At 65.7% G+C, this 57,671-nt stretch carries 45 protein-coding genes, 1 tRNA gene and 1 pseudogene (1 of these 47 running past the window's edge); 16 read left to right on the forward strand and 31 right to left on the reverse strand.

Annotated elements, in window-relative coordinates; translation table 11 throughout:
- Positions 1-261: 261 nt before the first annotated feature.
- The 4 genes from IFT67_RS12940 to IFT67_RS12955 are packed head-to-tail and all read right to left on the reverse strand — an operon-like array spanning position 262 to position 5,101.
- Entirely contained in the window at positions 262-651 is a 390-nt protein-coding gene (locus tag IFT67_RS12940; protein WP_192238697.1) for a reverse transcriptase-like protein, read from the reverse strand.
- The gene (locus tag IFT67_RS12945) at positions 651-1,880 is read right to left on the reverse strand and encodes a YihY/virulence factor BrkB family protein (RefSeq protein ID WP_244647387.1); all 1,230 of its coding nucleotides are present in this window, start codon (positions 1,878-1,880) and stop codon (positions 651-653) included. The genes IFT67_RS12940 and IFT67_RS12945 overlap by 1 nt, the downstream gene beginning before the upstream one ends.
- 51 nt (positions 1,881-1,931) lie before the next feature.
- Positions 1,932-4,430, reverse strand: a complete 2,499-nt coding sequence (locus tag IFT67_RS12950) for an ABC transporter permease (protein ID WP_342450614.1) — start codon at positions 4,428-4,430, stop codon at positions 1,932-1,934.
- On the reverse strand, positions 4,427-5,101 hold the full coding sequence (locus IFT67_RS12955; protein WP_192239121.1) for an ABC transporter ATP-binding protein: 675 nt from the start codon (positions 5,099-5,101) through the stop codon (positions 4,427-4,429). Before IFT67_RS12955 ends, IFT67_RS12950 begins: the two co-directional genes overlap by 4 nt.
- Positions 5,102-5,242: 141 nt before the next feature.
- Between IFT67_RS12955 and IFT67_RS12960 the strand changes: the two genes are divergently transcribed.
- Both IFT67_RS12960 and IFT67_RS12965 read left to right on the forward strand, forming a co-directional pair.
- Positions 5,243-5,944 carry an arylesterase gene (locus tag IFT67_RS12960; RefSeq protein WP_342450615.1) on the forward strand — a complete coding sequence of 234 codons (702 nt, stop codon included), beginning with the start codon at positions 5,243-5,245 and terminating at the stop codon, positions 5,942-5,944.
- Between the two features lie 131 nt (positions 5,945-6,075).
- Positions 6,076-6,807, forward strand: a complete 732-nt coding sequence (locus tag IFT67_RS12965) for a Crp/Fnr family transcriptional regulator (protein WP_192238699.1) — start codon at positions 6,076-6,078, stop codon at positions 6,805-6,807.
- 3 nt (positions 6,808-6,810) lie between these two features.
- Here the strand turns inward: IFT67_RS12965 and IFT67_RS12970 are convergent, their stop codons facing one another.
- The 3 genes from IFT67_RS12970 to IFT67_RS12980 all read right to left on the reverse strand — a co-directional run bounded on the left by IFT67_RS12970 (position 6,811) and on the right by IFT67_RS12980 (position 8,995).
- A complete protein-coding gene (locus IFT67_RS12970; RefSeq protein WP_192238700.1) occupies positions 6,811-7,149 on the reverse strand; it encodes a WYL domain-containing protein in 339 nt (112 codons plus the stop codon).
- A gap of 89 nt (positions 7,150-7,238) precedes the next feature.
- Complete coding sequence (locus IFT67_RS12975; RefSeq protein WP_192238701.1) at positions 7,239-8,054, reverse strand: transglutaminase-like domain-containing protein; 816 nt, start codon at positions 8,052-8,054, stop codon at positions 7,239-7,241.
- A 14-nt stretch (positions 8,055-8,068) separates the two neighbouring features.
- Positions 8,069-8,995: a transglutaminase family protein gene (locus tag IFT67_RS12980; protein ID WP_342450616.1), complete on the reverse strand. Its 927-nt coding sequence runs from the start codon at positions 8,993-8,995 to the stop codon at positions 8,069-8,071.
- Here IFT67_RS12980 and IFT67_RS12985 point away from each other — a divergent pair.
- The 8 genes from IFT67_RS12985 (at position 8,994) to IFT67_RS13020 (ending at position 20,955) form a co-directional block, all read left to right on the forward strand.
- Positions 8,994-9,788 (forward strand): N-formylglutamate amidohydrolase, encoded by a 795-nt coding sequence (locus tag IFT67_RS12985; RefSeq protein WP_192238703.1) that lies wholly within the window; start codon positions 8,994-8,996, stop codon positions 9,786-9,788. The genes IFT67_RS12980 and IFT67_RS12985 overlap by 2 nt on opposite strands.
- 102 nt (positions 9,789-9,890) lie before the next feature.
- Positions 9,891-12,785 (forward strand): PAS domain-containing protein, encoded by a 2,895-nt coding sequence (locus IFT67_RS12990; RefSeq protein WP_192238704.1) that lies wholly within the window; start codon positions 9,891-9,893, stop codon positions 12,783-12,785.
- 276 nt (positions 12,786-13,061) lie between these two features.
- Complete coding sequence (locus tag IFT67_RS12995; protein ID WP_192238705.1) at positions 13,062-15,233, forward strand: TonB-dependent receptor; 2,172 nt, start codon at positions 13,062-13,064, stop codon at positions 15,231-15,233.
- 152 nt (positions 15,234-15,385) lie between these two features.
- Complete coding sequence (locus tag IFT67_RS13000; RefSeq protein ID WP_192239122.1) at positions 15,386-16,354, forward strand: cytochrome c oxidase subunit II; 969 nt, start codon at positions 15,386-15,388, stop codon at positions 16,352-16,354.
- Entirely contained in the window at positions 16,351-18,897 is a 2,547-nt protein-coding gene (ctaD, locus tag IFT67_RS13005; protein WP_192238706.1) for a cytochrome c oxidase subunit I, read from the forward strand. Before IFT67_RS13000 ends, ctaD begins: the two co-directional genes overlap by 4 nt.
- The gene (locus IFT67_RS13010) at positions 18,894-19,313 is read left to right on the forward strand and encodes a hypothetical protein (RefSeq protein ID WP_093399133.1); all 420 of its coding nucleotides are present in this window, start codon (positions 18,894-18,896) and stop codon (positions 19,311-19,313) included. Before ctaD ends, IFT67_RS13010 begins: the two co-directional genes overlap by 4 nt.
- Positions 19,310-19,930, forward strand: coding sequence for a cytochrome c oxidase assembly protein (locus IFT67_RS13015; RefSeq protein ID WP_192238707.1), 621 nt, complete (start codon positions 19,310-19,312; stop codon positions 19,928-19,930). Before IFT67_RS13010 ends, IFT67_RS13015 begins: the two co-directional genes overlap by 4 nt.
- Positions 19,927-20,955: a c-type cytochrome gene (locus IFT67_RS13020; RefSeq protein WP_192238708.1), complete on the forward strand. Its 1,029-nt coding sequence runs from the start codon at positions 19,927-19,929 to the stop codon at positions 20,953-20,955. Before IFT67_RS13015 ends, IFT67_RS13020 begins: the two co-directional genes overlap by 4 nt.
- A gap of 48 nt (positions 20,956-21,003) precedes the next feature.
- Here the strand turns inward: IFT67_RS13020 and IFT67_RS13025 are convergent, their stop codons facing one another.
- Genes IFT67_RS13025 through glgX form a run of 5 tightly spaced genes read right to left on the reverse strand, consistent with a single transcriptional unit; the run spans position 21,004 to position 29,464 of the window.
- The gene (locus IFT67_RS13025) at positions 21,004-21,210 is read right to left on the reverse strand and encodes a TOBE domain-containing protein (protein WP_093399136.1); all 207 of its coding nucleotides are present in this window, start codon (positions 21,208-21,210) and stop codon (positions 21,004-21,006) included.
- Positions 21,211-21,253: 43 nt separating this feature from the next.
- On the reverse strand, positions 21,254-23,695 hold the full coding sequence (gene treY / locus IFT67_RS13030) for a malto-oligosyltrehalose synthase (RefSeq protein ID WP_192238709.1): 2,442 nt from the start codon (positions 23,693-23,695) through the stop codon (positions 21,254-21,256).
- Positions 23,692-25,668, reverse strand: coding sequence for a 4-alpha-glucanotransferase (gene malQ / locus IFT67_RS13035; RefSeq protein ID WP_192238710.1), 1,977 nt, complete (start codon positions 25,666-25,668; stop codon positions 23,692-23,694). Before malQ ends, treY begins: the two co-directional genes overlap by 4 nt.
- The gene (gene treZ, locus IFT67_RS13040; protein ID WP_192238711.1) at positions 25,665-27,365 is read right to left on the reverse strand and encodes a malto-oligosyltrehalose trehalohydrolase; all 1,701 of its coding nucleotides are present in this window, start codon (positions 27,363-27,365) and stop codon (positions 25,665-25,667) included. Before treZ ends, malQ begins: the two co-directional genes overlap by 4 nt.
- Positions 27,362-29,464 (reverse strand): glycogen debranching protein GlgX, encoded by a 2,103-nt coding sequence (glgX, locus tag IFT67_RS13045; protein ID WP_192238712.1) that lies wholly within the window; start codon positions 29,462-29,464, stop codon positions 27,362-27,364. Before glgX ends, treZ begins: the two co-directional genes overlap by 4 nt.
- A gap of 167 nt (positions 29,465-29,631) precedes the next feature.
- Between glgX and IFT67_RS13050 the strand changes: the two genes are divergently transcribed.
- Positions 29,632-30,735: an NADH:flavin oxidoreductase/NADH oxidase gene (locus IFT67_RS13050; RefSeq protein ID WP_192238713.1), complete on the forward strand. Its 1,104-nt coding sequence runs from the start codon at positions 29,632-29,634 to the stop codon at positions 30,733-30,735.
- A 124-nt stretch (positions 30,736-30,859) separates the two neighbouring features.
- Here IFT67_RS13050 and IFT67_RS13055 read toward each other — a convergent pair whose 3' ends face one another.
- Genes IFT67_RS13055 through IFT67_RS13065 form a run of 3 tightly spaced genes read right to left on the reverse strand, consistent with a single transcriptional unit; the run spans position 30,860 to position 34,311 of the window.
- Positions 30,860-31,663: an SDR family NAD(P)-dependent oxidoreductase gene (locus IFT67_RS13055; protein WP_192238714.1), complete on the reverse strand. Its 804-nt coding sequence runs from the start codon at positions 31,661-31,663 to the stop codon at positions 30,860-30,862.
- A gap of 28 nt (positions 31,664-31,691) precedes the next feature.
- Positions 31,692-33,527 carry a glycoside hydrolase family 15 protein gene (locus IFT67_RS13060; RefSeq protein WP_192238715.1) on the reverse strand — a complete coding sequence of 612 codons (1,836 nt, stop codon included), beginning with the start codon at positions 33,525-33,527 and terminating at the stop codon, positions 31,692-31,694.
- Positions 33,520-34,311 (reverse strand): glucose 1-dehydrogenase, encoded by a 792-nt coding sequence (locus IFT67_RS13065; protein ID WP_192238716.1) that lies wholly within the window; start codon positions 34,309-34,311, stop codon positions 33,520-33,522. Before IFT67_RS13065 ends, IFT67_RS13060 begins: the two co-directional genes overlap by 8 nt.
- Before the next feature lie 170 nt (positions 34,312-34,481).
- Between IFT67_RS13065 and IFT67_RS13070 the strand changes: the two genes are divergently transcribed.
- Both IFT67_RS13070 and IFT67_RS20870 read left to right on the forward strand, forming a co-directional pair.
- Positions 34,482-36,629, forward strand: coding sequence for a catalase (locus IFT67_RS13070; protein ID WP_192238717.1), 2,148 nt, complete (start codon positions 34,482-34,484; stop codon positions 36,627-36,629).
- A 47-nt stretch (positions 36,630-36,676) separates the two neighbouring features.
- Positions 36,677-37,045 (forward strand): annotated as a pseudogene (locus IFT67_RS20870) (glycosyltransferase); the annotation flags it as partial.
- 507 nt (positions 37,046-37,552) lie between these two features.
- On the opposite strand, the gene IFT67_RS13075 reads toward IFT67_RS20870, so the two are convergent.
- The 3 genes from IFT67_RS13075 to IFT67_RS13085 are packed head-to-tail and all read right to left on the reverse strand — an operon-like array spanning position 37,553 to position 40,081.
- A complete protein-coding gene (locus IFT67_RS13075) occupies positions 37,553-38,143 on the reverse strand; it encodes an SAM-dependent methyltransferase (protein WP_192238718.1) in 591 nt (196 codons plus the stop codon).
- Positions 38,133-38,885: a PIG-L family deacetylase gene (locus IFT67_RS13080; RefSeq protein ID WP_192238719.1), complete on the reverse strand. Its 753-nt coding sequence runs from the start codon at positions 38,883-38,885 to the stop codon at positions 38,133-38,135. The genes IFT67_RS13075 and IFT67_RS13080 overlap by 11 nt, the downstream gene beginning before the upstream one ends.
- Positions 38,876-40,081: an acyl-CoA dehydrogenase family protein gene (locus IFT67_RS13085; protein ID WP_192238720.1), complete on the reverse strand. Its 1,206-nt coding sequence runs from the start codon at positions 40,079-40,081 to the stop codon at positions 38,876-38,878. Before IFT67_RS13085 ends, IFT67_RS13080 begins: the two co-directional genes overlap by 10 nt.
- 83 nt (positions 40,082-40,164) lie before the next feature.
- On the opposite strand from IFT67_RS13085, the gene IFT67_RS13090 reads away from it, so the two are divergent.
- A complete protein-coding gene (locus tag IFT67_RS13090) occupies positions 40,165-40,317 on the forward strand; it encodes a hypothetical protein (protein ID WP_192238721.1) in 153 nt (50 codons plus the stop codon).
- An 8-nt stretch (positions 40,318-40,325) separates the two neighbouring features.
- On the opposite strand, the gene IFT67_RS13095 is transcribed toward IFT67_RS13090, so the two are convergent.
- Positions 40,326-40,592, reverse strand: coding sequence for a hypothetical protein (locus tag IFT67_RS13095; protein WP_192238722.1), 267 nt, complete (start codon positions 40,590-40,592; stop codon positions 40,326-40,328).
- A 142-nt stretch (positions 40,593-40,734) separates the two neighbouring features.
- Here IFT67_RS13095 and IFT67_RS13100 point away from each other — a divergent pair.
- Positions 40,735-40,824, forward strand: a tRNA-Ser gene (locus IFT67_RS13100).
- A gap of 31 nt (positions 40,825-40,855) precedes the next feature.
- Here IFT67_RS13100 and IFT67_RS13105 read toward each other — a convergent pair.
- From IFT67_RS13105 to IFT67_RS13120, 4 genes are read right to left on the reverse strand one after another with little or no spacing between them, the layout of a single operon-like run.
- Positions 40,856-41,287 (reverse strand): DUF1178 family protein, encoded by a 432-nt coding sequence (locus tag IFT67_RS13105; protein WP_192238723.1) that lies wholly within the window; start codon positions 41,285-41,287, stop codon positions 40,856-40,858.
- Positions 41,284-42,111: a carbon-nitrogen hydrolase family protein gene (locus tag IFT67_RS13110; protein ID WP_192238724.1), complete on the reverse strand. Its 828-nt coding sequence runs from the start codon at positions 42,109-42,111 to the stop codon at positions 41,284-41,286. The genes IFT67_RS13105 and IFT67_RS13110 overlap by 4 nt, the downstream gene beginning before the upstream one ends.
- On the reverse strand, positions 42,111-42,365 hold the full coding sequence (grxC, locus tag IFT67_RS13115) for a glutaredoxin 3 (RefSeq protein ID WP_056063132.1): 255 nt from the start codon (positions 42,363-42,365) through the stop codon (positions 42,111-42,113). The genes IFT67_RS13110 and grxC overlap by 1 nt, the downstream gene beginning before the upstream one ends.
- A gap of 31 nt (positions 42,366-42,396) precedes the next feature.
- Positions 42,397-43,122, reverse strand: a complete 726-nt coding sequence (locus IFT67_RS13120; RefSeq protein WP_192238725.1) for a double zinc ribbon domain-containing protein — start codon at positions 43,120-43,122, stop codon at positions 42,397-42,399.
- A 34-nt stretch (positions 43,123-43,156) separates the two neighbouring features.
- On the opposite strand from IFT67_RS13120, the gene IFT67_RS13125 reads away from it, so the two are divergent.
- A complete protein-coding gene (locus IFT67_RS13125; protein ID WP_244647388.1) occupies positions 43,157-44,047 on the forward strand; it encodes a class I SAM-dependent methyltransferase in 891 nt (296 codons plus the stop codon).
- Here IFT67_RS13125 and IFT67_RS13130 read toward each other — a convergent pair.
- The 8 genes from IFT67_RS13130 to IFT67_RS13165 form a co-directional block, all read right to left on the reverse strand.
- The gene (locus IFT67_RS13130) at positions 44,044-44,436 is read right to left on the reverse strand and encodes a response regulator (RefSeq protein ID WP_107963580.1); all 393 of its coding nucleotides are present in this window, start codon (positions 44,434-44,436) and stop codon (positions 44,044-44,046) included. The genes IFT67_RS13125 and IFT67_RS13130 overlap by 4 nt on opposite strands.
- A 64-nt stretch (positions 44,437-44,500) precedes the next feature.
- Complete coding sequence (locus IFT67_RS13135) at positions 44,501-46,951, reverse strand: ATP-binding response regulator (RefSeq protein ID WP_244647389.1); 2,451 nt, start codon at positions 46,949-46,951, stop codon at positions 44,501-44,503.
- A 23-nt stretch (positions 46,952-46,974) separates the two neighbouring features.
- Positions 46,975-48,327 (reverse strand): EAL domain-containing protein, encoded by a 1,353-nt coding sequence (locus IFT67_RS13140; RefSeq protein WP_192238727.1) that lies wholly within the window; start codon positions 48,325-48,327, stop codon positions 46,975-46,977.
- Positions 48,328-48,857: 530 nt separating this feature from the next.
- Positions 48,858-50,339: a flavin-containing monooxygenase gene (locus IFT67_RS13145; RefSeq protein WP_192238728.1), complete on the reverse strand. Its 1,482-nt coding sequence runs from the start codon at positions 50,337-50,339 to the stop codon at positions 48,858-48,860.
- Between the two features lie 69 nt (positions 50,340-50,408).
- Positions 50,409-54,677: a translocation/assembly module TamB domain-containing protein gene (locus IFT67_RS13150; RefSeq protein WP_192238729.1), complete on the reverse strand. Its 4,269-nt coding sequence runs from the start codon at positions 54,675-54,677 to the stop codon at positions 50,409-50,411.
- Positions 54,677-56,875, reverse strand: coding sequence for an autotransporter assembly complex protein TamA (locus IFT67_RS13155; RefSeq protein ID WP_342450618.1), 2,199 nt, complete (start codon positions 56,873-56,875; stop codon positions 54,677-54,679). The genes IFT67_RS13150 and IFT67_RS13155 overlap by 1 nt, the downstream gene beginning before the upstream one ends.
- A gap of 94 nt (positions 56,876-56,969) precedes the next feature.
- Complete coding sequence (locus IFT67_RS13160; protein WP_192238730.1) at positions 56,970-57,404, reverse strand: hypothetical protein; 435 nt, start codon at positions 57,402-57,404, stop codon at positions 56,970-56,972.
- Positions 57,401-57,671, reverse strand: the final stretch of a protein-coding gene (locus IFT67_RS13165) for a prepilin peptidase (protein WP_192238731.1). 485 nt of this gene lie beyond the right edge of the window; only the last 271 of its 756 coding nucleotides appear in the window; its start codon lies off the right edge, out of view; it ends in the stop codon at positions 57,401-57,403. The genes IFT67_RS13160 and IFT67_RS13165 overlap by 4 nt, the downstream gene beginning before the upstream one ends.

A 57,671-nucleotide genomic window follows, 5' to 3' on the forward strand; every position in this document is an offset into this window, starting at 1 on the left:
CGCCCACATGTCCCTTCATCTTAACCTACAATGTCAAAGAGCCGACAAAAATACCGACACTCGCATAACCCCTCCCGTAGAAGAAGCTTGCAGCATCCGGTTTTTTGCGACCGTCGCAGAAGCCGTGAGGCACTCCGCTGCGGTGACACCCCTCTAGGGCCACCTCCCGATACCGTCAAACGCTTTTTTACAGTTTCAGGTCACTTTTCGGAAAATTCAAAGCTCGCACGCTCAGTGGCGCTGAGTGTCGCCGTGTGACCCTCAGCGAGGGTGCAGTTTCGCGAGCGCAATGCCGGCAAGGTTCTGGGCTCGCCCAATATGTCGTATGCGAAGCCGGTCGAAACGGATCGCCAGTTGCTCGAACGTTACCCGGTGTGCCTCGAGCTCTACCGAGCAGCACCGCGCCGTTCCCTTGGCCTGGGTCACGACCAGCGTGGAATCGCCGATCAGCGTGATATCGCGGTCGCCGTTCATGGCTGCGACCTCCAGCGCATGAATGGCCGCCAGCCATTCGGCGTCGCTGTTGCTGCCGTTGCCCAGATCGTGGCGGTAATGCGTGACACCCTTGCGGACGACTGCGCATTCGATCGGGCCGGGGTTCGGCCGGCACCCGCCGTCGAAGAACAGCTTGGTCGACTGCCCGTAAGCCATCAGGCTTCGGTTCGCGGGTTCGTCGTCCCCTTGTCGGATGCCGTATGCTTCCGATGCGCGAGCACTGCGCCGATGGCGATCATGCCAAGACCCGCGACCGGCGAACCCCGTCGGATCGAGCGCAGTCCGCCGAGCGCCAGAAGCGATGCAGGTAAGCCTGCCTGCACGCCACTCAGATGCGCGACGGCCAAGATCCCTGCCCTGTCCGGCTCTCCGGTTCGAGCAACTGGTCGCGGCTCGACTTCGGTCGCAACCGTATCCGCGACGGCCGCACCCCGCGTTCCCATCGGCGTGGCGGCGCCGGTCGTCGTATCGCTCGTCGTCTGGTGTTCGAGTTCCGAATTCAGCTCTGCGCCAAGCAGGAAGACGTAGGCCGAGAGCCACAGCCATGTCAGCAGCACGATGACCGCGCTCAGCGATCCATAGGTCGCGCCGTAATTTCCGAAGCGCGAGACGTAGACGCCGAACCCGATCGTCGCACCCAACCAGATAATCGTTGCCGCCAGCGATCCGGGAGTCAGCCACGCCCACTTGGCTTTGTGCCGATTGGGGCCGAACCGATACAGGCATGCCGCCGCCGTGACGCCCAGCGAGGCGAGCACGCCGTAACTCACGAGGCGGATCGCTGTGAGCAGGATTTCAGGCGCGCCGGGTATCAGGCTGTCGAGCAACGCAAACGCCGCTGTCGAGAGCGCGGCGACCAGCGCCAGCAGGACGGCACCCCCGGTGATCGCAAAGGCGAGCAGGTTCAGCGCGATGAACCCTCGCGTCTCCTTCTCTTCGTAAGCGATGTTCAGCGCGGTAACGATCGACGATGCCCCCTTCGTCCCGCCGTACAACGCGATCCCAAGCGCGATGACGAGACCGAACCCCTTTTTGCCTTCCGACGTATTGACGACCGTGGCGAGTTGGTCGCCGATCACGCGCGCCGCATCTTCCGGAAGGACGTTGAACAACGCGCGGATGTTCGCGACCACCGTCGTCGTGTCCGCGACCAGGCCGTAGATCAACACGACCGACGCGAGCAGCGGGACGATCGCGGCGAACCCATAGAATGCGGTGCCGGCCGCGATCAGGCCGATATTGTCGTCGTTACCCTCGGCCCAGGTGCGCTTCAGGACCTTCCACCATTCGCTCGCCGACATCGACCAGGGGCTGGTGGCGGTATGCGCCATCGGGTGATCGGTATCGGCCAGCGTCTTGCTCCTCGGGATCGGTTCGGCGGGCAAATCCCTCCGCCCACCTAACGCGGCGCGCGCATAAACGTGCCGGATCGGCGGCTAGAGTTGCCGCAAGGCCTGCGCGGGTCGCGCACCCAGGATCGGCCATGCACCGATCAGCCCGATAGCCATGGTCAGCCCCGCCCCGCCGAGCAACGTGACAAGGACGGTCGCATAATCGGGCAGCCATTCGAACGTGAACAGCTGCGTCACGACATACCACGCCCCGCCAAGTCCCAGCAGCAGCGCGAGTACCGACAGGACGCCGCTGAGAAACGCATATTCCAGCGCCTGGACGCCAAGCACCTGCCAGCGTGTCGCGCCGAGCGTCCGCAGGATCACGCCGTCATACGTACGCGCCTCCCGCGCCGCCGCGATCGCCCCGATCAGCACCGCGATACCGGCGAGGATCGCGACCGACGCGGCGGCGGTAATCGCCTTCGCCATCTGCGTCACGATTGCCCGCACCTGGCCCAGCACGCCGCGGACCTCGATCACCGAGACCGACGGGAAGTGGGGTAGCAGCGCGCGCATCACCATCGACTCTTGCCCGGGCGCGAGATCGATCGTCGCAGCAAGATTATGCGGCGCGTCCTCGATCGCATTGGGCGAGAAGACCATCACGAAATTGAAGCCCAGCGTATCCCAGCTAATCCGGCGAAGGGACGCGATCCGCGCGGTCCGCTCGACCCCGAGCAGCGTGTAGCTCAGCGGGTCGCCGATCTTCAGGTCGAGAACCTTGGCCAACCGCTCGTCGATCGAAACCAGGGGCGGTCCGCGGTAATTGCGCGGCCACCAGCGGCCTGCGGTCAGTTCGCTTCCCTCTGGCAGGGTCGCCGAATAGGTCAGGCCGCGCTCGCCCCGCAACGCCCAGGCGCCCTCGGGCAGCGCCTTGAGGTCGGCAACCCGCGTCGTACCATAGCCCGTGATGGTGCCGCGCATCGCGGGCACGGTCCGGATCACCGGGTGCGTCGCGATACCCTCGATCGTGCGGCGAAATTCGGCTTCGCGGTCGGGGGGCACATCGAGCGCGAACAAGGCCGGTGCACGGTTCGGCACGGTGCGCGCGATGTTGGCATCGATGCTGGTACGAATGCCTGCGAGCAGGACGAACAAGGTGAGACCGAGGCCGAGCGCGACGACCAGCGTGCCCGTCCGCGCGCCGGGACGATGCAGCCCGGCAACCGCAAGCCGTAACAAAGGGCGCCTGGACCTCGGCAGCAGTGCCGCGCCGCGCCGGACACCCCATCCGAACAGAGCGAGCATCGCGAGGACGGCAGCGATGGCCGCGAGGAACCCGGCGCTGAGCAATGGCTGTTCGGCGGTCGACAGCGCCAGCGCGACGACGGCGGCGCCCGCACCCAGGACCCAAGGCAAGGTTTGGCGCAGCGGAACGCGGCGCTCGCCCGGCAGTCCGCGCAACAGCCCGGCGGCAGGAATACGTCCGGCCTCGATCAGCGGTGGCGCCGTGAAGGCCAACGCGATCAGCATGCCATAGGCGGCGGCAAGCACGAGCGGTGCGGCCTGGACGGTGAACCGGGGTGCGACCGGCAGGACGTCGCCCGCAAGCCAGACGATCAACGGCACGGTCACGAGACCCGCGATCAGTCCGGCAGCGATTCCCATTGCCGCGACGACCGCGACCTGCAGCACGTAGATCCGCGCCACGATGCCCGACGTTGCGCCGAGCACCTTCAACGCGGCGATGCTGCCACGGCGCGCGGTCAGGTAGGACGATACGCCGTTGCCGACACCAATCCCGGCGATGACCAGCGCAGAGAGGCCGACGAGCAGAAGGAACTGCCCCATCCGGTCGACGAAACGCTCGGCGCCGGGTGCGGCCCGATCGCGGGTCTTGGTTTCCCAGCCGCCGGTCGCGAACGCCGCCTTGAAGCGATCGGTTGCCGCTGTCGGGGAGGCTCCCGTCGGCAGGCGGATGCGGTATTTGCTCTCGTACAGGCTCCCCGGCTGGACAAGCCCGGTTCGGGCGATACCGTCGAGCGACACGATCGCGACCGGGCCAAGCGTGAAGCCCTCCCCCAGCCGGTCCGGCTCGCTCGTGACGATGCCGCCGACGGTGAACGCCGCGGTTCCCAGTCTCAGTTGCGCGCCGCGCCCGATCCCAAGCCGCTCCGCCAGCGCCGGTCCGATCAGGACGGTGTTCGCATCGAGCGATTTCGCGGACGTTTCGCCACGCACTGCCAGCGTGCCGTACAGGGGATAAACGGCATCGACGCCCTTGAGTTCGATCGGCACGCTGTTGGTGCCGCGCACCGCCATCGCCTGCATCCGGACCGTTTCGGAGACGGTGCCAAGGCGTGCCATCGCGGCGCGCTCGGCTTGCGTGGCGGCACGTTGCGAGGCCGCGAACTCGACGTCGCCGCCCAGGATCGCGCTCCCGCGAGACGCAAGTTCCGTGTCGATCGCCTGCGTCAGGCTGCCGATCGCCGCCAACGCGCCAACCCCGAGGAACAGGCAGGCGAGCAACAGCCGAAGTCCGCGGAACCGCAGGTCGAGTTCACGCCGCGCAAGCCGCCACGCCAGCCGCCAGTCGCTCACCGTTGGTGGTCCGTCAGGATGCGGCCGTCGGCAAGTTCAACGATCCTGTCGCAGCGCGCCGCGAGGACCGGGTCATGCGTGATCACGATCAGCGTCGCGCCGGTGGCCGCGCGGCGATCGAACAGCAGGTCCATGATCGACGCGCCGGTCGCGGCATCGAGGTTGCCGGTAGGCTCGTCCGCGAACACGATGTCCGGCCGTGGCCCGAGCGCGCGCGCGATCGCCACGCGCTGCTGTTCGCCGCCCGACAATTGGGTCGGATAATGGCCGATACGATGCGACAGCCCGACCGCATGCAGTTCGGCCTCCGCCCGATCGAACGCGTCCGCCATCCCGGCGAGTTCCATCGGCACGGCGACGTTCTCCAACGCGGTCATCGTCGGCAGCAGATGGAACGCCTGCAGGACGATGCCGATGCGACCCCGGCGCGCGCGCGACAACGCGTCCTCGTCGAGCGCCCCGAAATCCAGCCCGGCAACCCGAACGCGACCACCGCTCGCCTGTTCGAGCCCCGCCAGGATCGCCATCAGCGAAGACTTGCCCGATCCCGACGGTCCGAGCAGCGCGGTGCTGGTATCGCGCGCGATATCGAGGTCGATACCCTTCAATATCGTCGTCGCCGCGGTCGATGCGCCTAGGGTCAGGGTGACATCGCGGATCGAGATCACCATGTCCCCACCAGCAAGCTCTTGGTCCTTGGCGGCAGGCTGTAGGTCGTCGGCAGCGAGCGCGGGCGCAATGTCAGTCATGGGCGGTGGGAGATCTTCACGTTGGAGCAAAATCGAAACGGCAGACGCTGGACACTCTATGGGGTGGGCGCGCTGCTTCTCCAAGCGGCGTTGCTGACCGGCTGCGACAGGCACGATGCGCCGCCCGCCCCTGCGCAGGTCGAGAATACCGCGGTGCCGGCCCCTGCCCCCGTGGCCGCGACCCCGGCGCCAAGCGGACCGGCTCGCCTGATCCTGGCGTTCGGCGACAGCCTGTACGCCGGATACGGCCTCGATCGCGGCCAGAGCCTGCCCGATGCCGTGCAGAACAGGCTGCGACGCGACGGGATCAACGCTACCGTCGTAAACGCCGGCGTATCGGGCGACACCAGCGCGGCGGGGCGGCAGCGGTTCGCCTTCGCGCTCGACAACCTGCCGCGCAAACCGGACCTCATACTCATCGGGCTTGGCGGAAACGACGTCCTGCGACAGATCGCCCCCGCCGAGACGCGCGCGAACATGACCGCGATGCTGGAGGAGGCAAAACGTCGCGGGATCCCGACGATGCTGACCGGGATGATGGCACCGCCGAACCTCGGCCCGGAATACACGTCGCAATTCAATCGGATATGGCCCGACCTTGCCAAGGCATACCATGCATCGCTCTACCCTTTCATTCTCGACGGCGTGATCGGCGACGCCAAGCTGATGCAGGCGGACCGGGTTCATCCTAACCCCGTCGGCGTGGATCGCATCGCAGCACGCGTTGCGCCACTCGTCGAAACGGCGTTAGGACAAGGTAGCTAGGATCGGTGCGACACCGGCACCATCGCCTGGTAAATCTACCAGGCGGTGACGGTGCATCGCACGCTGAAGGTAACGGGCTATGCTGTCGAGCGAACAGCAGGCGTGGCGCAGAAAAAGGGACTCGAATGCAATTGAGCGGTTTGATCGCACGGCTGGGGCGACATCTGGATCTCACCGAGGCGGAGCGCGAGGCGATCCTCCATGCCGAAAGAGGCGAGCGGCGGCTGAAGGCCGGCGACGTATTGATGGCGGAAGGTGGCGAAAGCCACGCCTTGTACGTCGTCCGCCAGGGGTGGCTGCATTCCTCGACCAAGCTCGTCACGGGTGGCAGGCAGATCCTGCGGTTCCATTATGCGGGCGACCTGATCGGCACGTCGAGCATGGCATGGTCGCAGGCGGCGGCTACGCTCACCGCGATCTCCGATTGCACCGTCATCGAGATGCCGAAGACCGAACTCGGTCTCCTGTTTCGCGCACAACCACGGATCGGCGGGCTGCTTTACGCGATCGCCGCCGCCGAGAATGTCGCGATGAGCGATCGGCTGACCACGATCGGGCGGATGGGCGCGAGCGAGCGGTTGTCGACGTTGCTCCTCGATATCATCGCACGATTGCGGGTGACGGCCGGCGGGATCGTCGACTCGTTCGATCTGCCGCTGACGCAGACCGATATCGGCGATGCGCTGGGTCTGACCAAGGTCCACGTCAACCGGACCATTCGCGCGCTGGAAAAGACCGGCGTGATCGAACGGACCGGCCGCCGCGTGAAGATCATGGACGAAGCCGCACTGGTCGCCGCGACCGGGTTCACCGATCGCTATGGCGAGATCGAGACCGCCTGGCTGCCTGCCGCGGCGGCGTAGGAATCAGGTACGGTCGACGACGAACAGCGTGACGCGGTCGTACTTGATGTCGCCTGGATTGAAGATCGCGTCGGGCACGAACGAACGATCGGTGACCGCGATGTCCTTCAGGCCGGCAAGCTTGAACGTGCCGAGCTTGATTTCCTTGGGCGGTTGACCGTCGCGCTCCAGCGTAACCGCATCGACGAACACGTCATCGTGCTTGGTGTACAGGATGTGCGGCGCCAGCGTGCAGACCATGCGGTTATACGTCGCGGTGATGCACTTGCGCAGCGCGATCGCCTGCAAGAGCAGGGCGTTCGCGTTGGCCGGGGCGGACTGGTCGTCGGGGGTCGAGGTCATGTTGTGCATCGCAGCATAAGTTGAAGGATCGAAGCCGTTAGGCCCAACGCGGCGGTCGCGACAAGGGATAACTTGTCGCCGAGGCAGCTTTAGGCCGCCGACACGACCTCGTCGGTATGCACGTCGAAGCCGACCAGCCGCGCAGGACCGAAGGTGGTCGTGAGCGCCGTATCGGTCGCGTCCCTGCCGCGTGCCATCAGGATCCGGCCGATCCGCGGCCGATTGTGGCGTGCATCGAACGTATGCCATGTTCCGCCGAGATACACGTCGAACCACGCCGAAAAGTCCATCGGCGCGTCGACCGGGGGGATGCCGATGTCGCCGAGGTAGCCGGTGCAGTAGCGGGCGGGGATGTTCATGCAGCGGCACAACGTGATCGCGAGGTGGGCGAAATCGCGGCACACGCCCTGGCGCTCCTGGTAGACGTCCCACGCCGTCTTGGTCGGCCGGGCATAGTGATAGCCGAACTCGACATGATTATGCGCAAAGTCGACGATCGCCTGGACCCGCTGCCAGCCTGCCGGGACGTGCCCGAACAGCGACCATGCCGTCTCCGACAGACGATCGGTCTCGCAATACCGGCTGCCGAGCAGGAAGATGAGGATATCGTCGGGCAGATCCTCGACGGCGTGCTGGATCGCATCCGGCGTCACCGGGTCAGTCTCGCCGCTGTCCTCGATCGTGAAGTCGCACGATAGCGTCAGGCCGCCCTTGGGAACGGTGATCCGCGTGCAGACGTTGCCGAACGCGTCGAGATAATCATACGCCGGTACATCGGGGTCGTCGACGATCCGGTGCGGGGTGACGAGATCCTTGTTACGCGATGGGTGGATGCTCAACATCGTCAGCATCGGTGTCGCGACGTCGGTTTCGAAGCGGATGGTATAGCCAGCGCGGATCAGCATCGAAGTCCCCCTTATCAAACCGTTAGCGATGAGTGTTGATAGTCTGCGGCGACCTCGTCGACGGTGATGTCGACCGACACACTCATGTCGAGAAAGCTTCCCGGAAAGCCGCTCCAGGTGCCGGAGACCGGCACTGCCTGATAGATGTCGCGCGCGACCGCGACACGGACGAGGCCGCGGTTGCCGACGATGCCGTTGGTCGGATCGAACTCGACCCAGCCCGATCCGGGCAGGTACACGCGAACCCAGGCGTGCGTATTGCCGCCGCCGGTCCGCTGCTCTCTACTTGTCGGATTGTAGACATAGCCCGAGATGAACCGCGCCGCGAAGCCGAGCGCGCGAACCGCCTCGATCATCAGCATCGCGTAATCCCGGCAGGTGCCCTTACGCTTGGCCAGCGTCTCCATCGGCGACTGCGTGCCCTTCTCGGGGCGCGGGACGTAGGTGAACTCACGCCGGATCGTCGCCGTCATCTCGGACAGCATCGCGAGCGTATCGGTGGGGCCGCCGGTCCCGACGAACCGCCGTGCCCAGGTGTCGATCTCGCGCAACGGATCGTGATGCTGGCGCTCGATCGAACGAAGCAGGTCGGGCATCTCCTCTGACGAATAGGTGAAGGGATACAGCCGCGCGTAATCCTCGATATCGACGTCCTGCAACTCGGCCGGGGTGTGGAGAAGACGCACCGTACTGTCGATGACCAGCTCCCGCGCGCGCTTTTTGAAAGTAGCGATCGCGACCGAATTGCCGAACACGTCCTGCAACCAGCGGACATCGGAGGGCTCGGGGCTGATCGTCAGTTGCGCATCGATCAGATGCTGATCGTAGCTCTCACGGGGGCGAACCATGATCCGGTGCTCGCCAAACGCAACCGGATTGCGGTACGAGTATTTGGTTACATGAGAGAGCGTTAGAGATGGCATCCGGGATCCACGTCGCATGAACAGCAATGTCAGCCAATCGCTGCTTACGACCGAGGATACCTCTCCGGTCACGGTGATCAACCCGGCAGGCGCATCATCGTTCCTGCTGATCGGCGATCATGCGGGAAAGGCGGTTCCGGCACGGCTGGACTCGCTGGGGCTCGGCGATGCGGATCTGTCGCGCCACATCGGCTGGGACATCGGCATCGGCGAGCTTGGCGTGCTGCTGGCCGAGCGGCTCGATGCGGTGTTCGTGCGCCAGACCTATTCGCGGCTGGTGATCGACTGCAACCGCAGCCCCGATCAGCCCGACGTCATCGCAACGGTCAGCGACGGGACGCTCGTTCCGGGCAACGCGGGGCTGACCGAGGCGGAGCGCGCGGCACGCTTCGCCGAGATCCACGCGCCCTATCACGCCGCGATCGCCGCCGAACTCGCGCGTCGCGATGCACTGGCCATGCCGACGGTCGTGATCGCGCTGCACAGCTTCACGCCCATGATGAGCGGCCCGATGCGCGATCAGGCACGCCCCTGGCAGATCGGCATCCTCCACGACGGCGGCGATACCGTGTTCGCACACGCCCTGCTCGACGTGCTGCGCAGGGAGCCGGACCTCACCGTCGGTGACAACGAACCGTACCGCATGGACCTGATCGACTATACGATCCCGCGTCACGCCTACCCTGCCCGCGGCTATGCCGAGATCGAAATCCGGCAGGACCTGCTGGGTTCGGCCGCCGATTGCGATGCCTGGGCGGATCGCCTCGCGCGGCTGCTTCCACTGGCGCTCGAAAGGGCGGGCAGGATCTGAACGCGCATGATCCGAGCCACCGTGCGGGATCGTCTTTCCCGTTGATGCGTTTGCTCGCCGGCCTTGTCACGTGAGGTCGCGCCCTCCGACGTTCGAGATATAATGCAGCGACCAAAGACCACGCCGAATGCCGTAATCCCGGCGCAGGAGCGTTATCAGGCGTTGTTCGAGGCGATCGACGCGGGACTGTGCATCATCGAGATGATGTTCGAGGGCGAACGCGCGGTCGATTACCGTTTCGTCGAGGTCAACCCGCAGTTCGAAAGCCAGACCGGACTGGTCGACGCCGTCGGCCGAACGGCAAGCGAACTCGTCCCCGATCTCGAGCGGTTCTGGTTCGATACGTACGGCCGCGTCGCGCTGACCGGCGAACCCGCGCGGTTCGATCACGGCTCGGAACCGATGGGACGCTGGTTCGACGTTCATGCCTTCCCGGTTGGCGACGGCTCGCCGAGGATGGTGGCAATCCTGTTCAACGACGTCTCCGCACGCCGCCGCGCGGCGATCGCGACGCAGGAGAGCGAAGAGCGCCTCAACCAAGCGCTCGCGGCGGGAAATGGCATCGGCACCTGGGACTGGGACGTTCCCAACGACCGGGTCAAGGCAGACGAGCGCTTCTCACGGCTGCACGGCGTTCCGGCAGAACTTGGCCGGAAGGGCGCGCCGCTCGAGCTGTTCTTCGGCAAGATCCACGCCGACGACCTCCCCGGCACGCGCGCGGCGGTAGCCGATGCGGTCGGGGCCGGCGGTGACTTCGCGGTGGAATATCGCCTCGTCCAGCCGGATGGTGCGATCCGGTGGGTGGCGGCGCAAGGCCGTTGTCGGCTCGCGCCGGACGGTACCGCGCTGCGGTTTCCCGGCGTCAGTTTCGACATCACCGAGCGCAAGCAGGCGGACCTGCGCCAGCGCACCCTGCTCGAACTGAGCGACGCGATCCGCGACCTCCATCATCCCGAAGAGATTGCCTATGCCGCCTCGGAAATCCTCGGCAAGGCGCTCCAGGTCAGCCGCATCGGTTACGGCATCATCGACAAGGCGAACGAGACGATCACGGTCGAGCGCGACTGGTGCGCGCCCGGTATCGCGACGCTCGCCGGTACGCTCGATTTTCGCGCCTATGGATCCTATGTCGAGGATCTGAAGGCCGGCGTGACGGTCGCGATCGCCGACGTCGACTGCGACGACCGAACGCGGGACACCGCGGACGCGTTGCGGGGGATCAGCGCATGGTCGTTCGTCAACATGCCGCTGGTCGAGCAGGATGACTTCGTCGCGCTGCTCTACGCGAACCACGCGACCGCGCGGGTGTGGAGCGACGACGACCTGCTGTTGATGCGCGAAGTCGCCGAACGTGTCCGTACGGCCACCGAACGTCTGCGTGCCGAAGACGCGCGACGGGTGAGCGACGAGCAGTTCCGCGTATTCGCCGAGGCCGTCCCCAATCAGATTTGGGCCGCGCGTCCCGACGGATACCTTTATTGGTTCAACCAGCAGGTCTATGCCTATAACGGCCTCGAACCGGGCGGACTCGACGGGACGCAAGTCTGGGGCAGCATGCTGCATCCAGACGACCTGTCGCTCGCCGCGGACCGCTGGAGCCATTCGCTGGCGACCGGCGAGCCGTATTCGGTCGAGTTCCGCGTGCGCGGTGCCACCGGGGAATACCGATGGTTCCTCGTCCGCGCGGAACCGGTGCGTGCCGGCGACGGTACGATCCTTCGCTGGGTCGGCACCAATACGGATATCGACGAGAGCCGCCGCCAGACCGCCGAACTCGCGCGGTGGAACGAGACGCTCGAGGAACAGGTGGCCGAACGCACGCGCGAGTTGATGGTCGTCGAGGAAGCTCTCCGCCAGAGTCAGAAGATGGAGGCAGTCGGCCAGTTGACCGGCGGGATCGCTCATGATTTCAATAACTTGCTGACCGGTATTACCGGCAGCTTGGAACTGCTCGGGATCCGCATCGCGCAGGGGCGGCTGAACGACGTCGAGCGCTATTCGCTTGCCGCGCAGGGGGCCGCCAAGCGTGCCGCCGCGCTCACCCACCGCCTGCTCGCCTTTTCGCGCCGGCAGACGCTCGATCCGAAGCCGACCGACATCAACCGGTTGGTATCCGGACTGGAAGATCTGGTGCGGCGGACCGTCGGCCCCGAAGTCGAGGTCGAGGTCGTCGAAGCGGTCGGGCTGTGGGCGACCCTGGTCGATCCTAACCAGCTCGAGAACGCACTGCTCAATCTGTGCATCAACGCGCGCGATGCGATGCCGGAGGGCGGGCGACTAACGATCGAAACCGCCAATCGCTGGATCGACGCGAGGACGGCACGCGAACGCGAACTCGATGCCGGCCAGTATGTGTCGCTGTGCGTATCGGACACCGGCACCGGCATGACCCCGGACGTGATCGCCAAGGCATTCGATCCCTTCTTCACCACCAAACCGCTCGGGCTCGGCACGGGGCTGGGCCTGTCGATGATCTACGGGTTCGCGCGGCAGTCGGGCGGTCAGGTGCGGATCTATTCCGAGGTCGGCGAAGGCACGAACGTCTGCGTCTACCTGCCCCGCCATTTCGGCGCCGCCGAGCACGGCACGACCGAGGTCGAACTGTCCGACGCACCGCGCGCCGAGGCTGGCGAGACGGTGTTGGTGGTCGATGACGAACCGACCGTGCGGATGCTGGTGGTCGAGGTTCTGGAGGAACTGGGCTATGCGGCGATCGAGGCAGCGGATGGCGCGGCGGGATTGAAGCTGCTGCAATCGGAACTGCGTGTCGACCTGCTGGTCACGGATGTCGGCTTGCCGGGCGGCATGAACGGACGACAGATGGCGGACGCAGCCCGCATTGGGCGGCCCGACCTCAAGATCCTGTTCATCACCGGCTATGCGGAGAACGCCGTGGTCGGCAACGGCCATCTCGATCCCGGCATGCATGTGATGACCAAGCCGTTCGCGATGGAGGCGCTGGCCGGGCGGATCAAGGAACTGATCGTCGCGGCGTAGGCGGCGCAGAGGCACACGTTGGGCCTGTCCGGTCCGTTACCAATGCCCTTCTGCACTCTGCACGGTCGGGCGGGACGACCGTCGCCCACCCTGCCACGATCCAGCCTTCGCCAGACGGCATGGGACGATCGTGTCACCGTTACGCGCTGCACTAACCCATGTTGCCCTGCGGCAACAGCACGGGCGGGATCGTCGAACATGGCATCCTTGTCACTTGATATGATGTATCATCAAATATACCCGCATTGTCGTACAGGGACGACACAAGGGAATTTCATGAAGACGATGCTGTTCGGCGCCACCGCCCTGGCTGCGCTCCTCTCCTCGCAAGCTCATGCGCAGACCTCGACGCAGGGTAGCGACTCCGCGGCGCCCGCCCCCGCTTCCACCTCGGTCGGATCGACCAACCAGCGTGACATCATTGTCACCGCTCCGATCCAGACGAGCGAGCGCGACGTCTTGCAGGGCACCACCGTCCTGACCGGCCAGGAACTCACCCGCCAGCTGCGTCCGTCGATCGGCGAGACTCTCGCGCGCCAGCCCGGCGTATCGGCATCGTCGTTCGGCCCGAGCGCCTCGCGTCCGATCCTGCGCGGCTTCCAGGGTGACCGCATCCGCGTGCTGACCGACGGGATCGGCTCGATCGACGTGTCGAACACCTCAGTCGACCACGCCGTCATCATCGACCCGCTGCTCGCCGAGCGTATCGAGATCCTCCGCGGCCCCAGCGCGCTCCTGTACGGCACGTCCGCAGTCGGCGGCGTCGTCAATGTCATCGACACGCGCATCCCGCGGTCGGTGCCCGAGAACGGCTACCGCGTGAACGGCATCGCCAACTATGGTTCGGCGGCCAACGAGCGCTCCGGCGGGATGGCGGGCGACGTCGCGGTCGGCCAGCATCTCGTGCTGCACGCGGACGGCTCATACCTGAAGTCGGGCGACCTGCGCACCGGCGGCTACATCCTGTCGCGCGACGCCCGCGCGCAAGCCTTGGCGACGGCAGCCACCACACCCGTTGATCCCAACGACGCCGAGTCGATCGACTATGCCGCATCGGCACGGTTGAAGGGCAAGCTGCCCAACACGCAGGCCGAGACGTGGACCGCGGGCGCCGGCGCGTCGATCATCACCGACAACGGCAATCTCGGCATTTCGTACAGCCACTATGACAGCCTGTACGGCGTGCCGATCCGCTACGCCACGCAACCCGGCCAGGAGCAGGAGGCGCCCCGCCTCGACGTCGTCCAGAACCGCGTCGACCTGCGCGGCGAGATCGATACCGGCGGCGACGTCATCAGCAAGATCCGCATCCGCGCCGGGCAGGCGAGCTATCGCCATTTCGAGCTCGAGGAGGACAACTCCGTCGGCACCGCCTTCTACAACAAGGGCCTCGAAGGACGCCTGGAGGTCATTCAGGCGAACCGTGGCGGCTGGCAGGGCGCATCTGGCGTGCAGTTCTACAACCGCATCTTCAACGTGGTCGGCGACGAAGCCTTCCTGCCGAAGAACGAGACCAACCAGACCGGCCTCTTCACGCTGCAACAATATGAGGCCGGCAAGTTCCGCGCCGAAGGCGGCGTACGCTATGAGATCACCGATCTCGCTGCGCGCACGCCCGAGGACGATCTGCGCTTCTTCCGTGGCAGCCAGAGCTATCATTCGGTCTCGGGTTCGCTCGGCGCCTCCTATGCTCTGACCGACAGCATCCGCGTCGGCCTGAACGGCTCGCGGACCGAGCGTGCGCCATCTGCCGAAGAACTGTTCGCGAATGGCGCGCATGCCGGGACGCAGGCCTACGAACTGGGCAACCCGAACTTCCGGCTTGAGAAGTCATGGGGCCTCGAAGGCACGCTGCACGCGCATGGCGACGGCTTCAGCTTCGACGCATCGGCCTATTACAACTGGTTCTCGAATTACATTTCGGAGAACCAGGTCGCGTCGACGGTCTGCCAGGCGGCCGCCGATCCGTCGGGCCGCACCGTCGACCTGCCCTGCTTCCAGTATCAGCAGGCCGACGCGCGCTATTACGGGTTCGAGGCGGATGCATCGGTGAAGGTCGCGCAAATCGGCGGTTATGCGGTCAACGCCGACGTGCTGGGCGACTACGTCCACGCGAACATCGTCGACCAGGGCGCGGTCCCACGCATTCCGCCGATGCGCGTGCTGGGCGGTATCGAGGCGCAGGGCGACCGGATCAACGGCCGCGTCGAGGTGGAGCACGTGTTCGACCAGAACCGCATCGCCGCGTTCGAGACGAAAACCAACGAGTACACGATGGTCAACGCCTCGATCGGCCTCAGCCCGTTCGGAAAGGATTCGAAGACGACGCTGTTGCTGAGCGCGAACAATCTGTTCGACGTGAACGCCCGCCGCGCGACCAGCTTCCTGAAGGACTTCGCGCCGCTTGCAGGTCGCGACTTCCGCGCGACGCTCCGCTTCGGGCTGTAAGTTGGGTTAAATCCTCCTCCGCCCTTCCTCCGTCACCCCAGCGAAAGCTGGGGTGACGGAGGAAGGAACATGAACTAATTGTCATTTTCCGGTTTACGCCGACCTGCCCCGGTGTTTAGAGAGCCCCCATCGAAAAGGGTGGCAAGGTGATGATGCGGAAGGCTATTTTTCTTTCCGTGGGCGCGTGCCTGCCGCTGTTGGCAGGATGCAACCGCCACCAGTCGACGCTCGCGCCGTTCGGCGAGGAAGCGGACAAGGTTCTCTCGATCACCATCGTTCTGGTCATCGGCGCGATCATTCTCGCGGGCGGGCTCGCTTTGCTGATGCGCCACGCGATGCGCGCGCCGGAAGGTCGGCTGACGCACAAGGGCGGGATGAAGCTGGTGCTCTGGCTCGGCGGCATCGGGCCTTCGATCCTGCTGCTGGGCCTGCTGCTCTACGCCCTGCCCGCAATGCGGCCGCGCGAGGTGGCGAACAGCGATCTGCGGATCGGCGTCGAGGGTGAGCAATTCTGGTGGCGCGTCCGCTATGCGCCGCCGGGCGGTTCGGTGGTCGAGACCGCGAACGAACTTCGCCTCCCCGTCGGTCGCACCGTCGAACTGTCGCTGCGCAGCCCCGACGTCATCCACAGCTTCTGGGTGCCCGGACTCGCCGGCAAAATGGACATGATCCCCGGCCGCACCAACCGCCTAGTCGTCCGCGCGACCAAGGCGGGCACGTACCGCGGCGTCTGTGCGGAGTTCTGCGGGCTCGGCCATGCGCTGATGGCGTTCGACGTAATCGCGATGGAGCCAGCGGCGTTCGAGCGCTGGCTCGCCGAGCAGCGCAAGCCCGCTATCGTCAGCGCGTCGCCCGGCGCGCGCCTGTTTGCGAGCTATGGCTGTAGCGGGTGCCACAGCGTCCGCGGCGTCGGCCCGGTCGCGAAGATTGGCCCCGACCTGACGCACTTCGGCTCGCGTCCGACACTCGCCGCGGGCGTCCTGCCGATGACCCACGCCAACATCGCCGGGTTCGTCCGCGATCCGGGTAAGACCAAGCCCGGCGTGCGGATGCCCGCCTTCCCCCAGATGTCGGCCGCCGAAGCCGATCAGATCGCAAGCTACCTTCAGGGGCTCAAATGACCACCGAGAGCACCCAATATATCGCGCCCGACCAAAACGATCCGGCGGTCCGTAAGGGCCAGGAAGATCGTTTGCGCGAGGTTTGGAAGCCGCCCACCGGCTGGTTCTTCCGCTGGACCGACGTCAACAACAACCGGATCGGCGTGTGGTACACGCTGACTGCGTTCGGCTTCATGCTGTTCGCGGGCGTGCTGGCGCTGATCATGCGGACGCAGCTCGCGGTACCGAACAACGATCTCGTCACGGCGAATACGTTCAACCAGCTGTTCACGCTACACGGCTCGATGATGATGTTCCTGTTCGCGGTACCGATGTTCGAGGCGGTGTCGATCATCCTGCTCCCCCAGCTGCTTGGCGCGCGCGACCTGCCGTTTCCGCGGCTATCCGGGTTCGGATATTGGAGCTTCCTGATCGGCGGCGTGTTCGTGTCGGGCTCGATCTTCTTCGACGCCGCCCCCGATGGCGGCTGGTTCATGTATCCGCCGCTGACGACGCGGACCGATCTGAGCGGGCTCGGCGCGGATATCTGGATGCTGGGCTTGAGCTTCATCGAGGTATCGTCGGTCGCCGCCGCGGTCGAGCTGATCGTCGGCGTGCTGAAATGCCGTCCGCCGGGCATGCGCCTCAACCTCATGCCGCTCTACGCCTGGTACATCCTCGTGGTCGCAGTGATGATCCTGTTCGCCTTCCCGCCGCTGATCGCGGGCGACGTGCTGTTCGAGATGGAGCGGCTGCTCAACTGGCCGTTCTTCAACGCGGAGAAGGGCGGCGATCCGCTGTTGTGGCAGCACCTGTTCTGGATCTTCGGGCACCCGGAAGTCTACATCGTCTTCCTGCCGTCGATCGCGCTGTTCGCGATGCTGATCCCGACCTTCGCGCAGCGACATCTGCTCGGCTACCCGTGGATCGTGCTCGCTGCGGTAGGCACCGCGTTCCTGAGCTTCGGGTTGTGGGTCCACCACATGTTCACGACCGGGCTGCCGAAGATCAGCCTCGCGTTTTTTGCGGCGGCGTCGGAAGCCGTTGCGATCCCGACCGGCGTGCAGATCTTCGTATTCATCGCCACGCTCTGGGCGGGCAACGTCAAGAAATCGACGCCGTTGCTCTACGCGAGCGGTAGCCTCGCGGTGTTCGTGATCGGCGGCCTGACCGGCGTGATGGTCGCGGTCGCCCCGTTCGACTGGCAGGCGCACGATACGTATTTCATCGTCGCGCATCTTCATTACGTGCTGATCGGCGGCACGCTGCTGCCGCTGTTCGCCGGGCTGTATTATTACTGGCCGCTGGTGACGGGGAAGAAGCTGTCGGACCGGCTCGGACGGATCGCGTTCTGGATTATGTTCGTCGGCATGAACCTGACCTTCTTCCCGATGCATCTGTCGGGCCTGCTCGGGATGCCGCGCCGCGTGTTTACGTACCCGGAGGAACTCGGCATCGGCGGGCTCAACCTCGCCTCGACCGCGGGATCGTACATGTTCGCAGCTGGCGTGCTGATCGTCTGCATCGACCTTGCGCTGTCGCCGCGCCGTCCGAAGGCCCCGCGCAACCCGTGGAACGCCGGCACGCTCGAATGGCTCGCGCTGCCCGACGACGAGGACTGGGGCATCCGCTCGGTCCCGCTGATCGAGAGCCGCTATCCGATCTGGGACCAGAAGAACTTCGTCCAGAAGGTCGACGAGGGGCGCTTCTTCCTGCCCGACGCGGAGGAGATGCGGCGCGAGTCGATCATCACCACCGTGCTCGACGCGCGCCCCCTCCAGGTGATCCGCCTTGGTACGCCGAGCGTGAAGCCGATGATGACCGCGGTCGCGCTGGCCGGCGTGTTCATCCTGACGACGTACCACCTCTATATCTGGTCGGCGGTCAGCGGCGTCGCGACGCTCGCGTGCGTGCTCTGGTGGCTGTGGACCGGCACCGCCGAAATCCCCGAAAAGCCGACCAAGCATATCGGCCACGGCATCGAGGTGCCGCTCTATACCTCGGGGCCGTCGGCGCCGGGCTGGTGGGCGATGTTCATCACGATGATGGCCGACGCGACCGCGTTCTCGGGCCTCGTGTTCGGCTATTTCTTCTTCTGGACGATCCACAATGATTTCCCGCCGAGCGGCGTGGGACTCAACGGGCCGGGCGTGTTCTGGCCGATGGTCGCGCTGGCGCTGACGCTCACCGGTTGGGCCGCGACCGTCGGCGCGCGCGAAGTGCACCGCCGCGGCAACGTCGGTGCGGGACGCGCGCTACTGATCGTCGGGATCGTCGCGACGCTGGCGAGCCTGTTCGCCGGGCTCGCCGGACCGTGGTATTCCGGGCTCGATCCCGAACTCCACGTCTATCCCGCGATCGTCTGGACGCTGGCGATCTGGACCGCGGTGCACGCCGCGATCGGGGTGATCATGCAGGCCTACACGCTCGCACGCAGCCTCGCGGGGAAGATGACGCCGGTCTATGACGCGGACCTGCGCAATATCACCGTGTACCATCATTTCCTCGCGCTGACGGGCATCGTGACGTTCTGTACGATCGGCCTGTTCCCGGGTGTCGCATGACAGAGCCCAAGTCCGGTCGGCAACGCGAGTCCAACCGCAAGCATTGGGCGCGCGACCTCAAGGTTACGCTGTGGACGCTGATCGTCCCGCCGACGATCTGGGCCGTGCATTTCCTGTTCTGCTATCTGTGGGTCGCGGTGACGTGCGCGAAATCCTCGACCCCCGGGACGGCGTTGACCGGCTTCCCGCTCGCGACACTGATCGCGACGATCGTCGCGCTGCTGGGGATCGTCGCGGCAGGCTATATCGCGCGCGTCCAGTCGGAGACGCCGGGCGATCCGGCCCCGCACGAACAGGGCACCGCGATCGACCGCCTCCGCTTCCTCGCGCTGTCGACGCGGTTGCTGGCGGGGCTGAGCTTCGTCGCTGTGATCTTCACGGCTTTGCCCGTCATCATGTTCGGCGACTGCCGATGAGACGCGTGAGCCTCGTGCTGGGCGTTGCGCTAGTCCCGCTCGGCTGGGCCTTCGCCGCCGCACCGCTCGGGATGGTCGGGCACATGGCGGGTCACATGATCGCGGTCGCCGTCGCCGCGCCGTTCCTGGCGTACGGGATCGCCGGCAGCCGCTTCGATCCCGCCGAGCGCTGGCCGACGGTCGTGACCCCACTCGCGATGTCGCTCGTCGAACTCGTGATCGTATGGCTCTGGCACCTCCCCGCGCTGAGGCTCCGCGTCGACATGCAGCCCCTCGCGCTGCTCATCGAACAGGCGAGCTTCCTCGTCGCCGGCGTCCTCCTCTGGAGCGCAGTCCTCGGCACACGCATCGGCGGCGCAACCGACCGTCGCGCGTCCGGCGTCGCAGCGCTGCTGCTGACCTCGATGCACATGACGCTGCTCGGCGCGCTGATCGGGCTCGCCCCGCGGCCGCTGTACCTGATGATGGCGATGCATCCCGCGATCCACCGGCTCGGCGTGTTGGAGGACCAGCAACTCGGCGGCGTCGTCATGCTGATGGTCGGCGCGGCGAGCTATTTCATCGGCGGGCTCGCGATGCTCGGCGGACTTTTGAAGACACGGAGCGCGACGGCATGACGATCCGGATAACCTGGGCGCGCGCCGCCGCCGCGATTCTCGCGCTGGCGCTCGCCGGACTGTTGTTCGCCTGGTCGGGCGTGTTCAACATCGCCGCCTCGTCGGGCCATTGGAAGATCACCGACTGGTTCCTCCACTGGACGATGCGCAACTCGGTCCGCACCTACGCCGCGGTCACGGCGCCCGACGATCCCAAGGCGAACGAGGGTCTCGTTAGTGCCGCCGGCCTGTTCAAGGCAAGCTGCGCCTCGTGCCACGGCGCGCCCGGCGTCCGCCCGCTACCCGTGATGCAGGCCGCGACCCCGCCCGCTCCAGACCTGTCGGTCAACGCACGCGAGTGGACCGACAAGCAGATCTTCTGGATCCTCAAGCACGGCGTCAAATACACCGGCATGCCCGGCTGGGCCGCCAAGGACCGCGACGACGAAGTCCGCCGCATGGTCGCCTTCGTCCGCCTGCTGCCAGCGATGTCGCCCGCGACCTATCGCTCGCTGACCGAAGGGCCGGGTGTCACCGACGCCAGGATCGCGACCTGCGCAGGCTGTCACGGCGCAGATGGGCGTGGTCGCGGCCAGTCCGACATGCCGGTACTGGGCGGCCAGAGCCCCGCGTATCTCCGCGCAGCACTTGAGGCCTATTCGACCGGAAAGCGCCAGAGCGCGGTCATGGCGAACGCCGCCGCGACGCTGACGCCTGCCGAGATGACGCGGTTGGCGGATCACTTCGCCGCGATGCCAGGCATCGGCCGTGCAACACCCTCAGGCTCGACCGAAGCCGCCAGGATCGACCGTGAGGGACTGCCGAACGTCCAGCTTCCCGCCTGTGCAAGCTGCCACGCTCCCGGCAAGCCCTACCCCGTGCTCGCCGGCCAGCGCGCGAGCTACATCGCGCAACGCCTGCGGAATTGGCGCGGTGACGAGACGGTGGTCGACGCGCGCAAATCGCAGACGACGATGCCGGTCATCGCCCGCCGCATTCCCGAGGACATGATCGACCCGCTCGCGCGCTATCTGGCGGGCCGCTGAGGGAACGCCGCCCCGGGCGACCGAAAGGTGGGCCGGGGCGGCGCAGGATCACTTGCCGATCAGGACGTCGCTGGCCTTGACCAGCACCGTGACCGTGTCGCCGGTCGCGAGCGCGAGGTCGGCGATCGCCTCCTCGGTGATGTTGGCGGTGATGACGTTGCCGCCGCCGATATCGACCTTGATCGAGCCATTGACCGCACCCGGCGTGATCGAGACGATGGTGCCGGAAATCTGATTGCGTGCGCTGATCTTCATGAACGTGCTCCTGATGAAAAATCGCCGTTTAGCAACGACTTGGCTACCCCGCTACGGCATCCAACACGACGACCGAAACGGCTGACGTGCCAAGCAGGTCGGCGATCGTTTCGCCGGACGACAGTGCGGTATCCGCCCACCAGTCGCTGGCATCGACCTCGCCGACGTAACGTCCGACGCTGCGCAGGGCCGTTACGCACCGCACGGCCATGCCGTCATGCACACGGTTAAATGCGATTATGTGCTCGGCTCGTGGGCCCGTTACGGCGATCGGTTCGTACGAGCCGTCCGCGAACAGCGCTGGATACTGACGCCGTAGCGCCAGCAGGCGAGCGATCAACGTCGCCTTCGGATCGGACGCGGTCGCGAGCATTTCCCAGCGCGCCGCATAGTCGACCGGCCGCCGGTTATCCGGATCGACCAGGCTCAGATCGGCGGTCTCGGTGCCTTGATACAGGTCCGGAACGCCCGGAACGGTGTAACGCAATGCTACCTGCGCGAGGCTGTTCGCCTTCGCTGCGGGCTCGACGAGATCGACGAACGCCGTGATGTCGCCGAGAAACACTGCCGACCGGTCTGCATCGAGAAGCGCCCGCGCCAGATCGTGACAGCGGGTCTCGTACGCTTCGTCCGGCGCCTCCCAGGACGACCGGAGCTTGGCTTCACGCAACGCCTTTTCCTGCCACGCGACGATCCGCTCGGCATACTCCGAAAGGGCCTCGCCGTTCGACGCGCGAAGGTTCGTCGGCCATGCGCCGAACAGCGTCTGGAACAGCATATACGTGTCGGCAGGATCGACGCCGTCCGCATAGGGGGCAGCCAGTTCGAACCAATGCTCCACACGCGAACGCCAGAGATCGGGTAACTCGCTGACCACCGCGAGCCGCGCGCGGACGTCCTCGCCGCGCTTGTGGTCGTGCGTCGCGGTGGCAAGCATGGCGGACGGCCAGTCGCGGGCACGCTCGATCATCGCGGCGTGGAACGCGTCGATATCGAGCGACATGCGCGCGGCGTCGAACCCGACGTCGTTGCGCGAAAGCAGGCGGCCATAGCGATAGAACGCCGTGTCCTCGACCGCCTTGGCGGCGATCGGTGCGGAGAGTTGCTGGAATTTGCGGACCGCTTCCGCGGCAAGTGCGACGTTGCCGGGGCCCTCACCTGCCAACCAATCCAGGACCCGGTCGACCACCGCGCCTTCACCTGGCGGGACGAACGGGGCAACACGTTGGCGGACGGTATCGCGTATCCTGGCGTCCGTGAGCGGCGCCGCTTCGCCCGTGCGGTAGGTGCGGTAGACCGGGAAGACCCAGAGCAACCGCTCGATCGCGCGGTGCAGCATGCCCGTTGTCAGCCCGTCGCACTCGGGGGTCGAGCGGGCCAGCGCCACGAACGCCTCGACGCAGCGACGGTGCTGCGCATCGAACTGCCATGCGAGCAGTTCCTGTCGCGCGCGCAGTTCCTCGGGCGCGAAGTCGGCGGAGCGTCCGCTTATGTCGGCCCAGAATTTGGCGAGCGGTACTGCGCCACCGGGCGCGTGGAGCAAGGCCGTGACCTGCTGCATGAAGTCGTACCCGCTGGTGCCGTCGACGCCCCAGTTGGTGCTGAGCGGTTCGCCGTGGGCAAGGATCTTCTCGATGACGATGTACGCCGGACCGGGTGGTGCACCGGCGGGGCGATCCATCGCATCCAATCGCGCGCGGAGCTGGCGGCAATAGCCGGCGGGATCGGTCAGACCGTCGACGTGATCGACGCGAACGCCGTCGATCAGTCCTTCGGCGTATAGGCGGAAATAGAGAGCGTGCGTGGCGTCGAACACGATGGGGTCTTCGGCACGGAGGCCGGCGAGGTCGTTGATCGTGAAGAACCGTCGCCAGTTGAGTTCGTCGTTGGCGACGCGCCACGAGGCCAAGCGGTAATGCTGGCGGTTGATGAGCGCGGCGATGTCATCGGTTGCCGCGGTTGTCTGGTCCTCGTCGCGGAGGGGCAAACGGTGTTCGCCGTATGCTTCGAGGAAATATCGGCCGTCGTTCTGCTCGACCTTGAGCGCGCCGCTGGCCAGTGTTTCGGCGAGCGGGGCGCCGAGGATCGGGAGGACGAGTTTTTCGCGCCAGTGGATGTCGAAGTAGCGCGCGAATTCGCTGGCTTCACCGTGTTTTAGGACGTCGTTCCACCACGCGTTCTCACCTCCGGCGACACCCATGTGGTTGGGGACGATGTCGATGATGATGCCCATATCGCGCGTGCGGAGGGCTGCAACGAGGCTTCGGAACGCGTCCTCGCCGCCGAGTTCGGGGTTGATCCGGGTCGGGTCGACGACGTCGTAGCCGTGCGTGGACCCGCTTCGTGCGGTGGTAATCGGCGAGGCGTAGAGGTGGCTGATGCCGAGGTCGTCGAGGTACGGGACGAGTGCCTCGGCATCGGCGAAGGTGAAGTCTTTGTGGAACTGGAAGCGGTAGGTTGCGCGGGGTGTGGTGGGGGAAGTCATGCGGGTCTCGTGGCGTTGAACGTGTCGATGCGGGCGGCGACTTCGGGGCGAGCGAGCAGCGCCTCGGTCGTGTCTGGCATGCGGCGGCGCCAGTTGGGGTGCTCGTCGATCGTGCCGGGGAGGTTGGGTTGCTCGATCAGTCCGGCGAGGTCTTCGATCGGGATGATGGCGAGCGCGCAAGGCGTGCTGGCGACGTGCGCGATGGCAGCGTCCACGACCGGATCGGTGTCTTCGGGGGTGGGCTGTTCGGTGCCGGTGTCGAATGCAGACCAGAGCGCGACGCGGTCCTCGGCGCGAGCGGCGAGGTCCGTGGGCTTATCGGCAGCGTCGGACTTGCGTCCGAGGTCCCACGTCCAGTCGATATCGCGGCCAGTCCACCAGCCGGCGATCGTTGCGAGGTCGTGCGTACCGGTCATCGCCACTGCATCGGGCGACCATTTGACGGGCGGGACGAAGCCGTCCGCGTCGCGCTCGAACCACAACACCCGCATACCCAGCATGGCGCGCGCGTCCATCGCCTCGCGGAAGCCATCGGGGACGGTGCCGAGGTCTTCGCCGATCACGATTGCCTTGGCGCGCTGCGATTCCATCGCGACGATCCGCATCAGGTCGTCGAACGGCATGTCGAGGTAGGCGCCCTCCGCGGCAGACGCGCCTTCGGGAACGGCCCAGAGGCGACGGAGGCCGAACGCGTGGTCGATGCGGATGCCGCCGGCGTGTGCGAGCGCTGCGCGGATGGTTGCGATGAAGGGAGCGAAGGCAGTATCGCGCAGCGCTTGCGGATCAAAGCCGGTGATGCCCCAGCTTTGCCCGTCTGGGCCGAGCGGATCGGGCGGCGCGCCGATCGAGAGGCCTGTCAGCAGGTCGCTGCGCCGGCTCCAGCCGTGGCTGCCGCCGGGGTCCATGCCGACGGCGAGATCGGCGATGAGGCCGATCGCCATGCCGGAGTCCTTGGCGGCCGTCCGCGCGGCGTCGAGATCGCGCCGCGCTAGCCACTGGAGAAAGATGTAGAACGTGACGTCGTCCGCATGGTCCGCGACGAAGCGGCGGGCGGTAGGGCTGGCGGGATCGTGATACTCGGCAGGCCATTGGTGCCAGCCGCATGCACCGGTGGTCGCGAAGAAGTGCGCGTGGAGGGCGTCGAACTCGGCATGGCGTTCGAGATCGCTGCTGCCTTGCCGCCTGAACGTTGTCAGGGTTTCTTCAATCTGTGGAAGCACTTGATCGAAGCTCTTGCGTAGTCGTGCAAGCTTTTCGGGGATTGCGGCGTGCCAGTCGATCAGTTTAGGGAGGTCGCGGCTCTCCGACTTTACACCGAAGGCGGCCGGGTCGCCGTACAGGCCATTAACGAATTGCCGGCTCGAGGGTGCGTAGGGGCTGTATCGGCTGGCGTCGGTGGGGAATAGCGCGTGCGTAGGGCTGATCGCGAGGGCATCGGCGCCGCACTGGCCGAAGGCTCGAGCGGCGTCGGCTAGCGAAACGAAGTCGCCGAACGCCTTTGACGCATCGGTGCGGAGGCTTGGGATCTGGACGGCGGGCGCCCAGAGTTTGCGGCCCGGTAGCGCGTCGGCGATCGTGTAGCAGCGGCGTGGCGCGACGAGAATGTCGATTACTTCGCCATTGATTTCAATCTTATGATAGCCGCTTTTGCTTATCGGACTTAACTCGCCATCATCGACTGTGACGGAGCGCGTCGTACCGTCTTCGAACATAAGTTCGGCGTTGCCTGATACCTTCGATGTCAGCCGGATCGGGTCTCCCACATCGACGGACAGGAAACGGATACCCTGCGCGGTTCGCGTTTCGATCGCGGCGAGGCTTTCGGCGATCTGCGTTTCGCTTCCGGACGGATGGCCGAGACGATCCAGGATCGCCTGCAACGCGCAGTCGGCGACGGTCTGACGACGACCCCCTGCGTCCTGCCATTCGGGTTGCAGGCCGGCAGCGACCGCGAGTGTTCGGAGGCCGCTCATCGATCCAGCCAGACTGCCACGCTGGCAGCCTCACCGGGCTCGCCATCGGCGAAGATGGGCAAGGTCTTTATTGCCGGAAAATCAACGACATCGTCGCCGAGGTTGAGCGCAATTGTCAGGATTGCGCCGTCACCCATCCGCCAGCGCGCGACGACCGCCCCCTCCCCGATCGCTTCGGCGCCGATCGCGGTCGTATCGCGCAGGCGGGGGATGATCTGCTCGTGGCGGATCTTAAGCAGGGTGCGGTACAGGTCCTGCCACTCGGCCGCGTCGGCACCGGGCCGTGCTCGCGATTGGAGAAAGGTTTCGTGCGCGTTGGGGTCGGGGATTGCCTCGCGCGCTTCGGGATCGGCGAAGGCGGCGAACTTGGCGAACTCCTTACGTCGGCCTTCGCGCACCGCGTCCGCTAGCTTGTCGTGAAAGTCGGTGAAGAACAGGAACGGGCTTTCACTGCCGTGGTCGTCGCCGATGAACAGCAGCGGGATCTGTGGGCCGAGCAGCAGCAACGCGGTGGCGGCGCGGAGCTTCTGGCGGTCCGCGAGCAACGTCAGGCGTTCGCCCATCGCGCGGTTGCCGATCTGGTCGTGGTTCTGGAGGAACGCGACGAACGCCGTCGGCGACAAATGTGCGCTGGGCTTGCCGCGCGGCTTGCCGTCGTGGTTGGGGGAGCCTTCGCCCTGGTAGATGAAGCCTTCGCCCAAGCAGCGCGCGAGGCGTTCGGCGGGGCGGTCGGCGAAGTCGGCGTAATAGGCGCTGGTCTCGCCGGTGAGCAGGACGTGGAGGACGTTGTGGAAATCGTCGTTCCACTGCGCGTCGAACGCGGCGGGGTGGAGCCGGTCGGCGTCGTTGCCTTCGTTCTCGAGGACGAGGTGGACGTGGCGGCAGGCGGTCTTCTCGCGCAGTTCGGCGGCCATCGCGTCGAGGAAGGCGTCGTTCTCGATCGCGTGGACCGCATCGAAGCGGAGGCCGTCGAACTTGTACTCGTTCAGCCACATCACCGCGTTGTCGACGAAATAGCGGTGGACCGGGGCCTGGTCGACCGCGACCGCGCCGCCCCAAGGGGTATCGACTTCGGGGTGGAAGAAGCCCTTCGCATAGGCGCCGAGGTAGTTTCCGTCGGGGCCGAAGTGATTGTAGACCACGTCGAGGAACACGGCGAGGCCGAGCTCGTGGGCGCGGTCGACCAGCGCTTTCAGCTCGTCGGGCGTGCCGTAGCTTTCGGCGGGGGCGTAGGGCAGCACGCCGTCATAGCCCCAGTTGCGTGTGCCGCCGAAAGCGTTGACGGGCATGAGTTCGATTCCCGTGATGCCGAGTTCGGCGATCGCCGGGAGGTGGTCCGCGACGCCGGCGAAGCCGCCGAGCGTGCCGACATGGACCTCCTGGATGACCATCTCTTCCCACGGGCGCCCGCGCCAATCTGGGGTGCGCCAGTCATAGACTTGGTCGACAACCACGCTCCAGCCATGGACCCCGCCGTCCTGTGCACGCGAGGCCGGATCGGGAACGGTCAGATCGTCCGCGAGCCGGAACCGATACCGAGCACCGGCGCCGACGGGCGCCTTCGCGCTGAACCAGCCCTCCGGTTCGGAAGTCATCTGAACCGCGTCGCCATCGGCGATCTCCAGCGTCACCGTATCGCGGTCGGGTGCCCAGAGACGGAAGGTCCCGTCCTCGGCGAGCGTCGGTCCCCAGGTCATGCTGCCGCGATCGTCCAAGTCAGCAACGCGGCGCCCTGTGGCGGGAGCTCGTAGCTGTCCTTGATCGGCGTCGCCGGCTGGTCAGGCCTGCTGCTGTCGATCAGCACAGTGCGCTCGACCTCTGCCGGGGGCGGCATGTGGAAGGTCAGCGGGCCTTCCGAGGCGTTCAGGAACAGCGAGATCACTTGCACCTCGCCCGAGTCCCGCTCGCACGCGCGGCGCATCACCAGCGCGCGGCCGTTGGTATTTTCCCAGTCCTCAGACGTCAGTTGCAGGCCGCGCTCGTCCCACCATTCGATGTCCTTGAGGCCTTCCGCGGGCGTGTCCTCGCCGTAGAGGAAGTTGCCGGCGCGGAGCATCGGGTAGTCGCAGCGGAGTGCGATCAGGCGCGCGGTGAAGTCGATCAGCGCGTCGCCCTCCGGCGACTTGGCCTTGTTCCAGTCGAGCCAGCTGATTTCGTTGTCCTGGCAATACGCGTTGTTGTTGCCGTTCTGCGTGCGGCCGAACTCGTCGCCCGCGACCAGCATCGGCGTGCCGAGCGAGGCGAACAGCGTGGTCAGCATCGAGCGCATCACGCGCTGGCGGGTCTCCAGGATCGCGGGATCGTCCGTTGGTCCCTCGACGCCCCAGTTTCGCGAGCAGTTGTTCGAGTGGCCATCGTTATTGTCCTCGCCGTTCGCCTCGTTGTGGCGTTCCTCGTAGGCGACGGTGTCGGCGAGCGTGTAGCCATCGTGCGCGCCGAGCAGGTTGACGCTGGCCCAGGGGCGGCGCGCCCGGCGGTCGAACAGGTCGGCCGAGCCGGTCAGGCGGGCGGCGAGATCGGCGCGCTGCGCGTGATCGCCGCGCCAGAACTTCCGCACGGTGTCGCGGTATTTGTCGTTCCACTCGGCGAAACCGGGGGGGAAATTGCCGAGCTGATAGCCGCCGGGGCCGATGTCCCAAGGCTCGGTAATGAGCTTAAGCCTGCCGAGCACGGGGTCCTGGCGGAGCACGTCGAAGAAGCCCGCGCCGGGATCGAAGCCGGTATCCGTCCGGCCCAGCGTCAGGCCGAGATCGAAGCGGAAGCCGTCGATGCCGAAGCTGGTCGCCCAGTAGCGGAGCGAGTCCGCGACCATCTGGATCACGCGGGCCTTGGTGAGGTTCAGCGTGTTGCCGGTGCCGGTGTCGTTGATCGAGTAGCGCGGATCGTCCTTGACGAGGCGGTAGTAGCTCGCGTTGTCCAGGCCGCGCCACGATAGCGTTGGGCCCTGTTCCGAGCCTTCGCAGGTGTGGTTGTAGACGACGTCGAGGATCACCTCGATCCCGGCCGCGTGGAGGCGGCGGATCGAGCGGCGGAGTTCGTCATGGCTGTCGGTGGCGAAGAACGAGCGCTCGGGCGTGAAGAAGTTGAGGGTGTTGTAGCCCCAGTAATTGCGCAGCCCCTTTTCCTGGAGGAAGCGGTCCTGGATGTAGGTGTGGATCGGCAGTAGCTCGATCGCAGTAACGCCGAGGCGCTTGAGGTGATCGATGACCTTGGGGTTGCCGAGCGCCGCGAAGGTACCGCGTTCGGACGGCTGGACCTCCTCGAACAGCTTGGTCAGGCCCTTGGTATGCGCCTCGTAGATCACCGTCTCAGACCACGGCGTGTTCGGGCGCACGTCGCGCGACCAGTCGAAATGGCTGTCGGTCACGACGCCCTTGGGCATCGTCAGCGCACTGTCCCGCTTGTCGAAGCTCAGATCCGCGCGCGGCGACTTCACCTGATAGCCGTACATCGCGTCGGTCCAGCGGAGTTCGCCGATCATCTGCTTGGCGTACGGGTCGAGCAGCAGCTTGTTCGGGTTGAAACGGTGGCCTTCCTCGGGCGCGTACCGGCCATGCGCGCGGAAGCCGTAGACGAGGCCGGGCTGCGCGTCGGGGAGGTAGCCGTGCCAGACTTCGTCCGTCCATTCGGGCAGCGGATAGCGCTTCAGCTCGCGGCGGCCGGTCTCGTCATAGACGCACAGTTCGATCTTCTCGGCATTGGCGGAATAGACCGCGAAGTTGACGCCGAGGCCGTCGAAGGTCGCGCCAAGGGGATAGGCCGAGCCGGCGTCGAGCGTGTCGGGCAGTAGATGCAATGCGTGGACCCTTTTCGTGTCGCCGGACCAACTTTATCGCGGTGCAGCATTCCTTGCTGTGAAACCCGCCCGCCCGTTCCTATGTTCCGCAAGCAGCAGCGAGTTTTCGTCGCACCTTCTTACAGATCAAGGAACATGCGCATGCCTTCCATCCGATCGATCGCCGCATGAGCGGGCCCAAACTGTTCGAGCCGCTCACGGTCGACAACCTGACGCTCGCCAACCGGATCGTGATCGCGCCGATGTGCCAGTATTCGGCGACCAATGGCTGCATGAACGACTGGCACCAGATCCACCTCGGCCAGCTCGCGCTGTCGGGCGCGGCACTGCTGACGATCGAGGCGAGCGCGGTGCTGCCCGAGGGGCGGATCACGTACGGCGACGTCGGGCTGTATGACGATGCAACCGAGGCGGCGATGGCGGGCGTGATCGAGAGCGTGCGGCGCTGGTCCGACATGCCGATCGCGATCCAGTTGTCGCATGCCGGGCGGAAAGCGTCGTGCGAGGTGCCCTGGAAGGGCGGGCTGCAGATCGCGCCGGGCGAGCCGAACGGATGGCAGACCGAGGGGCCTTCGACGGTGCCGTTCCTGCCGGAGGAGAATGCGCCGGTCGCGCTTGACGCCGAGGGGTTGGCGCGGGTGCGCGATGCGTTCGTGGCGGCGACGGTGCGTGCGGCGCGGCTCGGGATCGACGCGGTGCAGTTGCATGCGGCGCATGGGTATCTGCTGCACGAGTTCCTGTCGCCGCTATCGAACCGGCGTGAGGACGAGTATGGCGGCAGTCTCGAAAACCGGATGCGGTTCCCGCTTGAGGTGTATGACGCCGTCCGTGCTGCGTTTCCGGCCGAGCGTGCGGTGACGATGCGCGTATCGGGGACAGACTGGGCCGAGGGCGGCTGGGATTCGGAACAGACGGTGGCGTTTGCGAAGGCTCTGGAGGCGCGCGGTTGCAGTGCGATCCACGTGTCGAGCGGTGGGATCACGCCAGCGCAGCAGATTCCGGTGGGCCCGAGCTATCAGGTGCCGCTCGCGCGGGCGGTGAAGCAGGCGGTGTCGATCCCCGTCGTCGCGGTCGGGCTGATTACCGATTTCGAGCAGGCCGAGGCGATCGTCGGGACGGGCGATGCGGACATGATCGCGCTGGCTCGGACGATTTTGTACGATCCGCGCTGGCCTTGGCATGCTGCGGCGCATCTTGGGGGTAAGGTCAAGGCGCCGAAGCAGTATCTGCGGTCGCAGCCGCGGCAGTTTAAGGACTTGTTCGAGGGGTAAGGCAGGCCGCATAGCCCCGCCACCTTCCCGTTCCCCCGCGGAGGCGGGGGTCCAGGGTTACGAGCGATATCGTTCGTAACCCTGGACCCCCGCCTCCGCGGGGGAACAGGTTTGGCCTTCTTGTTTAACCAGCCACGGTCATCACCGAGCCTGAGTCCACGCGGATATCCGCGCCGTTGATGAAACTGGCCCGTTCCGAGCACAGGAACACGATCGCCGACGCGACCTCTTCCGACGTCCCGCGACGCTTCAAGGTCATCCCCGGGCGCTCCTCCTCGAGAAACGTCTCGATCGCCTTGTCGAAGCTCATGCCCTTTTCGTCGGCACGCTTCTGCATCATCTTGTCGGTCATCGGCGTCGCGATGAACGCGGGCGACACGGTGTTCACCAGCACGTTGTCGCAACCATAGGCCTTGGACAGACCCTTCGACAGGCTGGAGATCCCGGCCTTCGACGCGCAATAAGCGAGTTCGTCGACATAGGGCTGCACCGCATCCTCCGAACTCATCAGCACGATGCGGCCCCATTTGGCGGCGCGCATCGCCGGGATCGCCTCACGGCAGACACGGACCGCACCCATCAGGTTGATGTCGATCGTCGACTGCCAGCCGGCGTCGTCGACGTCGAGGAAGTCGCCGGTCGCGCCGGTCACGCCTGCGCAGTTGACCAGGATGTCGGGTTCGCCGAGCTGGTCGCTGACCTTGGCGAACAGGGCCTTCACGTCGTCGAGCTTGGTCAGATCCGCCTCAACCGCGATCACTTCGCCGTGCGCCTTCAGGTCTTCGACACTCGCGTCGAGATCGCCGCCGGGCTGGTCAGTGATCGCAACGCGGACGCCTTCCTGGAGCAGCATCCGGGCGGTTTCCTTGCCCATGCCGCTGTCCGCGCCGGTGATGAGTGCGATCTTGCCTGCGATATCGAGGTTCATGCTGTCGTCCTTACGTCAGTAAAAAAGGTCATGCCCATTCGCGCGGACCATCGCTGTCGAGCGCACGGTCGAGGTAGAAGGCCGCGCTGATCAGCGCCAAGTGGCTGAAGCCTTGCGGGAAATTGCCGAGGAAGCTGCCGTCCTGCGCGATCTCCTCGGCGAACAGGCCGAGGTGGTTGCCATGCGCGAGCAGCTTCTCGAAGTTCAGCCGCGCCTCGTCGAGCCGCCCGGCCCGCGCGAGGCATTCGACGTACCAGAACGAGCAGGCGACGAACGTCCCCTCCTGCCCCGGCAGGCCGTCGTCGATGCGGTAGCGATAGACCTGCCCGTCGTCGGACAGATCCTCGCCGATCGCCTCCAGCGTCGCGAGCCACTTGGGATCGGTCGCGCCGACGAAGCGGACCAGCGGCATCATCAGCAGCGCGCCGTCGACCGCCAGATCCTCCGGCGCATCGCCGATCGCGCGGACGAAGCGGCCGAGATCGTCGTTCCAGAAGTTCGCCCAGATATCGTCGTGGATCGCCGTCCGCGTTTCCGACCAGCGGACCAGCGGCGCGGGCAGCGAACGCTTCTGCGCCAGCCGCACCGCGCGATCGACCGCGACCCAGCTCATCAGGCGCGAATGGAGATAATGCTTCTTCGGCCCGCGGACTTCCCAGATCCCTGAGTCCGGCGTGTCCCAAGTCTCGCAGACCTGATCGACGATCCGCCCGATCGCGACCCACGAGTCATGCGCGATCGGCTCGCCATATTTGCTGCCGAGATAGGTCGCGTCGAGCAGCGCGCCGTAGATGTCGTGCTGCGTCTGGTCCTTCGCCTCGTTGCCGACGACGATCGGGGTCGCGCCCTCGAACCCGGCGAGGTCGAGCTTGCGTTCGTCGGCGATCTCGCCGCCGTCGAGCGCGTACATCACGCCGAGATGGCCCTTCGAACACGCCTGCGCGCGGTCCATCGCCCAGTGGAGGAAGCCGACTGCCTCACCTTGGTAGCCGAGCCGGAGGAGCGCGTAGACGGTGAACGAGGAGTCGCGGATCCACGTCGCGCGGTAATCCCAGTTGCGGACGCCGCCATGCGCTTCGGGGAGGCCGAAGGTGGCGGCGGCGGCGATCGAGCCGTGTTTGCGCGAGGTGAGCAGCTTCAGTGCCATTGCCGAGCGCTCGACGGTCTCGCGCCACCGGCCGCGGTAGCGCGACTTGCGGCTCCATGCGCGCCAATAGCCGATGTCCTTCTCGACGATCGCATCGAGAGCGTCGGTATCGAGCGAAACGTCGTCCGGGTTGCTGAGGATCAGCGAGACGGTGTCGCCTTCGTTCAGGTGGATTTCGGCAGTCAGGTCGCAGCCGTCCGCAACCAGCGTCGCCGCGCCGTGAACCGCGAGCGCGAGGCCGCTTTCGTGATCGAACCGGGCGCGCGACACGTCCGCCTCCGACGTCGTGACGGAGGCCATGCGGCCCATCACGCCATAGTCAAACCGGGGGGCGCACCGGACGCGGACCGTCGCTGATCCGCGCGTGCAGGTCAGCCGCCGGACCAGCCGCGACGGCGCGTCGTCCTTGTCGTTGCCGACCGGCATGAGGTCGACCAGATCGACGCTCGCCGCGTTCGCCATCCAGCGGGTCAGCAGGATGTTGGTCTCGGGCAGGTACATCTGGACGATGTTGGCATCGGGCAGGTCGGGCTCGACCGAGAAATGCCCGCCCTTGTCGCCGTCGAGCAGCCGCGCGAATACCGACGCGCTGTCGAGGCACGGCCAGCAGAGATAGTCGATCGTCCCGGCCGTATCGACCAGCGCGATCGTCTCCAGATTACCGATCGCACCGTGATCCGCGATCGATATGCCGAGCTTATCCCCAAGCTCACCCATTATCGCGGAAGCCGGGATACAGGCTCATGCCGCCATCGATGGTGAGCGTCGATCCGACGATATAGTCCGCCGCATCCGACACCAGGAACAGCGCCGCGCGGGCGACGTCCTCGGGGTCGCCGATCCGTCCATAGGGAATGAGTTCGAGCAGCTTGTCCTGATCGGCGGTCGCGTCCTCGTTGATTTCGGTCGCGATCGCGCCGGGGGCTATGCCGTTCACGCGGATGCGGTCGCCGGCGATTTCCTGCGCGAGCGTGCGCATCAGCATCCCGCTGCCGCCCTTCGACGCAGCGTAGTTCGCATGGCCTGCCCAGGGAATGACCTCGTGCACCGAACTCATGAACAGGATCTTCCCGATCGACCGGCTGAATCCGCGGTCGCCCTGCTTGCGGAAGCGCCTAACGGCCTCGCGCGAGACGAGGAACTGGCCGGTCAGGTTGACGTCGATGACGCGCTTCCAGTCCTCCAGCGTCAGGTCGGCATAGGCCGCATCCTTCTGCATGCCGGCGTTGGCGAAGACGATGTCGACCCCGCCGAAACGCTCGACGGTCTCGTCGAACAGCTTCAGTACCGCCGCCTCGTCCGACGTATCCGCCTCGCAGGCAAACGCCTCGCCGCCGGCCTGCTCGATCGCCTCGACCACCTCACGCGCCTTGTCCGCGCTGCTGTTGTAGTTGACCGCAACCTTGGCGCCGGCGTTGGCGAAGGCGATCGCGGAGGCGCGGCCGAGCCCGGAACTCGCGCCGGTAACGATCGCGGCCTGGCCTGTCAGGTCGATGTGCATGGCTGGTCTTTCGCTGGGGATTATCGCGGCTTAACGCGCGCCTTCCGGCATTTCTCCCTGCTCACGCCCTCCCCCCGCAATCTTGCTGATCTGCATTAAGTCGCCGTTTCCGGTGCAACTCTTAGCCCGCCCCGCGCGCTGTGGGTCCTGAGAAGCTACGAGGACGGCACATGACCAAGACCATCGCCAAGGATACCGGCACGCCACCGCAGGGCGCCAAATTCGAAACGCAGATCGGCGAAGGCGGCGAACTTCACCAGGTCGCCAGCGGCGACGGCGACGTGCTGACGACGCAGCAGGGCATCCCGGTATTCGACGACCAGAATTCGCTCAAGGTCGGCGATCGCGGGCCGACGCTGCTCGAGGATTTCCACTTTCGCGAAAAAATCTTCCACTTCGATCACGAGCGTATCCCCGAGCGCGTCGTCCACGCGCGCGGCTATGGCGCGCACGGCACGTTCACGCTGACCGAGAGCCTGGAAGAGTTCACCAGCGCCGGCATCCTGACCGAAGTCGGCGAGCAGACGCCGATGTTCCTGCGTTTCTCGACGGTCGCTGGCAACAAGGGCTCGGCCGATCTCGCACGCGACGTGCGCGGCTTCGCAGTGAAGTTCTACACCAAGGAGGGTAACTGGGACGTCGTCGGGAACAACATTCCGGTGTTCTTCATCCAGGACGCGATCAAGTTCCCCGACCTGATCCATGCCGCCAAGCAGGAGCCCGATCGCGGCTTCCCGCAGGCACAGACCGCGCATGACAATTTCTGGGATTTCATCAGCCTGACCCCGGAATCGATGCACATGGTCATGTGGATCATGTCCGATCGCACCATCCCGCGCGGCTTCCGCTTCGTCGAGGGCTTCGGCGTTCACACGTTCCGCCTCGTCAATGCCGAGGGCAAGGGCACCTACGTCAAGTTCCACTTCAAGCCGAAGCTGGGCCTCCAGTCGGTCGCGTGGAACGAGGCGGTCAAGATCAACGGTGCGGATCCCGACTTCCATCGTCGTGACCTGTGGGACTCGATCGACCAGGGCAACTTCCCCGAGTGGGACATGGGCGTCCAGTTGTTCGACGACGAGTTCGCCGACAATTTCGAGTTCGACGTGCTCGATGCGACCAAGGTCATCCCCGAGGAGCAGATCCCGGTCCGCATCATCGGTAGCTTCAAGCTCGATCGTCTGGTGGACAATTTCTTTGCCGAGACCGAGCAGGTCGCGTTCTGCACGCAGAACATCGTGCCGGGGATCGGCTTCACCAACGATCCGCTGCTACAGGGCCGCAACTTCTCGTATCTTGATACGCAGCTGAAGCGCCTGGGCAGCACCAACTTCACGCATATCCCGATCAATGCGCCGAAGATCCCGGTGAACAATTACCAGCAGGATGGCCACATGGCGATGCACGCCCGCAAGGGTCGTGCGAACTATGAGCCGAACAGCTGGGCCGGAACGCCGCGCGAGAGCCCATCGAAGGGTTACAAGCACTTCCCGTCGCAGGAGACGGGGCGCAAGGCGCAGGTGCGGTCGGCGACGTTCGCCGATCACTACAGCCAGGCGCGCCAGTTCTTCATCAGCCAGACCGCGATCGAGCAGAAGCACATCGGCGATGCGCTGACGTTCGAGCTGTCGAAGGTCGAGCGCGTCGATATCCGCGAATTGATGGTCGGGCATCTGCTCAACATCGACGAGAAGCTCGCAAAGACGGTCGCGACTGGTCTCGGGCTCAAGGCGATGCCGCCAAAGGCCAAGGCTGCGGTTGAGACGCGGACTGACCTGCCCGCTTCGGATGCCCTCAGCATCCTGAAGAACACCAGCGGCAGCTTCGAGGGTCGCAAGCTTGGCATCCTCGTCACGGACGGTGCTCCGGCAGCGATCGTGCAGGCATTGGTTGATGGGATCGTCGCGGCGAAGGCCACGTACGAGATCATCGCGCCGAAGGTTGCCGGCGCGACGCTCCACGACGGGACGCTCGCGGAGGGCAAACAGAAGATCGATGGCGCGCCTTCGGTACTCTACGATGCCGTAGCGATCGTCGTGTCGGCGGACGGTGCGAAGAAGCTTGGCAAGGATAAGACCGCCAAGGACTTCGTCAGTGACGCGTTCGGGCATGCCAAGTTCATTGGCTTCAACGCCGAGGCGAAGCCGTTCCTCGAAAAGGCCGGCATCGAGGACGAGGACATGGACGACGGCGTGATCGCGCTGAGCGGCAAGGGCGATGTCGATGCTTTCCTCAAGACGCTCGGCAAGCTCCGCATCTGGGACCGCGAACTGAACGTCGACCTCGACGCGCCGGCGTTCGAAAACCCCGAGGCGGCTTGATCTCTTCGTTCAAACCCGGGTCGTCGCCACCGTACGCTCAGCGTGCGGTGGCGATCGCCATTCCGGTCAAGAACGAAGACCAGTATCTGGTTGGTTGCCTCGACGCGTTGGATCGTGCGGCGGGGCGCTACGCCGGCAAGGTCGTCATCGTCGCGATGGCGAACGACTGCACCGACGGCACGATCGATATCCTGACCAACTGGCGGCCGACGCATGCGACTCTCGCATGGTCGGCCGTTTCGCTTCTGCCGGGTGCGCGGCACGCCGGTTGGGCCCGGCGGCTGGCGCTTGACGCGGGGGCCACGTTGCTCACGCATCATACCGATCTGCTGCTGTCGACCGATGCGGACACGAACGTGGCCGCCGACTGGATCGTCCGTATCATCGCGCACTTCGACGCGGGTAACGACGCCGTGGCCGGCCGCGCGCTGACGCTGCGGTCCGACCGAGCGAGCCTTGGCACGGCGGCACGGCGGCGGCTCGATCAGCTCGGGCGCTACTATACCGCGCTCGATTATCTGCGCGCGCGCGCCGAGACCGAAGCCCATGATCCCTGGCCACGCCATTTCTATGAGGGTGGCGCCAGCATCGCGGTGACGCACGCCATGTACCGCCGGATCGGTGGCGCCCCCACTCCGCCCGTTGCCGAGGACCGTGCGCTGTTCGACCGGATCCGTGCGCATGGCGGGCAGGTTCGGCACCCGCTCGACGTCCGCGTCTTCACGTCCTGCAGGATTTCGGGACGAGCGCCGGGTGGCATGGCGGATGCGGTCGCGCGATGGATCGACCAGCCGGTCGACGCGCCGCTCCACGAGACTTATGCGGTGACGGCAGCGCTCGATCCCGCTTCCGCGAACCCGGGCGACCAACTTAGCTTCGCGACATTGCCCGCGGCGATCCGCGAGGCGCAGACGCTGATCCGCCTAACGCGCGCCTTCCAGCCGCCAGAGGTCGAGCCGATACGCTTCGTGCCGATCGCTGCGAACGACCGCGACGCGGTCGCCGAGCGCAGCGTGCAGTTCGGCAACGGCGGCGTCCCCGCTTTTGGGATAGTCGGTCTCGCCGATCCAGTGGACAAGCATCACATACCCGCCTGACGCCGCCGCCGAGCCGACGTATGCGGCCAGCCGAACGATATCGGCGCTGTCCCAGTAGTAGACTACCTCCGACAGCAGGATCAGGTCGAACGTCCCTGCGGGAGCGTCTTCGGGAAGCCGGCGCTGCTCGATGCGAACATGGGGTTGGTCCACGCACCGTGCCCGCGCCGCCGCCACCGCGGTTTCCGACACGTCGAGCGCGAGCAACGCGTCGCAGCGTGCCCCAAGCCGGGCCGTCAGGACGCCGTTCGCGCAGCCGACTTCCAGCGCGCTCTCGAACCGCTCCTTCGGTAACGCGGCCAAGGTCGCGTCATACTTCGCCGCCTCGTACGGGCTAGTCTCGAACTCCCAGGGGTCGCCCTTGTCCTTGTAGAGCGCCTCGAAATATTCGGGCTCGATCGAGTGTTCACGGCGCATCGCGCGTCTCCAGCAACAGGGTGTTCGGCCGGTCCATCAGCCGCATCATCGCGTTCGGGAGCCGGAAATTCTCGCGCGCACCGACGATCCGCCCGCCGCGCTGGCTGCGATGACACGCCATCGCGCGACGCTGTCTGGGACGACCGGATGCGGTGGCGATCGAGACGATGCGCGCACCGCGAAGGCGCTTGGTCAGGTCGGGGACGGTCCAGCCCCAGACGAGATACTGGAAGACACGGCAATGCGCGCGCCGTGCCACCACCTCGGCGAGTGCGGCGGCGGCCTCGTGGTCGCAATGCGGTTCGCCGGACCATGTCACGGCGATCTGGCGGACGCCGCGGGCTTTGCACCACGCGGCCAGTCGATCGACGCTTCGCACGAACAGCGGATCGCCCTTCGAAGCCGGCGACGCGTCCGGCCAATCGAGATTAAGCGCGTCGTGCTCGCCACCCAGGGCCATCAACGCCGCTTGAGCCTCACCGCGCCGTAGCCCCGCGATCCTCTTTCCACTCCAGCCCGGCGCATCGGCATGCGATCCAGAGCCATCGGTCAGGAACGCAGTATGAACCGTGCCGCCTGCCGCGGTCACCGAGGCGATGAACGCGCCGCAGCCGAGTGTCTCGTCATCGGGATGCGGCGCCAGCACCAGCCACGGCCCCTGCCCCGCCGCCGTCCTCGCCGACATCCGCCGTGCGCGCCGCGTGAGATTGCTCCAGGCTTGGCCGCCCGGTGCTACCACCACCGATCGTCGCCCCAGCAGTCATCCTCGAGCCACGCCGCCGCTGCCCGGTCGCGCGCCTGATCCGGCACCGGCTGACGCAGGTATAGCCCGAGATCGCGCGTGATCCGGTCGATCCGGCTGGCCGCGAAAAACGACGCGGTGCCGACCGAGCGCGCCGCGGCCTCCATCGTCTTCAATCCCGCTTCCTCGACGATGCCCCGCGTCATCAGCACGAAAGGGATCGCCTCCGCCGCCTGGGTCTCGGCAAGGTGTGCAGCGCGGCGAACCCACAGCCCTGCGCTGCGCGTCTCGGTTAGACAGGTTGCGAACCGGGCGCGCTGGATCGCGTCGTCGCCCTTGCCGGTCGCGACGAGATGATCGCGCAAATGCCGAACCAGCGCCTCGATCGCGCCGAGCTGCACCGCGGTGAACCGCCACGCACCGGCACTGAACCGCGGTTCGGTCTCGTACACGTCGGGCGCGCCGATCATCCCCTCGGGACCGATCGGCATGTCGGAGAAATCGAACAGCCCGCTACACGTCCCGCGCATCCCGCGCACCTGCCACCCGCTATTGTCGGCGCGTGCGATTTCGCCCGCGATCGGCACTAGCACGAGTTGCTTGCCGCCGGTCGCATCGCGCGCGGTCACCAGGATTCGGTCGAGATGCCCCGCCCCGGTCGCGAAACTCTTGCGGCCGTCGAGCACCCAGCGGCCGGGCGCGGACTGCCGGATCGACAGGCCGGGGGTCGGTTCGGTATTCCACACGCCGAACACGCGACCGCCTGCGAGATCGTCCGCCAAGGCTGCCCGCTGCGCATCGTCGCCGTATGCGGAAACGAGTTGGGCCGCATTCACATGGCCCTCGAATACGCGGCCAAGACTCAGGTCGGCGCCGCCAATCGCCCGCAGCACGTCCACCAGCGCATCGGTCCTCGCCGGTGTCGATACGTCGATGAATTCGGCTAGCGCCCCCGCTTCATGCAGCGCGACAACGCGGTCGGCCGGAAACGACTCTTCGCCGTTGCTGCGATCCCAGTCCGCCGCGAGCGCGCGAACGCTTTCCAGGACGGTCCAACCCTTTGGATGAACGGGCGATTGTGCCGGCGATAGTCTGGTCAGTGGATCAATCCCCGCGCGCTGCGGACCGTGCGATACGGCCGCTGTGCGACTAGAACGCCGGACCGCCACGAGCGTTGCGTGAATCGCCGCCGACAAGGGTTAACCGCATCCGAATCCGTCCCGAACCTTTGGTTAACGCTTGCCCGGCATAACGGCGGCATCGGAAGGGAAGCAGATCGATGGCACACAAACAGGATATCTTCGCGCTGGTCGGCAAGCGGATGTGCGCGTCGCCGAGCCATCACGATCTGACCGCGCGCTATGATCGGCCGCAGATCGCCGACCTCATCCGCAGGATCGACCGCGCGCTGCTGGATCGCCGCGCGGCCTGAAAATCGCTTCAGTCGTCGGACCGTTCGGCGAAACCGATCGCTGCGCCATAGGCTTCGGCGGCGCGGATCTCGCGCGCATCCTCGAACGCGACGTGCGGCGCGGGCGCGACACCAGTCGCACGCAGGACCGCCCAAAGCGCAAACCGCCGCCCCGCGTCCCGCTCGGTCCCGAACGCGATCGACACGCGCTCTCGTCCCGCCTCCAGCGCCTCGGGGCTGAGCGTATCGATGTCGGTCGTGCCGAAGAAATGCTGCGAGATCGCGTCGAGGTCCATGGATCGGGCCTAGCCGACGCTCCGCCTCCTGCGCAATCGCACGCGCGCCTGCGCCCACATACCAGATCGGCACATCGCGGTGGTTGCGATCGTAACGCTCTCCGCTTAGACGCCATCCTCCCGGCTCGCCGGGTCACGGCGTGGAAGAGTGTCCGAGTGGTTTAAGGAACTGGTCTTGAAAACCAGCGATGGGGTAACTCATCCGTGGGTTCGAATCCCACCTCTTCCGCCACGTGCCGCCTGAAATCGGGCCCGAACGCGGCTCAGTTGGTCTTTTCGGGCGGAACGACCGGCAGCGGCAGCGGCGCGACCGGCACGCCCTCTTCGACCAGTGCCTTCGCTTCGGCGAGACTGGCCTGACCGTGGATCGTCGCCTGCTTCTCCTCGCCGAGATGCATCGCGCGGGCGCGATCGGCGAAGGCGGTGCCGACCCATTCCGACGATTCGAGCGCTTTGGCCTGTCGCGCCGCAAGCATCTTCATCGCGGCCTTCAACGCCTCCGGGCTCGGCGGAGAGGGCTCGGAGTTGCTCTTCGACGGAATCGCGGGCGCCATGACCGCCTTGGTCACATCGCCATCGTTGCAGACCAGGCATTGCACCTGCCCCGCCTTGCGCTGGCTTTCATACGCGTCGCTCGATCCGAACCACGCCTCGAACACGTGCCCGCCGCCGCATTTGAGGTCGAAGACGATCACGACAGGGTGGTAACGGCGGGGATCGTGCGACGATGGGCGATCACCGGAATGCGGGACCGGACCTGCTCGACGCGAACGGGATCGATCTCGGCGAAGGCAAGCCCTGCCGTCTCGCCCATGTCGAGGATCACGTCCCCCCACGGATCGACGACCAGCGAATGGCCATAGGTCTCGCGTCCGTCCGCATGAACGCCCGTCTGCGCGGCTGCGACGACGTATGCGCCCGCTTCGATCGCCCGCGCGCGCAGCAGGATATGCCAGTGCGCGGCGCCGGTCGGGCGCGTGAAGGCAGCCGGAACCGAGAGGATCGTCGCGCCTGCATCGCTGAGCGCACGATAGAGATCCGCGAACCGCACATCATAGCAGATCGACGGACCGAGGCGTCCTGCCGGCGTATCGACGACGATCGCCGCGTCGCCACCGGCGTAGGCGGCGGACTCACGCCAGCTTTCGCCGGTCGGGAGGTCGACGTCGAACAGATGGATCTTGTCGTAGCGCGCGCGGATCGCCCCCGCAGCATCGATCACGAACCCGCGATTGGCAAACTTGCCATCGGGCCGCCGCACGGCGAGCGAGCCCAGGTGAACCCAGATCCCGGCTTCGGCGGCTGCGGCACGCACGGCAGCGAGCACCGGATCCGAATCCTCGGCGACGATGGAGGATGCGCCGCGAGACCGATCGCGATCGATCAGCCCTGACATTTCAGGCGTGAACAGGACCGAGGCGCCGGCCTTTCCCGCGTCACGGATCGCTTCGACCAGCGTCACGGCGTTAACGGCGGGATCGATCCCGCTCGTCATCTGGAGGACGCCGATCTTCGCCATCAGGCGAGGAGTGCGTCGAGGCCGCCCTTCGCGTCGAGTGCGGCCAGATCGTCCGATCCGCCGATATGCTTACCGTCGATGAAGACCTGCGGCATCGTCATGCGACCGCCCGACCGCTCGACCATCTCGGCCTTTTTCGGGCCTCCCATGGTGACGTCGAACTGCTCGGGTTCGACCCCCTTGGATGCGAGGAGCTTCAGCGCGCGCGTGCAATACGGACAGAACGCCTTGGTGTAGATTTCGACTTTAGCCATGAGGCGGAAATGTGATCTCGGTCCGCGCTTGTCAATCGTCAGCGGTGGACGAAAGGACGCGTGCCCAGCACAATAGGACGACGGACCGCGCGCCTGCGTCGAGCAGCACGCGCGTACACGCATCGGCGGTCGCGCCACTGGTGTAGACGTCGTCGACCAGGGCGATCGTCCTGCCGCGTACGCGTTCCTTGTCCGAGACGACGAACGCGCGTGCGACCGCCTTGCTACGCTGCTTCCCGCCAAGCCCGCGCAACGGCACGGTGCGTCGGCTGCGGACCAGGACCTCGCGATCATGCGCGACACCCGACAGTTCGGCGACGGCATCCGCAATCAGCGCCGCCTGGTTGAAGCCGCGCGACCAGAGCCGCCAGCGATGCAGCGGCACGGGTATCAGCAGGTCGATCCCGGCCGGCAGCAATCGCCGCATCTGCCGCGCCATCGTCTCGGCAAACGCAATCCGACCACCGTATTTCAGGCGCAGCGCCAGATCGCGCGCGACGGGGCCGTAAGCGACGGCGGCACGAACTCCGGCATGACGCGGCGGGGTAACGAGACAGAGCGCACACAGCGCCTCCTCCCCGCGATCGAACGCGAACGGCCGGTTGCACCCGGCACACCAGGGTGGGCCCAGGAACCGGAGGCTCGTCCAGCATGGCGCGCAGAACCGGTGATCCTCGGCGACGGGCACGCCGCATCCCGGACACCGTGGCGGCAGGGCGATCGCCCCGATGAGGCGAAACGGTTCGAGTATCCTCACGCCGCCTCTTCCCCCTTGGGTTGCCACACGGACCTTGTCGTGGAAGCGAGACCGCGTCACAAGCGCGACCGTGTCCGAAACCGCTCCCGAAATCTTCGATCGCACCGTGCGTCGCCTGCGTCGCGACCGCGCCGCGCCTCACTATGCCGAGCATGATTTCCTGCGCGCGACGATGTTGGACGGCATTGCCGAACGGCTCGATGCGGTCACGCGCGATTTCACCGACATCCTCGATCTCGGCTGTTTCGACGGCGCGTTCGCCGCTGCGCCGGGTGCGCGGATAGCGCGCTGCGACGCGGGGTTCGCGTTCGCCGCGCGGTCCGCCGGCGTACAGGCCGATGAAGATCGCCTGCCGTTTGCGGACGCCTCGTTCGATCTGGTGGTGAGCGCCGGCGTTCTCGATCAGGTCAACGACCTTCCCGGCGCGCTGTCCCTGATCCGCCGCGTCCTGCGTCCGGACGGTTTGTTTCTCGGTGCGTTCGTCGGCGCAGGCAGCCTGCCCGCGCTACGCGGCGCGCTGCGCGTGGCCGAGAGCGATCGCCCCGCCGCGCGGCTGCATCCACAGATCGACGTGCGATCGGCGGGCGACCTTCTGATGCGTGCCGGATTCGCCTTGCCCGTTGCCGATGTCGAGACGCTCGACGTCGGCTATCGCGATCTCGGCCGGCTGTTCGGCGATCTGCGCGGGATGGCGGCCAGCAACGTGCTCGCGCAGCGCCAGCCTCTGGTGTCGGGCACCGTCGCACGGACGATCGCCGCCTTTGCGGAGGCCCCGGACGATCGCGGCCGGACGCATGAGAAATTCCAGATCGCCTTCCTGACGGGCTGGTCGCCGGATCCGTCTCAGCCGAAACCGGCGCGGCGCGGCAGCGCGACCGCATCGCTCGGCGACGCCCTGGGGCGCAAACCGGGCGCGATAGCCTAGCCGATCATGCCTTCGCCCTCGACGTCACGCGCGAGAACCGTACCCATCGCCTCGAACAGCGCATCCATCGCGACGGGTTTGAAGATCACGTCGTCCGCGCCCGCCGCCAGACAGCGCGTCCGCAGATCGGGCGCGATGTCCGCCGTCACGACGATGATCGGGACCCGGCCCTTGGCATCGCCCCGTGCGCGAATGTGCTCGATTGCGGTGATGCCATCCATGCCTGGCATGCGCAGATCGACGAGTATGATCGCGAACTCCTGCTCGTCGATGATCTCAAGGCCACGCTCCGCGCTTTCCGCTTCGACCATCGTGGCGCCCGCGACATCGAGCATGTCTTTGACAACACGCCGATTCATCCGGTCATCCTCGATGAACAAGACGTTCACGATCGCGTCCGTATCAAATCAACGAGCAGGGAGAAGATGATCGTCATGGTGCTGCATCTACGCGTCATGCAGCACGGGGCACAAGGTCGGGAATTACGTTGTTTATTGAAACTGACCTTGCGAACATCGCGTCGATCAGCGCACCGCCGCTGACCGGCTTGGCGACGACACGCGTGACGCCTGTCGCGATCAACTCCGCGCGTTCCGGCTCGGCTGCCACCGGCCAGAGCAATGTCGTCTCCGCACCCGTAGCATCGGCGGCCTGGGCGACTCTCGACAACCCTGCATGCGGCGATCCCCCGACCCGCACCGTCGCATCGTCGATCAGGACACGCGCCACGCCACCGGCAGCGAGACGCGCGACCGCCTCGTCGACCGATGTCGCGAAGACCACCGGACTTCCGTGCGGCGCCAGCAACGCCTTGAACATGCTCCGTGTGATCGGATTATGGTCGACGACGAGCGTGGCCGGGCAGGTATCGGCCGCCACCGCGACCTCGGCCGTCGGCTCGGCGCGAACCAGTGGCAGGACGAGCGTGAACGTCGCCCCTTCCCCCATCACGCTGGTCACAGACACGTCGCCACCCATAGCGCGTGCGAGATTGCGGCAGATCGAAAGGCCGAGACCGGTTCCCCCGAACTGTCGGGTCGTGCCGGCATCCGCCTGGCGAAACGATTCGAATATCTCTTCGTACTTCTCCGCCGCGATGCCGATGCCCGAGTCGGACACGGCGACCCGCAGCTGGTCGTCCTCGCCGACGTCGATCGTCAGAGCGACCTTTCCCGACTTGGTGAACTTGAGCGCATTGGAAAGGAGGTTGAAGACGATCTGGCGCACCCGGACGGCATCGCCGACGATCATCGCCGGACAGCCCCCGAGATCGACCACGAACGACAAGCCCTTGGCGCGCGCCTGCTCCTCCCACATCCGCGTCGCGTCGGTCACGGTCGCGCAGATGTCAAACGGCACCGCTTCGATCGTCAGGTTGCCCGTCTCCATCTTGGCAACGTCGAGGATGTCGTTGACCAGCGCGCGCATCGTCACGCCCGCCCCGTAGACCACGCCAATCCGGTCACGCATGTCCGGCGCAAGTTTCGGATCGGCGAGCATCACCTGGGTCATGCCGAGGATCCCGTTCAACGGCGTCCGGATTTCGTGGCTGGTGGTCGCCAGAAACTCCGTCTTGGCGGCGAGAGCCTTCCCCAGAGCACCATTCGTCACCGCTAGATCGTCGTTTGCCGCGCGAACCTGATCGCGACTGCGGCGGATCGTGAAAAGGCCGATCGCCAAGAGCCCGATGACGACGGCGACCGCCAGAGCCGCGCCGATGAAGACATACCGCTCGGTCTGCGCACGCGCGCGCTCGAAGGCGATGCTGCGCTGAAGTTCGGTTGCCTTGAGTTGGCTGATCTTGAGTTCTTGGTTCGCAAAGTCGAACCGCGCCGCCATCAGCGCGGTCTTGGTACTCGTAGCAAGCTTTGTCGCATCATCGTCAAGTCTTTTGAGTGCCTGGAGATGCACGAGCGCCAACTTGGTATCACCGGTTGCCACGAAGATGTTGTAGGCGGTCTGGTGAAAGTCTCGGTACGAGATGCCGGTGACCTTTGGGTCTACGCCGACCAGTGCTTCCGCAATCAAACGCTTGGCGCGATCCAGGTCACCGTGCTGCAACGCCGATTGCGCCGCAGTAGCCATCAAGCGTCCAAACAGACTCTCATCTGCCGGATCGGCCACGGCGCGCCCCTGCGCAATCGCCCTGTCGGCGAGTGCCAGATTGCCCATGTCGAGCTGAACGCGTGCAAGGTTCATGTAAATTTGTTCGAGCAGATTTCGGCTGCCGAGCTTTTTTGCCAACTCGAGCGCAGTCTTCAGTTGCGCTTCGGCCTGTGGATATTTTGCCGCTTCGGCTAGAACCAAGGCACGATTGTTGTAAATCGAAACCGATAGATTGATGTCGGACTCGTAGACATCGAGCGCCTGAAGATAGTATTTTTCGGCGTTCTCGGGATCTTTCGCCTGAGTGTAGAGCAGTGCGATGAACACCAATGTTCGAGCTTGGCCGCGGGGATCGTTCAACGCACGATAGATCCCGAACGCGCGTTGGTAATCGACCAAGGCGTTACCGACCCTCCCCTCATAGCTATCGACCCAGCCAAGCGATATCAGCAGATCCGCATGCAGCTTCGACCTGGGTTGAAGACGCGCAACCGCTTCGATCGCGTGTCGAATCGGCCCGCTTGCTTTGTCGGGATGGTTCGTTCGAAGATAGGCTTCGCCCTGCAACCACTGTGCTCTGGCAACAGCGATACCGCGGGACCGACGTTCCGGGATTTGCGCACCGTATCGCTCCGCGACGATCGCCTTGGTCAGCGCCTTGGCTGGATCGATCAGCATGGTAGCGTTTGCGTCGGCTACCGTGGTTTCGAAATTGCCCGCGGCGGTGTCCTCAGACTGCGCTGCTGCACCTGATGGCACCAGCGCGACCGCGAGCAACAGAGCGAAGGCGGCGTCCAATGCAACTCGGATACGCATCCGCGTCAGCCACGCTTCCAGACGGTCGCCAACCGACTGAATGGTGCCCGCAGATCCGCGGCCATGGCTTGATACTTTCCGTCTTCCATGAAGTGGATGAGCGCATCGAGGTTGATCGGGCGGCTGATGAGGAAGCCTTGGATCATGTCGCACCCCATCACGGACAGCAGAGCCATCGCCGCCTGAGTTTCCACCCCCTCGGCGACCACTTCCATCTCGAGTGCATGAGCAAGATCGATCGTCGATCGTACGATCAGCGGGTCGCGGTTCGAGCTCGTCAATTGCGTCACGAACAGCTTGTCGATCTTCAACTCGCGTGCCGGCAATTGCTTGAGATACGCGAGCGATGACAATCCGGCGCCGTAATCGTCGATCGCGATGACGATGCCGATCTCGGCGAAGACCTTCAGATTGGCGATCGCACTGTCCGGATCGCGGATCACCGATGTCTCGGTAATCTCGAACCCGAGACGCGCGCCGCTGGCCTCGACCAACGCGCAGGCGCGGCGAACGAAACACGTGTCGGCCAGCAGGACGCCTGCGATGTTGATGAAGATCCGCAGGTCGTGGCCATGGTCGGCGAGCGTCTTTTGATCCTCGATCGACTGCCGAATGGTCCAGAGCGTCAGCGCGACGATATCCCGCGACTCCTCGGCCAGCGGAATGAAATCGCCGGGCAACACCAGTCCGCGCGTCGGATGGTTCCACCGAACCAGCGCCTCGACGCTGGTAATCTCCTGGCGTCGAAGGTGAACCTTTGGCTGATACTGGAGGAACAGCTCCTCTCTCTCGATCGCCTTGGTCAGATCTTCCGCAAGTTCGGCGCGATCGATCGCGGCAGTATTGCCCGTCGCGTCCCGCGCGATCGGCGAACGCTCGGTCCGCGCCTCGGACAGCGCGAATTCAGCCTCCTCGATCAGATGAACTTCGTCGCGATGCCCCGCCGCTGCGGCACCACCGAGGCGAATCTGAATCGTGTGTGATTCGCCGTCGATATCGAACGCCCGTTCGAACGCCACTTCCAACGCAGCGATCGACACGTCCAACGCCAGCCGTGCCTCACATTCGAAAGCCACTTCGGCGACATCTCGGCCTGCTATCACAACCCTGGCATCAGGCAGCGCTTCGCTGATGCGCGCAGCCACATCGACGATCAGCGAATCCACTCTTGGTCGGCCGAGATGACGTCGCAGAACGCCGAAATTAGCGATCTCCGCGAGGATCAGAAAGCGCCAGCCCGTCTGTGACAATTGGGAAATAGCATCGCGCGGCGATGCCGTAAGCGAACCCGGGTCGATCGGTCCCCGCCCCCCCCGTGCCGTGCCATGCTCGAACTGCGCGTGCGATATTTCCCTCATGCGTACCGAGGTATCCGCAACGCATAAACATACCCTTAAGTGCGTAATTCACGAGCAAGCGCGAAGATGGTTAACGGATTACAAACGATATTGTTTAATGACCTGTTAACCGATATGAAGTGGAGGCGCCCAATAGGGTGTCAATAAGGGAGCATAAAAATGCTGAAGCTCATCATCTCGTTCATCTACGAAGGCATTCGCCCCTGGTGAATGTGTTTCGTCGGCCCGAAGATCGCTAATCCGCTGAATAAGAGCGGGTTTCGGTAGTCGGGCCGACACTTCAGGGATGATGGCATTGCTGATTGTCAGTAGTGTCTGAAATTTAGAGCGATCATTCCCGACAAACGGCTCGATGTACTAGGCCTCTCCTTCCCTATTGATCTATGTTAGACGAGAAGTCTTAACATAAGATTTTGACGACGCTTTACTCACGTGATCATGGAAGTCGTCGCGCTGCGGCCGACAATAGATTTTCAGTCGACGCAGATCTCGAACCGCTTACGCGATAATGTCGAGACGCTGCGGCTAGATCAGCCTGCCCTCACCGGATGTCGAGTTTCAAGACGCACGGGGTTCGAGAACCGCATGGCGTCGTCGATCGATCCGAACTTGAGCGCCAGGATATCCAACGCGTAATTCTGGTTCAACTTCCAGGGCTTGCGCTCACCTTGAGTCGGCAGCGCAGCCGCGGCGCGCTGCACGTAGCCGGAGGTGAAGTCGAGGAACGATTCGCTCTTCATCGTCGGATCGTCGTTATGCGGCGTAGCCTCACGCAATCCGCGCTTCTTCATCGTGTTGAGCAACCGGCACATGTAGATCGCCGTCAGGTCCGCCTTCAGCGTCCACGACGCGTTGGTGTAGCCGAAGGTCGAGGACAGGTTGGGTACGCCGTCGAACATCATCCCCTTGTACTGGAGCCGGCCGGCGAGTTCGATCGGCTTGCCGTCAAGGCTGAACGCGACCCCGCTCATCAGTTGCAGTTCGAGGCCGGTGGCGGTGACGATCACGTCGGCGGGCAGGTCCTTCCCCGAATCGAGGTGGATGCCCTCGGGCGTAATCCGCGCGATCGTGTCAGTGACGATCGAGGCAGTGCCGGCGTTGATCGCGGTGAACAGGTCTCCGTCGGGCACGAGGCACACGCGCTGGTCCCACGGGTTGTAGCGCGGGGTAAAATGCGTCGCGACGTCGTAGTCGGGGCCAAGCTGATCGCGGACCATGCCGATCATCCGTTCCTTGACGACCGCGGGCTTCTTGCGGGCCATCCGGTAGAAGAACATCCCCATCAGCACGTTCTTCCACCGCGTAATGCCGTACGCAGCCTTGGCCGGCAGTTTCCCGCGCAACCAGTTCGCCACGCCGTCCTCGCCGGGCCGCGCGACGATATAAGTCGGCGAGCGCTGGAGCATCGTCACGTGCGCCGCGGTCTTCGCCATCGTCGGCACCAAGGTCACTGCGGTCGCACCGCTGCCGATCACGACGACGTTCTTGCCGCTATAGTTGAGGTCCTCGGGCCAGAATTGCGGGTGGACGATCTGCCCGGCAAAGCTGTCCGCGCCCTCGAACTCGGGGGAATACGCCTTGGCGTAATTATAATAGCCCGCGCACATCGAGAGGAAGTTGCAGGTCAGCTTCACCGGACCGTCGGGGCCGGTCGCTTCGACGGTCCAGCGCGCGTCCTCGGTCGACCACGCGGCGGACTTGACGTGATGGCCGTAGCGGATCTTGCGGTCGATTCCGTACGCTTGCGCCGTTTCCTCGACATAGGCGCGGATCGAGGGGCCGTCGGCGATCGACTTGGCCGCCGTCCAGGGGTGGAAGACGAATCCCAGCGTGTGCATGTCCGAGTCGGAACGGATGCCGGGATAGCGGAACAGGTCCCATGTCCCGCCCATCGACTGCCGCCCCTCGAGGATCATGTAGGTCCGGTCGGGGCAGCGCGTCTGGAGGTGGTAGCCGGTGCCGATCCCGGAAATGCCGGCGCCCACCACGATCACGTCGACATGTTCGGTCATGCTGCATCCTCACGCCCCGGCGTTACGCCGTAGGTTTCATAACCGAACCTATCGCGTTGTGATCTTTACTCAATAGTCCTTCGTATATTTCACGCTCGCGCTCTGCCCGCCGCTCGATCCCGCGGCCGACAACAGGCTGAGCGCCTTGGTCAGTGCGATCTCCAGCTGGGTCGAGGTGAAGCCCTTCGCGTCGGTCACGATCTCTACATAAATGTTCTTCGTGATGTACTTGCCGGCAGCCAGGCTGGTGCCACGCCCGGTCGCCTGGTCGGCCCCAAGTACGCGCAACCGGTCGAATCCGGTCGCCGAGCGCAGCTTGCCGAGTGGATTCAGGCCGCCGCCGCCCGACCCGCGCAGCGAGTTCAGCGCAGAGGCGAGCTGGATCGCTTCGGTCGCCGAAAGGTTTGCCGGGCTTGATCCGAACAACAGGCGGCTGAGCACCTCGTCCTGCGGCAGGACCGGGGTCGATGTGAACGCGATCTGCGGCTTCTGGCCGGTCCCGGTGACGTTGATGACGACGGTGATGTCGCTTGTCGTGGTGGTCGCCTGGATGTTGATATCCGGGTCGGTCAGCGCACCGCCGCGGAAGCGGATCTGGCCCTTGTTAACCTCGAACCGCTTGCCCGAGAACGAATAGGTGCCGCGGACCACGTCCATGCCGCCGGTGACGATCGGCGCGGCGGAGGTGCCGCCGATGTGCATGTCCATCTCCCATTCGGATTCGAGGCCCATGCCCGAGACGAACAGCTGGTTCGGCGCACGGACGCGAAGATCGAGCTTGAACTTGCCGATCGCGGGCACGTCCGAGCGATCGGTCGAGACCGCCGTACGGATGTCGCTCTTGCGACGGACACCGGTCAGTTCCGGAACCTCGGCCTGGCCCTGGCGGATGATCTGGTAGCGTGCCTCGGGGATCTGAAGATCGCCCTGGATCAGGCCACCATTGCGCCCGTTGGTGAGGTGGACCGTGCCCGTCGTGGTGGCGCTGATCGCGTCGCTTTTAGCAAGCTGCGCATTGTTCAGCGTCGCACGGATGTCGATCGGGAAGCCGCTGTCCGCCGCAAAGCCGATCGTGCCCTGCGCCTGCACGGTGCCGTCGCCGGCCTTTGCGTTGAGCTGAGTCAGTTGCAGGTCGGTGTTCGAGAACCGCCCGGCGATCCGCATCTGCGACAGACGCGTGCCGTAGGTTTCGTTGTCGTAGGTCAGGTTATCGGCGCGGAGGACACCGTTAAGCTGCGGTGCGGACAGGCGCCCGGAGAAGTCGGCTGCGACCGCGATCGGGCCGGACAGCTGCTGGTTCGGAATTGCCGCAAAGCTGAACAGCACCGCGGACGGACCGTTATAGCGGATCCCACCCGACAGCGGCGCGGCCATCAGGCGCGTGCTCCACGAACCGTTGCCCGCCGGCAGCGGCCGCAGGTTCGCGACCATGCGGCCGATGACCGACGTCCCGCGACGGACCAGCGCACGACCTGTCGCGCCCTCGCCACCGAGCGTCCCGGCGAACACGATGTCGACGGGGTCAGAGACGGCGGCGAGACCCGAGCGGGTGAAGTTGGTGACGGTCACGCGAGCGTCCGCGGTCGGCAGTGCGGCCGAGTTTGCCTGTGCAAAGTCGAGGCTGCCGGTCGCCTTGCCGCCGATGCCGAGATTCGGGACCAGTGCGGAGAGCGTCGACAGGTCAAGGCGATCGAGCCGGACCTGCGCGTTCGTGCCGCGGCCGTAGCTGCCGGCCAGGCGCGCCGAGCCGCCGCCTGCGCCACCGAAGTCGATCCGGGTCGGCGACAGGCGGTATTCGCCCTTCACCGCCTGGATGCGCGCCGGATTGACGGTGCGGAAGTCGATGCCGTTCGCCTGGCCCTGTGCAGCGACGAGGTAGTTGTTGGGGCTGAGCTTGGCGTTTACCGCGAGTCGGAACGGTACGCCGTTCGAGCCGGTCAGTAGCGCCTGTGCGGTGCCGTTGCCGCCGATATAGTTCACCTTCGCACGTGCCGCGGAGAGGACGATCGCGCCATAGCGCATGTCCGCAACCTGCGCGTCGGCGACGATCTGTGGCGTGGGCGTCAGCACCGCGGTGGCGTTGATGATCGCACGGCCGATGGTGAAGTCGACCACGCCGGGGATCTTGGCGCCGTTGGCACGCGCCGCGACGTCGGCGCGCTGGTAGCCGCCTTGGTTGGCGAGGCGGACATTGCCCGACAGGCCCTGCCCGGCGAACTGGAGCGCACCCGCGAACGGACCTGCGGCGGTCTGGACGATTCGGCCGCTGCCGACGATCCCGGCGAACACCACGCGGCGTACGTCGACCGCGAGTTGTGCGCCCGGCCTGACCAGCACGTCGGCGGTGAACGGCCCGTAATTGGTGCCGCCGCTCGCAGTGACGGCGTAGGCGCCGCCACGGCCGACGATCCGCGCGTTGAGATTGACGAGGCCGACGCCGACGCCCGGCCGCGGTGCGCGCAGGACGACGACAGGAGCCGTCGCGCTGCCCGTCACGCGGGCGGACAATGGGCCATAGGCGCTCGAATACGCATCGGCGTTCACCAGCACGGCGCCGGTGGCTGGATCGAACCGGCCTTCGCCGCGCGTGACGCGGAATTGTGGCGCATTCATCCGGAGATTGCGGAAGGTAACGATGCCTTCCGGGCTGTAGCCGATATCCGAGCGGACGATCGCGTTGCCGCCGAGGAAGCTGCGCGCGCCCTCATTGAAGATCTGCGAGGTCTGCGCGACGACGCGACCAGTGATCCCGAAGCCGCCCTTGGGTCCCGGCACCAGCTTGGCGTCGGTCGTCAGGTTGACGATGCCGATGCCGTCGACGCGGTAGTTGTTGATACGCCCCTTCAGCGCGCCGGTGTAGCGCCCGGTCGCCATGTTCGCGACGACCACCGCGGTCGCATCGATCTTGTCCGAACGGATCTTGAGGTTGTCGGAGAGGACGTTGACGCCCGAGATCGCGAAGTCGCCATCGATCGCGACGTTGGTCGCGAGCCCGCCGACTGCTGCGTTCAGCCCCGTCACGCGACGTGCGCGCGCCTTGACCGGCACGAGGATGCGGTCGGAGTTCACGCGCGCGAGACCCTCGGCGTAGAGGTTCTCGACGCCCATGTCGCCGAACGCGATCGTTGCGGCGCGGACCTTGTAGTCCACCGTCGGCGTCGCGAACGCACCGTCGAGCACGACGCGCGCCGTGACGTCACGACCGCGCAGGTTCGGCAGGATCGCGCCTGGCGTCAGCAGCTTGGCGTTGACCGCAAAATTGCCGAAACGGCTGTTGGCGAGATCGATCAGGCCACCGGCGTCGACCGCGAGCGCGTCCGACTTCAGCGTCATCCGCGTGTCGGCCTTGCGGTCGTTGAGCGTCGTATCGATCGCAACGTCGAGCTGCGGCGACGTCAGTCGCTCGACCGGTCCTTCGAGGTACAGGCCGGGACGCGTCGAACCGCGCACTTCGATGTGACCGTTCTTCGCGGTCAGGCCGAGGTTGGCGAGCTGTCCGCCGCCGAGCGTCGCGACGGCGCGACCCTGCCACGAGGCCCAGCTGCCGCGACCATCGACGCTTGCGGTCAGCGGCGCCTTGAACGACCCCATCGTCGAGACCACGCCGCCGACCGGGGCGGTCAGCTTCACGTTGACGTCGAGCTTGTTCTGTTCGGGCACGGCATCGAGCTTGAGGACGAGGCGGTCGCCGCCAGCGATGCCAGGGCCGGTCAACGCGGTCGCGTTGGTGGTCAGCTGCGCGCGCTTGTCGGCGATGTGGACCGCGCCGTCGATCTTGACGATATGCGTCTGGCCGGTGACCGGCTTGGCGATCAGGAAGCGATCGATCACCAAGCGGTTCACGTCGATGTCGAGATCGGGGAGCAACGGCGCGTTCGGATCCGTCGGCGTCGCGTTGAGCACCGGGCGACGCTGCAGCGTCACGAGCGGCGTGGTCAGCGAGCGCACATCGACATGGTTCTTGGCGAACGCGAACGGACGCCAGTCGACGGCGAGCTTCGGGCTAGTCAGGAACACGCCCTTGGGATCGGACACGCGCACGTCGCTGAGCGTCATCGCGCCGTAGATCGAGCCATCGATCCGGCCGACCTTGATGTTGAGACCGGATGCGGTCGTGTAGCCGCCGATCTGGTCCGCGACGAGACGCCGGCCCGGATCGGTGTTGATCCCGAACAGCACGATCAGGACGAGCGCGACCAAGCCAACGACGAGGATCGCCAGCCATTTCACGATACGCTGCCACAGGGGGCGTCGCTCGACGATCACCGTTTCAGTCTGCTCGAACTGGTCCCGCTCAGCAGGGCCCTGTTCGACAGGTGGAGTGCCGTTTTCGGCCATCAGAATGCCTGCCCGATCGAGATGTAGAGGGCGATCTTGCCGTCGCCCTCGCGTGGGTTCAGCGGCGTCGCGACATCGAAACGCATCGGGCCGAAGCTGGTATAGAAGCGCCCGCCGATGCCCGCGCCGTAGCGCAGGGACGACAGGTTCGGCGTGCTGCTCTCATAGCTGTTACCGGCATCGATGAACGGCACGATGCCGAAATCGCCGAACCGGTAGCGGGCCTCGAGCGCGAATTCGTTGAGCGAGCGCCCGCCGACCGGATCGCCGTTGGGATCGAACGGCCCGAGCCGCTGGTATCCGTAACCGCGCACCGATCCGCCGCCGCCGCCGTAATAGCGCCGCGATGGCGCGAGGTCGTCGCGGGAGACGCCCTGGATCGAGCCCGCCTTGGCGCGCCCGGCGATGACGATGCTGCTGGAGACGGGATAGTAGAACGTCCCCTCGATCATCGTCCGGATGTACGGCTTGACCGACCCCTGTACCGACGTCTCGGGGCTGAGGTTGAGGGTCAGGCGATACCCCTTGGTCGGGTTGAGCAGACTGTCCGAGCGATCGAACTTCACCTGGCCCGGCAGCGCGACGATACCGTAGGTCCGGCGGACGTTCCTGCCCTGCCCGAAATCATAGACGCTTTCGTTCGTGCCGACGAGTTCGCCACCGTAATAATAGGTCAGCGGCTTCTGCCAGATCGGCGTGGAATCGTAGCTCCAGCGGACGCCGACGCTGGTCGTGAACGCGTCATAGGCGTCGTAATTCGAATGGTTCGCGCCCGCGGTCAGGCTGAACGTGCGATCGCGCTTGCCCGCGTTGGCGCGGCGGAACGTGCCCGACACGCCCTGCTCCTGCGTACCGGCGATCACCGATCCGATCAACGCGCCCTCGTACGGGAACAGGTTGCGGTGCTGCCACGTGCCTTCCGCACGGAAGCCCTGCCCGGTCGAGAACCCGACATTGCCGCCGAGCGAGCGCGGCTTGCCCTCGCTCTGGCGGACCAGCAGGTCGACCTGCTCGGTGCCGTCGGGGTTGATCGTGCCGGTGCGGACTGGCTCGACCGAGACGGTCGAGAACAGCGACGTCGCGACCAGCGCATCGCGCAGATCATCGGTCATCCGGTTGTCGTAGAGTTCCCCCGACTTGAACCGCGGGAACAGGTTGAGATGCTCCAGATTGAAGACCGGATCGCCTTCGGTGCGCAGCTGCCCGAACGACGAGCGCGGGCCGGTATCGACGGGCAGCGTGTACGCGCCGGTCGGGGTCTGGTCGTCGAGCAGGATGTCGCGCTCGCCGACCTTGACGAACGGATAGCCCTGCTGCGGCAGCGTCAAGCTGACATTCGCCTCCGCGCCCTGGATCCGTGCCGCCTCGATCGGATCGCCGACCTTGAGCGGCAATTGCGTGCGGACAAGGTCGGGAGGCGTCGTCGCGTCCGCCTTTACGGTGACCGACGACAGCGAATAGAGCCGGCCGGGTTGCGCGCTGACGGTCGCCTTCAGCCGCGCGGGCTTGGTCTTGTCGGCGTCGGGGATCGTCTCGATCGTCGAGATCGCGGTCGCATCGTAATAGCCGAGCGACTTCAGCAGCCGCACCGCCAGCGCCTCGTCCTCCCGCGCACGCGCTGCGACCTGCGTGGCGTTCGCGGCCTTGCCCTTGCCCTCGGCGAGCGCGGACAGCGCCTTGTATTCGCCTTCCAAGCCGTCGCCCGCCTTGTCGAGCCCCTTGGTCGCGGTCTCGTAGCGGATGTCGGGCGCGTCCTTGTCCTTGATATCCGCCGCGGTCTGGAGCGGGGTCGTGTCGAAACTCGACAGCGGGGTCAGTGGCTGCGCGAGTTGCGGGTCGCTCGGGCCGGTCGGCGGCAGGACGTCGCCGGTCAGCGTGGTGGCGGGGGTCGTTGCGGTGGCGGGTGTCGCAGGTGCCTGCGTCGAGGGAGCGGGCAGCGGTGCCATCGCTTCGAGCGGCGCATTCAGGTCTCCGCTCAACGGCGGCAACGCGCTGTCGAACTCGGCGTCCGGCACGATCGGAGCGTCGGAACGCGGATCGTTCGACTGCGGTTGATCGCTCGGCTTGGGCGCATCGGGACCCTTGGCCGGGGCAGTGCCCGGCTTCACCAACTGCGCGGAACCGACGCCCGCGAATCCCGTTGTCGACGCTACCAACGCCAGAGCGAGCCAATAATGCCGGCTGTTAGAAGCTGTCACACGATCCCCTTTACAGGCAGCGATCGTGCTCGATTCACCCCCATCTTCGTCCACGTAACGCACATAGGACGGCTTGGTTTCACAAAAATTTACCTCAGACACAGCCGATTAGGCCACCGACCGGCATGACGATCGTATCGCGCCCGGGGCGGTCGATCCGTAGCGTCGCGGACGTCACGGTAGCGCCGGCCGAGATGTCGGCGCGGACCGCGACGGCCATGTCGAGCGTCGCGGTCACGTCGCCGCCGCGGTACTGGGTCACGCCCCCAAAACCGAAGCCGATCGTGGGCGACTGCGTCGTCATCGCGTAGTCACTGGTCTTGCCATCGATCGCGAGGCGGATCTGCGCGGGGTCGGCGGTTGCCATCGCGACGAGTTGCCGACCGGCGTCCATGCTCCAGAGATACGCGGCGCATCCCTTGGCGGGGAGCTTCTGCGTGCCGATCGCGCCGAGGGGACCCGGACCTGAATTGGCAGCTGGCGCAAGCGTCGCGGCTTGCAGCGCGAGCATAAGAGCGAGCGATATCATGGCGTCACGCCTATCATGAACAGCCACGCGGGATAAGCCGCGATCGCCAGCAACGCGCCGAATGGAAGCGCCGTGTCCGCTGCCATGCTGCGTCCCTTGAGGTGTGCGGCAAGGACGACGCCGAGTCCGATCATGCTCGCGATCAGCAGGACAGCGGGCAACATCTGCCACCCGAGCCATAGGCCGATCGCACCGAACAGCTTCGGGTCGCCGCCACCCATCCCGTCGCGGCCACGGAAATGCCTGTAGCCGAACGCGATCAGCCAC

The organism is Sphingomonas sp. CFBP 13728, assembly GCF_014841895.1.
GTDB lineage: Bacteria > Pseudomonadota > Alphaproteobacteria > Sphingomonadales > Sphingomonadaceae > Sphingomonas.

What these genes read in the sequence shown, in the direction of transcription:
- IFT67_RS12940 (WP_192238697.1), bottom strand. Translation starts at nt 651, where the DNA reads ATGGCTTACGGGCAGTCGACCAAGCTGTTCTTCGACGGCGGGTGCCGG.
- IFT67_RS12955 (WP_192239121.1), bottom strand. Translation starts at nt 5,101, where the DNA reads ATGGTGATCTCGATCCGCGATGTCACCCTGACCCTAGGCGCATCGACC.
- IFT67_RS12970 (WP_192238700.1), bottom strand. Translation starts at nt 7,149, where the DNA reads ATGACCTCGACCCCCGACGACCAGTCCGCCCCGGCCAACGCGAACGCC.
- IFT67_RS12975 (WP_192238701.1), bottom strand. Translation starts at nt 8,054, where the DNA reads ATGCTGATCCGCGCTGGCTATACCATCCGCTTCGAAACCGACGTCGCG.
- IFT67_RS12985 (WP_192238703.1), top strand. Translation starts at nt 8,994, where the DNA reads ATGAACAGCAATGTCAGCCAATCGCTGCTTACGACCGAGGATACCTCT.
- IFT67_RS12980 (WP_342450616.1), bottom strand. Translation starts at nt 8,995, where the DNA reads ATGCGACGTGGATCCCGGATGCCATCTCTAACGCTCTCTCATGTAACC.
- IFT67_RS12990 (WP_192238704.1), top strand. Translation starts at nt 9,891, where the DNA reads ATGCAGCGACCAAAGACCACGCCGAATGCCGTAATCCCGGCGCAGGAG.
- IFT67_RS12995 (WP_192238705.1), top strand. Translation starts at nt 13,062, where the DNA reads ATGAAGACGATGCTGTTCGGCGCCACCGCCCTGGCTGCGCTCCTCTCC.
- IFT67_RS13000 (WP_192239122.1), top strand. Translation starts at nt 15,386, where the DNA reads ATGCGGAAGGCTATTTTTCTTTCCGTGGGCGCGTGCCTGCCGCTGTTG.
- ctaD (WP_192238706.1), top strand. Translation starts at nt 16,351, where the DNA reads ATGACCACCGAGAGCACCCAATATATCGCGCCCGACCAAAACGATCCG.
- IFT67_RS13010 (WP_093399133.1), top strand. Translation starts at nt 18,894, where the DNA reads ATGACAGAGCCCAAGTCCGGTCGGCAACGCGAGTCCAACCGCAAGCAT.
- IFT67_RS13015 (WP_192238707.1), top strand. Translation starts at nt 19,310, where the DNA reads ATGAGACGCGTGAGCCTCGTGCTGGGCGTTGCGCTAGTCCCGCTCGGC.
- IFT67_RS13020 (WP_192238708.1), top strand. Translation starts at nt 19,927, where the DNA reads ATGACGATCCGGATAACCTGGGCGCGCGCCGCCGCCGCGATTCTCGCG.
- IFT67_RS13025 (WP_093399136.1), bottom strand. Translation starts at nt 21,210, where the DNA reads ATGAAGATCAGCGCACGCAATCAGATTTCCGGCACCATCGTCTCGATC.
- treY (WP_192238709.1), bottom strand. Translation starts at nt 23,695, where the DNA reads ATGACTTCCCCCACCACACCCCGCGCAACCTACCGCTTCCAGTTCCAC.
- malQ (WP_192238710.1), bottom strand. Translation starts at nt 25,668, where the DNA reads ATGAGCGGCCTCCGAACACTCGCGGTCGCTGCCGGCCTGCAACCCGAA.
- treZ (WP_192238711.1), bottom strand. Translation starts at nt 27,365, where the DNA reads ATGACCTGGGGACCGACGCTCGCCGAGGACGGGACCTTCCGTCTCTGG.
- IFT67_RS13050 (WP_192238713.1), top strand. Translation starts at nt 29,632, where the DNA reads ATGAGCGGGCCCAAACTGTTCGAGCCGCTCACGGTCGACAACCTGACG.
- IFT67_RS13055 (WP_192238714.1), bottom strand. Translation starts at nt 31,663, where the DNA reads ATGAACCTCGATATCGCAGGCAAGATCGCACTCATCACCGGCGCGGAC.
- IFT67_RS13060 (WP_192238715.1), bottom strand. Translation starts at nt 33,527, where the DNA reads ATGGGTGAGCTTGGGGATAAGCTCGGCATATCGATCGCGGATCACGGT.
- IFT67_RS13065 (WP_192238716.1), bottom strand. Translation starts at nt 34,311, where the DNA reads ATGCACATCGACCTGACAGGCCAGGCCGCGATCGTTACCGGCGCGAGT.
- IFT67_RS13070 (WP_192238717.1), top strand. Translation starts at nt 34,482, where the DNA reads ATGACCAAGACCATCGCCAAGGATACCGGCACGCCACCGCAGGGCGCC.
- IFT67_RS13075 (WP_192238718.1), bottom strand. Translation starts at nt 38,143, where the DNA reads ATGCGCCGTGAACACTCGATCGAGCCCGAATATTTCGAGGCGCTCTAC.
- IFT67_RS13090 (WP_192238721.1), top strand. Translation starts at nt 40,165, where the DNA reads ATGGCACACAAACAGGATATCTTCGCGCTGGTCGGCAAGCGGATGTGC.
- IFT67_RS13095 (WP_192238722.1), bottom strand. Translation starts at nt 40,592, where the DNA reads ATGGACCTCGACGCGATCTCGCAGCATTTCTTCGGCACGACCGACATC.
- IFT67_RS13110 (WP_192238724.1), bottom strand. Translation starts at nt 42,111, where the DNA reads ATGGCGAAGATCGGCGTCCTCCAGATGACGAGCGGGATCGATCCCGCC.
- grxC (WP_056063132.1), bottom strand. Translation starts at nt 42,365, where the DNA reads ATGGCTAAAGTCGAAATCTACACCAAGGCGTTCTGTCCGTATTGCACG.
- IFT67_RS13140 (WP_192238727.1), bottom strand. Translation starts at nt 48,327, where the DNA reads ATGAGGGAAATATCGCACGCGCAGTTCGAGCATGGCACGGCACGGGGG.
- IFT67_RS13145 (WP_192238728.1), bottom strand. Translation starts at nt 50,339, where the DNA reads ATGACCGAACATGTCGACGTGATCGTGGTGGGCGCCGGCATTTCCGGG.
- IFT67_RS13150 (WP_192238729.1), bottom strand. Translation starts at nt 54,677, where the DNA reads ATGGCCGAAAACGGCACTCCACCTGTCGAACAGGGCCCTGCTGAGCGG.
- IFT67_RS13160 (WP_192238730.1), bottom strand. Translation starts at nt 57,404, where the DNA reads ATGATATCGCTCGCTCTTATGCTCGCGCTGCAAGCCGCGACGCTTGCG.